A 56,509-nucleotide genomic window follows, 5' to 3' on the forward strand; every position below is an offset into this window, starting at 1 on the left:
TCCGGCGTCGCCGCGAAACTGCTGAACTCCACCTTCAAGACCGACGCCGTCAAGGCCGACCTCCTCGTCGGAGTCGCGACCATCAGCGCCCAGATCACCAAGTAACACCCCCTCCCAGCACCATCCGAACGGCCCGTCGCACCCTGTGCGTCGGGCCGTTCGGCGTACGCCCGGCAGCAGCGGGCCTGCGGGCCTCTGTCGGAGGCCGTAGCTAGGCTGGACCGACACCGATTGAGCGAAGGGCCGACTGTGAAGCCGCTGACCGAAGACGACATCCGCTCGTCGTTCGTGAACGCCCTCCCCGGCGATCTCGACCGTCTGCCCATTCCCGGGCTGCACGAGATGCTCTGGGAGGAGCGCGAATTCCTCGGGTGGCGCGACAGCCAGGCCCATCTGCGCGGGTACATCGTCGTCTGGATGGATGACCGGCCAACCGGCCTCGTCGTTCGCACCGCCTCCACGACATTGCGCCCCGGCATCGCCGCCATGTGCTCTCTCTGCCACTCTCCCCAACCCGCCACCCAGGTGCGTCTGTTCACAGCACCCCGGGCTGGCGAGGCCGGGCTGAACGGCAACACCCTCGGCACGTACATCTGCGAAGACCTCGCGTGCTCCCTCCTGATCCGCGTCGCACCGCCCCATCTGAATCCTCCGGAGCGGATCGCCGAACGCGCCGCCGGGCTTCTGGCGCGCGTGCAGAACTTCACTGCCGGGGTCATGAAGACGGCAGGCTGACGCCTGTCGACCGATCGCCGCTTCTCCGAGTCGGCTCGCAGACTCGCGACGTAGCCTGCCGAATCACATGAGTCGCGTAAGAAGGTCGTAGCAATGCTGCAGAAATCGAAGCTCCGGTGGATCCCCGCGATCGCCGTTCCCGCCGTCGTCATCGCGGGCGCGGTCGCCATTCCCAGCATGGCCAACGCCGGCGTCTCGCTGCCCTCCAAGTCAGCGGCGCAGATCGTGGCTCTCGCCGAGAAGAGCGCGGGCACGTCGTTCTCCGGCACCGTCGAGCAGACGGCCAACCTCGGTCTTCCCGACCTCTCGTCGTTCGGCGGGGCGACTTCGGGCGACGACGGCTCGGGCGTCTCCGACATCGTCAGCCAGCTGAGTGGCACGCACAAGGCCCGTGTGTTCGTCGACGGCTCCTCGAAGTCGCGCGTCCAGACGCTCGACCAGCTGGCGGAGCGCGACGTCATCCGTAACGGCACCTCCGTCTGGGCCTACGACTCCAGCGACAAGTCGGCCGTGCACCTCACCCTCCCCAGCCGAGACGAAGACATGCCCTCGGCCAGCGCGACGCCCTCCACCGGTGCTGTGCCGACCGACCCGGCCACCGCCGCAGCCTCGGCCCTCAAGGCAATCGCTCGCTACACGACGGTCTCTACCTCAGAGAACGTTCGCATCGCCGGCCAGAAGGCCTATCAGGTCACGCTCGCACCCAACGACTCGAGCAGCCTGATCGCGACCGCGACCCTGGCCGTCGATGCCACGACCGGGGTTCCGTTGCGAGTCGCGGTGACGGCCAAGGGCCAGACCGACCCGGCCTATTCCGTCTCGTTCACCTCGATCGACTACTCCACCCCGGCGGCCTCGACGTTCGCCTTCACGCCTCCACAGGGCGCGACCGTGAAGAAGATCGCGGTGCCCGACCGCTCGGCGCACGCGGGCGGCACGACCACGAAGTCCCATCCCGGCATCACCAGCCGCAACGACCGCATCGCGAAGGCGAAGGCAGGAGCCCAGCCGACCGTCATCGGCACCGGATGGTCGACCATCATCGGTGCGAACCTTCCCACATCGGCGGTCAGTGCGCTCTCGAGCGACGACACGCTCGGTCAGGTCTTCACACCGGTCGACGGCGGACGCCTGCTCAAGACGTCGCTGGTCACCGTGCTGATCACCGACGACGGCGAGGTGTACGCGGGCGCCGTGACCCCCTCTGCCCTCCAAGCCGCCGTCGCCGCGCAGTAACCCCCGCTCTGCCACCCGTGACCGCCGACCCCCTCGTGGCGACGACCGAACTCGCAATCGAGACGACGGGCCTCACCAAGGCCTTCGGACGCCAGCGGGCCGTCCACGACGTCGACCTCGCGGTGCCTCGCGGAAGCGTCTACGGCTTTCTCGGGCCGAACGGCTCGGGTAAGACGTCGACCATTCGCATGCTCCTCGGTTTGACCCAGGCGACCGGCGGCCAGATCCGGCTTTTAGGATCCCGCATGCCCGACGATCTTCGAAGCGTCCTGCCGCGTGTCGGCGCCCTGGTCGAAGGCCCCGCGTTCGCGCCCTACCTCTCCGGCCGGGCCAATCTGCGCCGGCTCGACACAGCCGACCGCGACGCGCCCGGCGCGACCCGCAACTCCCGTGTCGACGAGGCCCTCGACCGGGTCGGGCTCGGTCACGCCGCCGACAAGAAAGCTCACGCCTACTCTCTCGGGATGAAGCAGCGGCTCGGAATCGCCGGCGCACTGCTCATGCCGCGCGACCTGCTCATCCTCGACGAGCCGAGCAATGGCCTCGACCCGCAGGGCACGCGCGAGGTGAGGTCGCTCATCGGCTCTCTCGCCGCCGACGGCACCACGGTGTTCGTGTCGAGCCATCTCCTCAGCGAGATCGAGCAGATGTGCACGCACGTCGGCGTGATGAGTGCGGGGCGCCTGCTGCTTCAGGGCACGCTCGACGACGTGCGGCGCCAGGGTGTGCAACGCGTCACCGTCGTCACACCGGATGCCGAGGCGGCGCAGCGGATCCTTGCGTCTCTCGGCCTCGAACCCGAGCTCCTGCCGACGGGTGTCTCCGCTGCGCTGCCGACCACCGAACAGGAGCCGGAACGCCTGAATGCGGCCCTGGTCGCCGGTGGTGTGCGCGTGCGCGGCTTCTCGGTGTCGGGAGCGACCCTTGAGGATCGCTTCGTCGACCTGACCGGAGAAGGATTCGCCGTTGCCGAATGACACCGTGCCCGCTGGCACCTGGCCGAATGACACCGCGCCGAACAAGACGGCCTCTCGACCGACGGGCGGCAGCTCGCTGGGGCTCGCGCTGCTCGGGTCGGAGGTCCGCACGCTCTTCCGTCGAGTACGCACCATCGCCATGCTGGGTGCGCTGGCGGCCATCCCCATCCTCTTGGCGATCGCCGTGCGGGTGACGTCCGACGGAGGAGGCGGCGGGCCGGCGTTCCTCGGCGACATCACTCAGAACGGTCTCTTCGTCTCGCTCACGGCCCTCGTGGTCGCCATTCCCCTCTTCTTGCCGCTGACCGTCGGCGTCGTCGCGGGCGACACGATTGCGGGTGAGGCCGGTGCCGGAACGCTGCGCTACCTGCTCGTCGCCCCGGCCGGACGCGTGCGCCTGCTGGTCGTGAAGTACCTCGCGACGGCGCTGTTCTGTCTGACCGCGACTCTCGTCGTCGTGGTCGTCGGCGGAATCATCGGGGCGATCCTCTTTCCGGTGGGGCCGGTCACGCTTCTCTCCGGGCAGACCGTCTCCTTCGGCGAATACGTGCTCCGCCTGCTACTCCTCGCCCTGTACGTCACCGTCTCACTGCTCGGGCTGTCGGCGATCGGCCTCTTCATCTCGACGCTGACCTCGGTGCCCGTCGGAGCCATGGCGGCGACCATCGTGCTGTCGACAGTGGCGCAGATCCTTGGGTCATTGCCCCAATTGGAGTTCCTCCACCCGTGGCTTTTCACCGACCATTGGCTGGAGTTCGGCGACCTCCTCCGCACACCGCTCTCGTGGGGGTCGTTCGGCGACAACGCCCTGCTTCAAGCGGGCTACCTCGTCGTCTTCGGCTTTCTCGCGTGGGGTCGCTTCTCGACCAAAGACATCCTGAGCTGAGGCGACCTCGGTGAGCGCCGCTGTCCCCCGCAAGCTGGACTCGACACGACGTGGCGAGACTACGGTCACGGGCGTAAGGGTTGTCGGAGTCGACGCCCGGAAGGAGCCCATCATGACCACCGATCTCACCGGCCGCCGCGTTCTGGCCATCGTCACCAACTACGGCATCGAACAGGACGAGCTCGTCAAGCCCGTCGAGCACCTGCGCGAGGCAGGAGCACACGTCGACATCGCCGCCACCACGCTCGACCCGATCGAGACCCTGGTCGACGACAAGAAGCCGGGCCAATCGGTCACGCCGACGATCACCCTCGACGACGCCGACCCCGCCGCCTACGGTCTTCTGCTCGTCCCGGGCGGCACCATCAACGCCGACACCCTCAGGACGTCCGAGCGTGCCGTCGAGATCGTGCGATCCGTCGTCGATGCCCACGGCGCCATCGCGGCGATCTGCCACGCGCCCTGGACCCTCGTCGAGTCGAAGGTCGTGTCGGGCAAGAAGCTCACGTCGTTCCCGTCGCTCCGCACCGACGTCGTGAATGCGGGTGGCGACTGGGTCGATCAGTCGGTGGTCCGCGACGACTCGAGCTCGTGGACGCTCATCACCTCACGGAACCCGGACGACATCCCCGACTTCCTGCGCGAGATCGACAAGGTCCTGGAGTCGCTCGAGACGCCGCAGCAGCCGGTTCTCTAGAAGCGAGTCGGCGAGCGGGGGCAGACCCACGCGACCGGTCTCAATAACCGGCCGTGTGGGATCCTGCACCCGCCGTGTCGTCGGCGGCGAGCATCGCTCGCGAGCCCGAGACTCCGAGGCGGGTGGCGCCTGCGGCGACCATCTGGCGCGCGTCGTCGAGGCTGCGGACGCCACCGGACGCTTTGACGCCGAGGCGAGGAGCGACGGTCGCGGCCATGAGCTCGACGGCGTGCTCGGTGGCTCTGCCGGTGGGGTGGAAGCCCGTCGACGTCTTCACGAAGTCGGCGCCCGCGCTCTCGGCGGCTTTCGAGACCGCGACGATCTCGTCGTCGGTCAGGGCTGCCGACTCGATGATGACCTTGAGCACCGTGGGGGCCGGTGCCGCGGCGCGAACCGCGGCGATGTCGCGCTCGACGCCGTCGAAGTCGCCGGCCTTTGCCGCGCCGATGTCGATCACCATGTCGATCTCGTCGGCCCCGAGCGAGACCGACTCGGCTGCCTCGGCGGCCTTGACCGCAGAGGTGTGCTTGCCGCTCGGGAACCCGCAGACCACAGCGACCTTAAGGTCAGACCCCTCGGGGATCACGACGGGCAGCATCGAGGGCGAGACGCACACCGAGTAGGTGCCGAGCTCCGCGGCCTCGGCGATGAGGGCATCGACGTCGGCGCGGGTCGCCTCCGGTTTGAGCAGCGTGTGGTCGATGAGGCGTGCAATGTCTGAGGGCATGAGACCAGGCTAGTCGCCTCGAATTCGAAGGGGATCCGCCCCGCCCGATACCGTGGGGGCTGACCATGTGGGTGTTCGACGAGAGGTGGGGGTGAGCGTGAAGAGAGGGCAGCTCCGCGTGTTGCTCGGCGCCGCCCCCGGTGTCGGCAAGACCTTCACCATGCTCGAAGAGGGCGCGCGACTGAAAGCCGAGGGGCGAGACGTCGTCGTGGCTGTCGTCGAGACGCACGGCCGGGCTGCGACCGCCGCCCTCACCGATTCACTCGAGATCCTCCCCCGAGTGGTCTCGCGGCACCGCGGGGTCGAGCTCACCGAGCTCGACGTGGCCGGGGTGATCGCGCGCCGCCCGAGCCTCGCCCTGGTCGACGAACTCGCCCACACCAACGCCCCGGGCGGTCGCAACGAGAAGCGCTGGCAAGACGTGCTCGACCTGCTCGAAGCGGGCATCGACGTCATCTCGACCGTCAACGTGCAGCACATCGAATCGCTGAGCGACGTAGTGGAGCAGATCACTGGCGCACCGCAGCGCGAGACGATCCCCGACGCCGTGCTCCGTTCGGCCGACCAGATCGAGGTGATCGACCTCGCCCCGCAGGCTCTCCGCGATCGCCTCGCCGAGGGCAACGTGTATCCCGCCGCCCGCATCGATGCCGCCCTCTCCAACTACTTCCGGCTCGGCAATCTGACGGCCCTCCGCGAGCTCGCCCTGCTGTGGCTGGCCGACGAGGTGGAGTCGTCGCTCAAGGCCTACCGGGCCGAGCACGGCATCGACAGCAAGTGGGAGGCCCGCGAACGCGTCGTCGTGGCCCTGACCGGCGGCCCCGAGGGCGACACCCTTGTCAAACGCGGCGCTCGGATCGCTGCCCGCTCGGCGGGAGGCGATCTCATCGTCGTGCACGTCAGCCGACAGGACGGCCTCGCCGAAACGCACCCCGGCGCGCTCGCCTCGCAGCGTGCGCTCGCGGAGAAGCTCGGCGGCAGCTACCACCAGGTGATGGGCGACGATGTGCCGCGCGCTCTGGTCGACTTCGCGAAGTCGATGAACGCCACCCAGCTTGTGATCGGGGTCAGCCGACGCTCGCGACTCGCCGCAGCGCTCTCGGGCCCCGGCATCGGTGCCACGGTGATCCGCGAATCGGGCTCCATCGACGTGCACATCGTCTCGCACGCCCGAGCGGGCGGCCAGTTCACGCTCCCCCGCGTCGGCGGCGCTCTGACGCTCCAGCGCCGGCTCATCGGCCTTGCCCTGACGCTCGCGCTCGGGCCGCTCGTGACCTGGCTCCTCACGGCGCTCCGCTCCGACGACACCCTCACCAGCGACGTGCTCGTCTACCAGCTGCTCGTCGTCGTGATCGCCCTCGTCGGCGGCATCTGGCCGGCCCTCGTCGCCGCTGTGCTCTCCGGGCTCACCCTGGACTTCTTCTTTGTGCAACCGATCCACAGCGTGACGATCGATCAACCGTTGCACTTCATCGCCCTGGGCCTCTACGTGGTCAATGGCCTGCTCGTCTCGTACGTCGTCGACCAGGCGGCCCGCCGATCCCGATCTGCCGCCCGAGCCCTCGCCGAATCCGAGCTCCTCGCGACCGTCGCCGGGAGCGTGCTGCGCGGCCAAGACGCCCTCGAGGCCCTCGTGTCACGCACCCGCGAGGTCTTCGGCCTCACCAGCGTGCGAGTGCTCTCCGATGGTGAAGTGGTGTCGGAGTCCGGGCAGCCCGACCGCGACGACCGGATCACGACAGTGCCGGCCGGGTCACACGGCTCGCTCGAGCTCCGCGGGCCCACCCTCGCCGCCACCGAGCAGCGTCTGCTGGGCGTCATCGCCACTCAGGTCGACGCCGCCCTCGAACGATCCGCCCTCCGGCAGGCGGCCGACGAGGTAGCCCCCCTCGCCCAGGCCGACCAGATGCGCACCGCGCTGCTCGCCGCGGTCGGCCACGACCTCCGTCGACCGCTCGCCGCCGCCACGGCCGCCGTAACGGGCCTTCGCTCCCCCGGTGTCGAGTGGTCGGCTGCCGACCGCGACGAACTCCTCACGACCGCGAGCGAGAGCCTCGACTCGCTCGCGACCCTCGTCACCAACCTGCTCGACGTGTCGCGGGTGCAGGCCGGCGTCCTCGCGGTGTCTCTCTCCGCGGTCGACGTGGATGACGTGGTTCTTGGGTCGCTCGACGAACTCGGCCTCGGCCCCGACCGGGTCGAACTCGGACTGGCCGACTCCCTCCCGCCTGCGCGCGCCGACGGGGTGCTCCTGCAGCGGATCGTCGTCAACCTGCTCGACAACGCAATCCGCCACGCACCGCCGTCGACGAGGGTCCGCGTCGCGGCGAGCGAGTTCGGCGGACGAGTCGAACTTCGGGTCGCCGATCACGGCCCGGGGATCTCGAAGGAGCGACGAGACGAGGTGTTCGTTCCGTTCCAGCGACTCGGCGACACCGACAACACCACGGGGCTCGGACTCGGGCTCGCGCTGTCACGGGGATTCGCCGAGGGCATGGGCGGTACGCTCGACGCCGAAGACACACCGGGAGGTGGACTCACGATGGTGGTGTCACTTCCCGTGGCGGCTGGCGCGGAGTCGAGCGGCGGTGGGCCCGGATCCTCAGGTTCACCCGCCCCGAAAAAGGAGCCTGACGCATGAAGATCCTCGTGGCCGACGACGACCCGCAGATCATCCGGGCCCTGAGAATCACCCTCGGCGCCGCCGGATACAAGGTGGTCACCGCTGCCGACGGTGCCGCCGCCCTCGCGCAGGCCATCTCGCAGCACCCCGACATCGTGATGCTTGACCTCGGCATGCCGCACCTCGACGGGGTCCAGGTCGTGCAGGCGCTGCGGGGCTGGTCGCAGGTGCCGATCCTCGTCGTCTCGGGCCGCACCGGGGCCGCCGACAAGGTCGACGCCCTCGACGCGGGCGCTGACGACTACGTGACGAAGCCCTTCGCCATGGACGAACTGCTGGCCCGCATCCGAGCTCTCACCCGTCGGCTCGCGGGGCCGAGCGAGTCGCCGACCGTGCGCCTCGGCGACATCGCCATCGACATGGCGTCGCGCGTCGTCACCGGGCCGGACGGCGCGATTCGCCTCACTCCGACCGAGTGGCGCCTGCTCGAGCTGCTCGTGCAGAACCCGGGCCGGCTCATCACCCGGGAGGCCATGCTTACCCAGGTGTGGGGTCCGTCGCACGCCCGCGACACCGGGTACCTCCGCCTGTACCTCGCGCAGCTGCGCAAGAAGCTCGAACCCGTGCCGGCCAGCCCGCGCTACTTCGTCACCGAGCAGGGCATGGGATACCGATTCGTGCCGCAGGGGCTCGTGTGAGACGGCGCGGCAGCGCGATCGCCGCCAGCGCGCTCGTTGCGGCCGTGCTGCTGACCGGCTGCACGAAGGGTGGGCGGGGGGCGAACAACACCGAACCGGCATCGGTATCGGCCTCCGCCACCGACGCGGCGGGCACGACCGCGCCGAGCCCGAGCCCGAGCCCGACCCCGACCCCGACCCCGACCCCGACCACGGCAACGACCACTCCGTCGACGAGGGCCGCATTCGGCGCTCTCGAGAACAAGTACGGCGCACGACTCGGTGTCTTCGCCGTCGACACCAGCCCCACCTCCGGCAGCGAGACGGCCATCGCCTATCGCCCCGGCGAACGCTTCGCCTTCGCCTCGACCTACAAGGCCCTGGCCGCCGGCATCCTCTTCAAGCAGTCGACCGAAGCCGAGCTCGACCACACGATTCACTTCACGGAGAGCGACCTCGTCGACTACTCCCCCGTCACCGAGAAGCATGTCGCCAGCGGCATGACCGTGCGCGAGATCATCGCCGCCGCTCTCCAGTACAGCGACAACACCGCCGCCAACCTGATGCTCGATCAGCTGGGTGGCCCCGCCGGGCTCACCGAATCGCTCCGCTCGCTCGGAGACGCGACCACGAGGGTCGACCGTCCCGAACCCGGCGTGAACGAGGCGATACCGAAGGATCCGCGCGACACCACGACACCCACAGCCATCGCGGGCGACCTCCGCTCGTTCCTCCTCGGCGGTGCGCTCGCTACCCCGCGCCGCTCCGAGATGACCACCCTCATGCTCGGCAACACCACCGGTGCGCCCTGGATCCGCGCGGGAGTGCCCTCGACGTGGAAGATCGCCGACAAGACCGGCAATGCGTCGTACGGCACGCGCAACGACATCGCCGTCGCCTACCCACCGGGGCGCGCGCCGATCGTCATCGCACTGCTCAGTGATCGAGGCACGGTCGACGCTGCGAGCGACGACGGGCTGCTGGCGGACGCCACTCGCGTCGTCGTGGGCGCGCTCGAGTAGTCCCGCTGCCGGCCCCGCCGCCAATTTGAGAGCGATTCGGCCTACCGCCACCACGCTCGCCTGGATCCGCGCGGCCGAGATTGAGATCACTCGCAAATTGGCGGCCGGCAGCCTGACAGCCGGCGACCAAAGCACGCCCCGGCCCTAGGGGTGCCGCACCCCGGCACCCGCGAGCACAGCCCGGTAGCCCTCGCGGTAGGTCGGGTAGGCGAACTCGAAGCCCGTGGAATGCAGGAGGCCGTTGTCGCAGCGCTTGTCTCCGGCTGCTCCCCTGGCCATCTCGGATCCTTCGCTCGGTTCGTCGACATCGAGCTCGGCGGCGATGAAGCGCAAGACGTCGGAGAGGGGCGCCGACTCGTCGTCGACCCCCAGCACGACCGGAGGAGGCGTGGCAACGTCGAGGGCGAGGTGCACGATGGCCGCCGCCGCGTCGTCGCGGTGGATGCGGTTCGTGTGCGGCGAGTTGCGCGGGGCGTGCGCGCCCTGGCGCACCTGGTCGATGAGACGCTCGCGGCCGGGGCCGTAGATGCCGCCGAGGCGGAGGGAGACGGACTTCCAGCCCGACGCGGCGGACCGGGAGGCGAGCAACTGCTCGGCCTCGAGCAGGATCGCGGCGGTGGGGCCCGACGCCGTGGCGGGGGTGTCTTCATCGACCACGCTGCCGTCGGCCACGTCGTAGACGGCCGTCGAGGAGACGAACACGATACGCGGCGACGCCCCCGAGGCGGTGACGGCGTCGAGCACGTGCTGGAGCCCGTCGAGGTAGGTGGCGCGATAGACGTCGGGGTCTCGGCTGCCGGCGGCGAGCGCAACGACGACCACAGCGGTATCCGCCGGGATCACGGGTGCGTCGACCGAGAGGTCGAGGCTCTGCCGGTCGAAGGAGCCGGGCAGCAGGTCGGCCTGGCGTCGGATTCCGACCACACGCAGGCCGCGTTCAGCGAATCGGAGGCCGGCCTCGGTGCCGAGGTCGCCGGATCCTGCGATGACTGCCGTTCGCGGGGCGCCAGCGCCCGGGAAGCGGTGCGACGAGTCGCTCATGCGGCGCTCATCTCGAGCTCGGAGGCGGCGGCCCCGTCGGCTCCGAAGACGAGGCGACGGTTCGCGACCTTGTCGGCGAAGAAACGATCGTGGCTGACGACGATGACGGCGCCCGGAAAGTGCTGCAGAGCCCGCTCCATCACCTGCGTGCTGGCGAGATCGAGGTGGTTGGTCGGCTCGTCGAGGAGCAGGACGGACGCGCCCGACAGCAGGCACTGGGCCATCGCGACTCGCGCGCGCTGACCTCCCGAGAGGGTGCGGATGCGGCTCTGCAGGTCGGCCTCCGAGAACTGGAACATCGTCAAGAAGCGGCCCACCGATTTGCGCGTGGCGGTCAGCGCGAGACTGTCGGGCATCGCATTGACCGCGTGAGTGACCGTGTCGTTGCCGTCGAGCTCGTCGAGCATGCGGTTGTACGAGACCACCTTCGCTCCGGCGGCCCAGTTCGCTGAGCCACTGTCAGCCTTCTCGTCACCCGTCAACACGCGAAGCAGGGTGCTCTTGCCCGAGCCGTTCGAACCGAGCACGACGATGCGATCGCGGCGCCGCACCTCGAACGAGACGCCTTCGAACAGTGTTCGATCGCCGTAGCCCTTGGCGAGCCCCTCGATGCGACCAAGGACGTCTTTGACGTGCAGGCCGCCGTAGATCTCGGTGATGATCTGGTCGACGGGTCGCGGCGTACGGGCTTTCTTGATCTTCGAGAGCTCTTTCGAGAGCCCTGTACCGGCCTTTGCCGCCTTGACCGCCTCTCGACGATCGGAGATCCCCTCCGACTCGAACGCGAGCAACTCCGACTCGTGAGCGAACTGCTGCTCGAGCGTCTTCAGCCGGAACTGCTTTTGCACGATGTACTCGCCGAAGTTGCCGGGGTACTCGTGCAGATGGAAGTTCTCGACCTCGACGATGCGGGTCGCGATCGCGTCGAGGAAGCTCCGATCGTGCGAGACCACGATGGCGGCACCTTTGAAGTCGCGGAACCAGGCCTCGAGCCACTCCACGCCCGCGACGTCGAGGAAGTTCGTCGGCTCGTCGAGGAGGAGGACGTCAGGATCCTGCAGCACGATCTTCGCCAGGGCCGCCCGGTTGCGCCACCCGCCCGAGAGATCGTCGATCGTGCTCGTCCGGTGCGCGTCGTTGAACCCGAGCACGCTAAGCGCCGTGTCGATGCGGCGGCCGTACTCCCAGCCGTCGAGGCGATCCATCTCGGCGAAGAGCTCGGACTGGCGCTCGATCAGCGTGGTCAGCTCGTCACCGCCGTCGGGATCCATCGCCACGACGGCGATCCGCTCGTCGATGGTGGCCAGCTCGGCCTCGATCGCGCGGATGTCGGAGAAGAGGGCCTCCAGCTCGTCGACGATGGTGAGCGTGCCGTCGAGCTCGGAGAACTGCGAGAAGTAGCCGACCTTCACACCCTGCTCGACAGTGACCGTGCCCTCGTCGGGATCGACCTGCTCGAGAATCAGCTTCAGCAGCGTCGTCTTGCCCGAGCCGTTGCGCCCGATCAGGCCGACCCGGTCACCGGAGTCGAGCTTCAAGAAAGCCTCTCGCAGCACGGGACGGTTCTCGAAGCGGACGGAGACGTCGTTCAGACGGATGAGACTCATAGGCGACAGTCTGACAGGAGCGCCTGCGCGGGAACTTTCTGGGCGCTCTCGGCGTTGGGGCGTGTAGACCGACAGACACAAGGAGGCACCGTGTCGAACGACTACCGCAAGACCCCCGAAGCTCTCGAGAAGCTGACGCCGCAGCAGTATCGCGTCACTCAGAAGAATGGCACCGAACCCGCGTTCCGCAATGAGTACTGGGACACCCACGACGACGGCATCTACGTCGACGTCGTCACCGGCGAGCCCCTCTTCTCGTCGATCGACAAGTACGACAGCCACACCGGCTGGCCGAGCTTCACCAAGCCGATCGAGCCCGCGAGCGTCACTACCAAGACCGATCGCAAGCTGTTCGTGAAGCGCACCGAGGTCAGGTCGGCCTCGGGCGATAGCCACCTGGGCCACGTCTTCCCCGACGGCCCGCTCGCGGCCGGCGGCGACCGATACTGCCTGAACTCCGCCGCACTCCGCTTCGTCCCCGCCGCCTCGCTCGAGGCCGAGGGATACGGCGCCTACTCAGCCCTGTTCACACCGAAGGAGAACCCCATGACCGACACCAGCGCCGCAACAGACACGGCAGCACACCAGGATCCGGCTCCCGCCACGACCGAGACCGCCGTCCTCGCCGGTGGTTGCTTCTGGGGCGCGCAGCAGCTGCTCCGCCGCCGGCCCGGCATCATCTCGTCGCGCGTCGGCTACTCCGGCGGCTCGGTGGAGAACGCCACGTACCGCAACCACACCGGCCACGCCGAGGCCGTCGAGATCGTCTTCGACCCCGCGGTGACGTCGTACCGCGAGATCCTGGAGTTCTTCTTCCAGATCCACGACCCGTCGACAAAGAACCGCCAGGGCAACGATGTCGGAGACAGCTACCGCTCGGCGATCTTCTACATGTCGGACGAGCAGAAGAGCATCGCGCTCGACACCATCGCCGACGTGAATGAGTCGGGCCTCTGGCCGGGCAAGGTCGTCACCGAGGTCACCGCCGCCGGACCATTCTGGGAGGCCGAGGAAGAGCACCAGGACTACCTCGAGAAAGACCCCTTCGGCTACACGTGCCACTTCGTGCGGCCGAACTGGCGTCTGCCGCAGCGGAACGCCGCGTAGTCGCTTCTCGGCGCTGAGACCAGCGCCGGCACCGACGAGGCCGGGTCGCATCACCTTGCGAGGTGCATGCGATCCGGCCTTTTGTGCGGCAGGGCTTTTTGTGCGGCAGGGCCCGGTGTGGAGCGCGGCTCCGCCGGATCCTGCGCCCTGGTCCGCTAGAAGCCGACGCGGCGCTGCTGCTGCGGCGGATCGCCGAATCCCGGCAGACCGAGCGACGAGAAGTCGGGCATGGGGATCTCGGGAAGCGGCGGAATCTCGCCGTCGTTCACGACGATGGGGGCGCCGGGAGTCCAGAGCACCCACGTCGCGTTGCCCTCGGCATCGAGGAGGTCGAATTCGGCGGGCTCACCGGCGGCTGCTGCGTGGCGCAAACCGTCTTTGACCTCGACGAGCTGGGCGTCGCTGATAGCGATTTTCTGACCGGAGAAGACGATGTGCGGCATAGGCCGAGCGTAGGCCGGGCTGGTTCGTTCGGGCCGCCGAGATCGCAGTTGAGGTCGGGTAGCGGCGACCACTACTGCGATCTCGGCGCGGAGCCGTTCTTGCAGCGCCGCCCCAAGGCTCAGCTCGACGGAGCGAAGAGCCTCGACTGCTCAGACGACGACGTGACCACCGTGCTGACCGCGACACTGCCGAGGGGCATCGAGTCGAGCGCGCGACGGATCGCAGTGCGGCGATCTTCGCTCGTCGCCGAGACGTTCATGACAGCGCCATTGGCGAGACGCGCCTGGATTTCGACGTGGAACACTGGGCGGCCCTCCTAGGTCGGTGGTGTCTAAGAGAAGTGTGCCCGTTCGGGCCCAAACCGAGAAACGTCAACTGACCCATTGCTTTCGGCACCGATGTGTGCCTGGGCGTCTCGCGCGTCCTCGTCTCCCCAGCGGCCGCTTGCGTTCTCCGCATTGCACCCTGGGGAGAACGCCCGCAGGATCCGGCACGGGTCGCCAGGATTCTCGGCATGGGAATTCGTTACTACGCCTATCCGATCCTCGCCTCCGACATCGATCTCGCCCGCCGCGATCCGGTCGGCTACCTCAACTCGCATCCCCTCGTCGACGACGACAAACCGTACGACGAGCAGCTGCGCCTCGACCTCGACAAGTCGTGGCGCGACCTCCAGGAGCTATTCACGGTGCCGCACTGCTCACCGGCCGAGTGGGGAATGGATCTCGTTCGCGGCAACGTCCACTACGACAGCGGTTTCGCTTATCAGCCGCACTACGCCGTGCTCACTCCGGAGCAGGTCGCGACCGTCGCGACCCAGATCGCACGCTTCGACAAGGTCGACGTCATTGCCATGTACGTCGATGGTGGGCGAAGCCATGTGCGTGAGACGGGCCGGATCCGCGATTACACGAGCTACGTCGGGCACTTCCTGGCAGAAGCGCAGAAGTTCACGGCCGCCTGCGCGGAGGCCGGCTACGGCGTGATCTACACAATCGGGTGACCTTCATGTCCGGCGATCCGTGGGTATTCGGAACGACGCAACTCATCACGGTCGGCGTTGCCGGCCTCGCGTTCGTCGGAGTGGCTCTGACTGCCACATTGCGCTGGCGCGCCGACCGGAGCGACGAGCTCTGGCGGCGATTGAAATGGGCCTTTGATCAGTGCTGGCACGAGAGGGCAAGCGCTCGATCTGTCGGGCGCTTCGCCTTGCGGACGTTCGTCGACAGCGCCCACGAATCAGACCATCCTCAGCCTCCCGCGTCGGTTTCGAGCTACAATTTAGTGCTTATAGAACGGGTGCTAAATACACTACAAGAAGAGGAGGTCCTTGATGGAAGCATGGGAGATAGCTGACGCGCAGCTCGCCGTCACGGTCTGTAAGGCTTTGAATAAACCACTCCCCGGATGGATCGCCGAGCTCGCAAAAGTGGAATTGAACAACATCCCCGAGTGCACCATGAGGGAGTTCCGACTGTCACTGCCCGACACCGTGCCGAAATACGCCGACATCGTCTATTGGCGTCGCGTGCCCTGGTGGAAGGTCTGGAAGCGCTGTCAATTCGAAGATCGGCCTCCAGAGCGGCTGACGAAGAAGAAACGCAAAGCGGCGCTTGAGCAAGGGGCTGCCGAGCATGCCGACGCCGAACCGGGCTAGAAGGCCGAGCTAGGCAGATCCTTCTCGTCGTCGGCGATCGCCCGGACGATGCGCTTCGCCACGTCATCGGGATCGAACCCGGCGCCCAGAGCGGGAGCAGTGCCGGCAATGGGGTGCTGAGAGAGTTCGGTGCCGATATGGCCGGGCCGGGCATCGAGGAGCCGGATGCCCTGGCGCCGATACTCGCGAGAGGCGGCGGTCATGAACGCCGCGAGGCCCGCCTTCGCCGCCGAATAGGCAGCCATGCCGGCCGTCGGAACCTCGGCGACGATGCCGCTCAGCGTGACGATAAACGGTGAACCACCCGCCTTCGCCGACTCGGCGAGCGCCGGCGTCGCCGCCCTGATGAGCCGAATCGGAGCCTGAAGGTTCACGTCGATCAACTCGTCAAGGGTGGCGTCGTCGATCTCACCCGCCGGGCCGAAGGCGACCACGCCGGCAGCCACCACGACGCCGTCGAGCCGCCCGTGGGCCTCGAGGGCCGCAGCAACCAACGAGGCTCCCCCCTCGGGCGATCGAAGGTCGGCCAGGTAGGCGCCGTCGCCGCTGAGACGTTCCGCGCTCCGGCCACCGCGTACGACGACCGCACCCGCCTCGGCAAGCTCCCGCGAGATTCGCGACCCGAGGCCTCCCGACGCTCCGACCACGAGAACGACCGCACCGCTGATGTCTGTCATTGCCCGCACGGTACCCGCTGCGGCGCCGGAATGCCTGCCCCGCGGGCGTCCTCAGATTTCCGGCGGGATCAGTGTTTCTCGGAAGCGAGCGGTGTGATGCCAGACACGACGCTCTCGGCGTCGGCGATCCCGATGGACTGGAAGAGGGGAACCCACAGGGCCTTCAGACGCGCCTCGACACCCGGGCCACCCGGAGTGGGCAATGCGCCGAGCACCCCGAAGGTGGCGTTGATCACGAGTTGTGCGGCGGCCTCTGAATCACCGAGGGGCGACGATCGCGACCCGTCGAGTTCGGCCTCGATCTGTTCACGGGCGAAGCGGTACCAGTCGTACCCGTCGGGCACGTCGATGTCTGCCCGTCGCAGCTCGTGAAGGAGCCGAATCGATCCGGCGGCGATCGGGCATTCGTGAGCGTTGAGCGCTGACGACAGCAGCATCGTCGCGAGCTTTTCGACGCCTCGCGATGCCGGGATCGCGTCGTCGAAGCGCTGCCACCGAGCCTGCTGATCGGCGATCACAGCCACGGCGAGACTGTGCTTCGACGGGAAGAGGTGGTAGCCGATGGCCGACTTCGGCTTGTTCATCGCCGCGGCAACACCCGAGAACGATGTGCCCTCGTACCCGTGCGCCGCGAATTCGGCACCGGCCGCTTCGACGATCTCCTGTCGAGCGCGAGCCATTCCTGCTTGGCGTTGATTCATGGAACCCCTCAGACGAGCGCTGCTCCGGGTCTTTCGATTCCCGGTCCCTCACTATACGATCATCTATGTCAGACGATCGTCTGGGATGACTGCGGCGATTCAGCGCGGCGACTCCTCGTGAGAAATGAGCCCGAAGATATGAGCGCGGAGAAATGAGCCCACAGATATGAGCGCGGACGAATCGAGCGCGGTGAAATGACCCAACACCGCTATTCGCCTCACGCCGAGGTGTTCCGCAGCCTGGCCACCGGGCAGCCGATCCGCGTGTCGTGCACCTGCGATATCGCCCGCGACCACACCCATCTGGAATACCGAATGGCCCACCCGGGGCCGCCTGACCAGCTGAGAAGCGCTGCGGAGTCGATTCGCACCTACCTCGCCTCCTGGAAGACGGCATCCGTCGCGTCCCGGTCCACTCGGCGGCAGGTGCCGACCGACTGGACCGGGTAGGCAATGCCGGCCGCGATGACACCGTGACGATCTACCCCAGCGTTTTGTTCAGTTGCTGAAGCACGGCACGGGCCGCAGTCGGGCCCACATTCAAGAAGAACGTGTCGTCGTCGACCGCAACGGCGTGCTTCGCAGACACCGCAGTCAGGGTCGGCCAGAGCGGCAAGCCGGTGAGTTCGGTCTCGTCGCCACCCTGGACGCCGTAGAACACCCAGTCACCGTCGGCCTGCGACAGCTGTTCGGCGGAGATATCGACCGAGGTGTCGTCGGCGAACGCCTGGGTCGACGGGCGAGTAAGTCCGGCGTCCTCGGCGACGGAGCCACTGAACGAGGCGACACCGAAGATCCGGGTGCGATCGGCGCTCTTTCGAAGGAACGAGACGGCCGGATCACCGTCGACGCTGCGACCGAAGGCGGCGGCGTCATCCTGGTAGTCCGTCAGCCACGCCTCGGCCTGCTGCGTTTTACCGACGGCATCGGCAAGGAGAAGGAAGTCCTGTTTCCAGAACTTTCCCGTTCCCTGCGTGGCGACGGTCGGGGCGATGGCGGTGAGACCGGCATACAGGCCGACCGCATCCTTCCCGGCGATGTTCATGAGGATCAGATCCGGGTCGACGGTCGCGATCGCTTCAAGGTTGGGTTCGAAGCGGTTGCCGACGTCGACGACATCGGCCAGCTGCGAGGCCCTCGCCGGGAACGCCTTGGTGAGGTACGCGGGGATGAGGTCGGCACCGTCGCCCGAGGTCGAGGCAGCCGGAGTGAGCCCCAGCGTGAGCAGGGCGTCCGCCTGCCCAGTCGAGATCACGACGATCTTCTTCGGCGCCGATGGGATGGTGGTGGAGCCTTCGAAGTGGGCGACCGTTCGAGGAAAGACCCCGTCGTCGGCATCGCTGCCCTTCCCTGCGGGCATGGTGCGCGGCGTCGACCAGGAGCCATCGCCCTGCGTCGCGGCCGACTTCTCGCCCGTGGCCGAAGTGCCAGACACCTGCGCACACCCGCTGAGAGAGAGTGTCGCGGCCGTGGCGATTGCAAAGGCTATGGCAACAGGTGAGGTCGTTCTTTTCATCATGAAGTTAGCTTAGGCTATCCTAATTACTCGTGATGTCTGACGAACGCCGCTGCCCTGCCTCGGGCCCTCCCCGGGCGGCAATCCGCATCGTTTCCCTTGGGGTGCTCGCTATCGGCTTCGCCGTCGCGAGTCTCCTGGTGGGATCGGGCGAGCTGGGCCCCGGGCAGGTGATGCGGGGCCTCCTGGCCCACGACTCGACGTCGGCGTCGATCATCGTCTGGCAGTTGCGCCTCCCCCGCACCCTGCTCGCTGTTCTGATCGGAGCAGCCCTCGCCGTCGCGGGAACCGTCATTCAAGCCCTGACCCGCAACCCCTTGGCCGAACCGGGTCTGCTTGGCATCAATGCTGGTGCCGCTCTCGCGGTCGTGACCGGAATAGCGGTCTTCGGCGGCGGTTCGGCTCTCGCTTCCACCTGGTTCGCTCTCGTCGGCGCCGCCGGCGCAGCGCTCCTCGTGTTCGTCATCTCCACTCGCCGATCCCGGGCCTCCCCGACTCGGCTGCTGCTCGCCGGCGTCGCTCTCGGGGCGAGCCTGAGCGCATTGACCGGCATCATGATCCTGCGCGACGCCACCGCTTTCACGACCTTCAACTCGTGGGTGGTGGGGTCGCTGACGTCGCGAGGCATGGACGTCGTGGTCACCGTCGCGCCGTTCTTGACGCTCGGGTTCGCTCTCGCCCTCCTGTCCGGGCGCACGTTGAACGTGCTGACGCTGGGAACCGAGCAGGCGACATCCCTCGGCATCCCTGTTCGCCTCGCGGCCGGAGCCGCCGTGCTGTCGGTGACGCTGCTGTGTGGGGCGGCGACCGCGGCGGTCGGCCCGATCTCGTTCATCGGGCTCGTCGTTCCTCACGTCAGTCGGCTGATCTGGGGAGCGGACCAGCGTCGGATCCTGGTCTCGAGTCTCGTCCTGGGGCCCGCGCTCCTCCTCGCCGCCGACATCGTCGGCCGCATCATCTCGTTTCCGGGCGAGATCGAGGCAGGTATCGTCACCGCGTTCATCGGCGCACCGGTGCTGCTCCTTCTCATCGCGCGGCGAGCCTCGTGAGCGGCTTCTCCCGCCGCCGCGCTGTGCGAATCGGCGCCCTGTCGGTGGTCATTCGGCCCAGGGTGATCGGCGTGACCGGGATCCTCGCGCTCGTCGCTCTGTCGATCGCTGCACTGCCCGTCGCCACCGGCACCTACCGGCTCGAGCTGTCCGGTGTCGTCGATGCCCTCACGGGCGGCGGAACCGCGACCGCACGCTATCTCGTCGTTGAGCAGCGCCTGCCCCGCGCTGTGGCCGCACTCCTCGTGGGGTGCTGCCTCGGCGTATCGGGGGCGCTCTTCCAGAGCGTCTCACGCAACCCGCTGGGCAGCCCCGACATCATCGGCTTCACGACCGGGGCGGCCACCGGCGGGCTCGTCGTCATCCTCCTGACCCCGTCGCCGTCGGCCCTGTCGATTGCCGGGGGAACCATCGTCGGAGGCCTGGCCTGCGCCACCGCCGTCACCCTCTTCGCCGCGGCACGACGCTTCTCGGGCGACCGCCTCATCCTGGGCGGCATCGCCGTCGCCGCGCTGCTCGCATCGGTCAACGACTACGTGATCAGCCGCGCCCCCCTCGAATCGGCCGAGGCGGCGCGAGCGTGGAAGTACGGCAGCCTCAACCTGATCACCTGGGATCGAATCGTCCCTCTCGCCGCCTGTCTGCTCGTCGCGTCGGTCGTCGTGGTCACGATTGCCCGCCCGGCAGGGATCCTCGAACTCGGCGACGATCTCGCCACCGGCCTGGGGGTGCGCACCCGACGGCAGAAGCTGACCATGGTCGCGGCTGGAACGCTGCTGGCGGCCGCGGCGGTCTCGACCGCCGGTCCGATCGGATTCCTGGCCCTGGCAGCACCGCGTCTCGCCCGTGCCGCGACAGGCTTTTCGTCGGTCGGCCTTCTCCCGTCGGGGGTGATGGGGGCTGCCCTCCTCGCGGCGAGTGATCTGGCGGCGCAGCGGATCCTCAATCCGTTCCAGATTCCGGTCGGGCTCGTCTGCTCGGCCCTCGGCGGCTTCTACCTGCTGTGGATGGTCGGTTTCGCGAAGACCGCCGAGAGCTGACGGAGGTGCCCTCGAGATCCCGTGCGGGTCTAGCCTGATCGAGACCACGAGAGGGCGACATGGCTGACACCACGCGGGGAACGATCGAGCTGCAGGGCGCGACGATCGCGTTCTCGGAACAAGGATCCGGCCCCACCGCCGTCTACGCCCACGGTCTTTCGGGCAGCCGAGCGCAAGTCTCGAGACTCGGCGTCCCCGATCTTTCCGGCGTCGCCGACACCAACCGGCTCGTCACCTACGACGCTCGCGGTCATGGCGAATCGACCGGCGCTGCCGACCCGGCCTCGTACACCTGGTCGTCGCTCGCCGACGATCTACTCGAACTGCTCGACACGTTCTCGCCCGACGAGCCCGTCGCCGGCATCGGCACGTCGATGGGGACGGCGACGCTGCTCTTCGCCGCGCTCAGGCGGCCGGAGCGCTTCAGCCGCCTCGTGCTCACCGCACCGCCTACCGCCTGGGCAACGCGGGCCGGGCAGACAGACGTCTACCGCCAGATGGCCGACCTGGTGGATGCGCGCGGCACCGGCGTGCTGGCCGGGATGATGGCGGCAGCGCCGGTGCCCGAGCTGTTCCGCGACATTGTCGGCTATCCGCCGGAACCCGATGTCCGCCCCGAGCTCGCGGCGTCCATCTTTCGCGGAGCGGGCTCGTCCGACCTGCCGCCACCCGACGACCTCCGGTCGCTCGACCTTCCCGTGCTGCTTCTGCCCTGGGCTACCGACCCGGGGCACCCGGTGTCGACTGCGGAGAACCTGGCGTCACATTTGCCGAATGCCGAGATGCGAATCGCCTCGTCGGCACCCGAGCTGGCCGGGTGGCGCGAGGCGATCCGCGACTTCGTCGCCGTCTAGCGGGTCACTCAGACGAGCGGGCCGCCGTCTTCGGTCGAACGGCGCGTGACGCGCTCACCCGTAGCCGAGTCGATGCCCGAGCGCGAGGTGGTGGTCACCTGGCGGCGACGGCTGAGAAGCACGATTCCGAGGATGATCCCCAGTGCTCCCGCGGCCATGAGGATGTAACCGATCAGGTGGATGTTGACGCCGGCGACCGTGAAGTCGACGGCGAACGCCAGAATGGCGCCGATAACGAGCAGGAAGATTCCTCCGCCGAGACTCATGGTGTTCCTTTCGTCGGGGTGACCTCGATTTCGAGGTTCAGAGGAAATCTATCGGGGCACGGCCCTCCGCGCCCACTCACGCGCGCTGCTGAGCAGCCCGGCCCCCTAGCTCTCGGGGGACTTGACGTTTCGTTTGCTACCTGACAATAATTGCGAGGTAGCAAACGAATTATCGTCGAACACGAAGGAGGGCGCCATGCCCACGGAACGCATCGCACTGGTCACCGGAGCAAATCAGGGCGTCGGCAAGCAGGTGGCGAAAGAGCTCGCCGAGCACGGGGTGACCGTGCTGGTCGGGTCACGTGATCTGGCGAAAGACGAAGCGGCGGCGGCCGAGATCGGAAGCGGAGCCCATGCGATCCAGCTGGACGTCACGGATCCTGCGTCCATTGCATCCGCGGCCAGCGCCATCCGCGAGCGCTTCGGCCGCCTCGACCTCCTCGTCAACAATGCTGGAATCTCGAACACCCTCGGTGCGGGCCTCACCACGGAGCAGAACGCGGCGCAGTCGACGGCCAGCCAGGCGTCGCTCGACGAGATCCGCGCGGTGTGGGAGGTCAACGTCTTCGGCGTCGTCGCGGTCTACCAGGCGATGCTGCCGCTGCTTCGCGACGGGATCGATGCCCGCATCGTGAACGTGTCGAGCGGCGTGGGCTCACTGGCGTCGAACGCCGACCCGAGCTTCCCGTACCGCGCGATCTTCGGCCCGGTCTACCCCGCCTCCAAGGCGGCCCTGAACGCGATGACCCTGGCGATGATGATCGAGCTCGAGGGCACCGACATCAAGGTCAACCTGGTCTCCCCCGGTTTCACGAGCACGGCGCTGAACAACTTCGCGGGCACCGAATCCGTCGAAGACGGCTCGCGCGAGGTCGTCCGCGTCGCCCTGTTCGGGCCGAACGACCCGACCGGCACCTTCACCCGCTGGGAGGACGCCACGATTCCGTGGTAACCATGTCGGGTGCCTGACGAACCCCAAGACCAACACGACTCGGTCGGAGCGTGGGCGAAGAAGTACTACCTCACCTCCCGCGCTCTGATCGAGTCGGTTCTGCGCGAGCACGACCTCGGGCCGACCCAGTGGTACGTGCTGTACCAGCTCGCCAACGTCGGTGCGACGAAACAGCGCGACCTGAGCCAGCTGCTGAACATCGAGCGGGCGACCCTCAGCGGCGTCGTCGCGACGCTCGTGCGCAAGGGCCTCGTGGCGCAGGTGGCCGACGAGGTCGACCAGCGGCAGCGCATCCTGAGCATCACCGACGCCGGGCGTGCGCTCTGGGCCGAGCTTCCGGATCCTGTGGGGCGTGCGACGGCTCTGTCGTTCGACGGTGTCGATGCCGCTGACCTGGAGGTGGCGCGACGGGTGCTGCGGGAGGCGACGCAGCGGCTCGTGGAGCACATGGCCGGGCCTGGTTCGGCTGGCGCTTAGCTTCTGTTGCTGATCCTTTCGGAAGGAACATCGGGCCACTGCTCCTTCTCGAAGGAACGTTTACTGACCGATCTCCTTGCTGGAATGACGGCCGGCGTCGCTTCTCCTGCGCAGCGTCGCGTGGCTCCTTCTGAGAGGACGCCCCTATCGTCCTCAGTCGACGCGGATCCCCGAGATGGTGCGAAGGTGAGAAGCCTCACTCGGCAGACCAGAGCTCTTCGGCCTCGAGTACCAGATCGATCAGTTGACGCAAGAGACCCCCCAGCGTCGTCGACCTCAACAGGGCGTACATGTCGTAATCACCCAGCGGGGCCATCGCCGCCAGTTGCCAGACGGCCGCGACGGGATCGTCCGACAGCTCGATGTCGTCATCCGATTAAGGCCCAGCGGCGCGGGTGATCAAGCGGCGGACCACTGCTTCGGCCTGGTCCCGCAGGGGTGCGAGCTTCTCGGACCACTCGAGATCGGGAAGCATCGAGAGCTCGGCCCGCGGGTACGGGTCTTCGTCGACCCACCGCTCGACCGTGAACCGCTTGGTCCCCAGGCCGACGATGAACAGGTCGTCGGCGCCCGCGGCGGCGCTCACGAGGCGCGCCATCGTCCCGACCGAGGCGCGCTGGTCGCCACCCCCAGCTTCTGATCCGCGCTCGATGAGGACGACGCCGAACTCGGGTTCCTCCTCGTCGAGCAAGCGGCCGACCAACGTGAGATACCGCGGCTCGAAGATCCGCAGCTGGATTGGCATGAAGGGGAACAGCACTGATCCGAGCGGGAACATCGGTGAGACGGCCATACCTCAGCGAAGCACCGCGGGCGGAGTGTGGGCAGGTGCCCAGAGAGCGGTCGTCCACACCTCGAGAGAGGCCTAGTTGTTGAAGCGGAACTCCACCACGTCGCCATCCTGCATGACGTATTCCTTGCCCTCGATGCGAGCCTTGCCGGCCGCGCGGGCGTCGGCGATCGAGCCAGTCTCGACGAGGTCGGAGTACGAAATGACCTCGGCCTTGATGAAGCCCTTCTCGAAGTCGGTGTGGATGACGCCGGCGGCCTGCGGGGCCTTCCAGCCCTTGCTGATCGTCCAGGCGCGGGTCTCTTTGGGGCCGGCCGTGAGGTAGGTCTGCAGTCCGAGCGTGTCGAAGCCGATGCGCGCGAGCTGGTCGAGGCCTGACTCCTCCTGGCCGGTGGAGGTCAGCAGCTCGGCGGCGTCTTCCGGGTCGAGGTCGATGAGTTCTGACTCGATCTTCGCGTCGAGGAACACCGCCTCGGCCGGCGCGACGAGCGCTGCGAGCTCGGCCTTGCGCGACTCCGAGTTGATGATCGTCTCGTCGACGTTGAAGACGTAGATGAACGGCTTGGCGGTGAGCAGACCGAGCTCCGCGATGGGCGACAGGTCGATCGACGTGGCCGACAGGGCCTCGCCGCGCTGCAGGGCGTCGCGGGCGGCGACGGCGGTCTCGTGCGTGATGGGCTCGACGCGCTTGAGGCGCAGCTCTTTCTCGTAGCGGACGAGCGCCTTCTCGACGGTCTCGAGGTCGGCGAGGATCAGCTCGGTGTTGATCGTGCCCATGTCGTTCTCGGGGTTGACCTCACCGTCGACGTGCACCACGTCGGGGTCAACGAAGCCGCGCACGACCTCGGCAATGGCGTCGGCCTCGCGGATGTTGGCGAGGAACTTGTTGCCGAGCCCCTCCCCCTCCGACGCGCCCTTGACGATGCCGGCGATGTCGACGAACGACACCGGCGCGGGCAGGATCTTCTCGCTGCCGAAGATGCCCGCCAGCACGCCGAGGCGCGGGTCGGGCAGGTTGACGATGCCGACGTTCGGCTCGATGGTGGCGAACGGGTAGTTCGCCGCCAGAACCTGGTTCTTGGTCAGGGCGTTAAAGAGGGTGGACTTGCCCACATTGGGGAGTCCGACGATCGCGATAGTGAGAGCCACGGTCCCCAAGCCTAACCGGCCCCACAGAACGAAGGATCCGGGCGGCGCAGGTCGCGGAGACCGGGTGACAGACCCGAGGTGGCCGGTTCGAGATCGGGGCGTCGGATCCTGAATGTCTGAGGCCCGTGTCACCATGACACCGTGCCCCTCGACTACGTAGCGATCGACTTCGAGACCGCGAACTCCTCCAGCGCGTCGGCTTGTTCGGTCGGTCTCGTGAAGGTCCGCAGCGGTGTGGTTGTCGACGCAGTGTCGTGGCTGATCAAGCCGCCGTTCGGGCACGACGACTTCAGCGAGTGGAACACCCGCATCCACGGCATCCGGCGCGACGACGTGATCGACGCGCTCGGCTGGCACGAGCAGTTGGCCGACCTGGTGACGTTCGCGGGCGACGACGTGCTGGTCGCGCACAACGCCGGGTTCGACATGGGTGTGATTCGGGGCGGGTGCGCCGCGACCGGCCTCGAACCACCGGCGTCCCGCTACCTCTGCAGCCTTCAGGTGGCGCGCAAGACCTACGCGCTCGAGTCGTACCGCCTGCCGGTCGCGGCGATGGCCGCCGGGTTTGAAGGATTCCAGCACCACGACGCCCTGGCCGACGCCGAGGCCTGCGCGGCGATCATCGTGCACGCCGCCGAGCGGCACGGTGCCACCACGGTCGACGAGCTCGCGGCCGCGACCGGCGTGCGCATCAACACGCTCACCCCGAAGACGGCCGTTCGCTTCGTCTAGGGGCGGGGGCTAGCGGACGACCTTGATTGTCTTTGACTCGATGTCGACGTTGCCCTTGCCGTCCGACACCTGCACGTAGAAGCGGTAGACCCCGGCCGCCGCGGGAGCCTTGATCCGATACCGCCCGGTGCTCACCTTCGTAAAGTTGGCGCGCGGGGCGGTGCCGTTCTGGTCGATCGTGGCCGACGTCCGCGAGACGCTCCAGGTCAGCTTGTCGCGGTTAGGATCCGCCGCCGGCGCCGCAAGGGTGAACGTCTTGCCGACCTTCACCGACCCGACCGAGAACCGCAGCGACGACACGACCGGCGGCCGGTTCGTGCCGACCGACCCGCCCCAGGCCTTCGCGAGCGCGTAGTACGAGGCGCGCTTCTTGTCTCCCGGCCGGATGCCGAACCAGAGAGACTGCAGGTCGGTCTGATTGCTGTAGTGGAACATGGTGCCGCCGAGCGAGATGCCCCGGGCCCCGGTGATGTTCGACCACGCCGACGCGTAGGTGCGGGCGTTGGCCGCATCGGTCGGCTGGACCGGCTGACCGTTCGCGTCGCGCGCGACCTCCCAGGATCCGAAGGGGCCCGCCTCGGTGAGCACGTACGGCTTGGTGAACTTCCCGGCCCGCCACGCCTTCTCGACCGTCGGGATCCCGCCGTACATGTTGAGCCCGAACACGTCGAGCGACGGCGCGTACTTCTCGTACGCCGGCCAGAACGCCGTCTGAGCGTCGGTGGAGGTCACCAAATGGTGGGAGTCGATGGCGTGGATCGCCTTCGCCGCCTTCTCGATGAATTTCGCGTAGCCGGCCCGCTGAGTCGCATTCGGCAGGGTGAGCATCACCTCGTTACCGACGTCCCACATCAGCACCGCGTTGTCGTTTTTGTAGGCCGTCACGGTCTTCTTGATGGTCTCGAGCGCCTGCTTCTGGTAGGCCGAGTTCGTCGTCCAATTCTGGTTCTGGTCGATCCACAGACCCGCGATCACGCGGAGGCGGTTGGCTCGAGCCTGGGCGAAGAAGGTGTCGGTCGTGCTCGAGACGTCGGTGCCCCAGTCGCGCACGGTGTTCGCGCCCATCGACGCGATGTCGGGAAGGTACTTCGCGGGTGCGTTGACGTTCGGGTCGTAGGTGACGCCCTTCACCGTGTAGGCCTTGCCTCCGACAGTGAGATGCCACGACCCCTGCGATCCGGCGACACGGACGGCCAGAGCGGTCGTAGCGGCCGCGGTCGGAGCAGCCTCGGCGGGCGCCGGTGCGGCGGCGGCGAGACCGCCCGCGATCAGGGCCGCGACGGCGGCGGTCGAGACGACCAGGGCTGTGGAGGAACGGAGAGTGCGCGGCATGGGGCTCCCAAGCGATCGGTTGCTCCCACGCTACGTGTCGCGAACTCACCGCGCAGTCCCCCAAAGTGCCTGCAACGCTGGCCTCCGGCTCGAGCCGACGCTCCCCCAACAGGACGGATGCTATTGTCAGCACATATGCGGCCAGACCTTGCGGTCTACGGGGTCGCCCGTGCAGCGGGGAGTGGCGATGACAGCGCAGGATGGCGTCTTACCAGCGGACCTCTTCATGGATCTCGACCGATCCGGGCCCATGCCCCTGTACTTCCAGGTCTCGACCCGCCTCGAGCAGGCCATCACCTCCGGTCGCCTGCCCGCCGGATCGCGCCTGGAGAACGAGGTCGCCCTCGGTGAACGGCTCGGCCTCTCGCGCCCGACTATTCGACGCGCTATTCAGGAGCTGGTCGACAAGGGTCTTCTCGTCAGGCGGCGGGGCATCGGCACGCAGGTCGTCCACGGTCCGGTGAGCCGCAAGGTCGAACTGACCAGCCTCTTCGACGACCTCAAGAACGGCGACCAGCACCCCACGACGACCGTGCTCGGGCACAGTGTCATCCCGGCCGACGAACCGATCGCCGAGGCCCTGGGCATCGACGTCGGAGACCCCGTCACCCACCTCCGGCGCCTCCGACTGGCCGACGATGTTCCCGTCGCCCTGCTCGAGAATTACCTGCCGACCGCGGTGGCCGACCTGTCCGAGGTCGACTTCGACGAGTTCGGCCTCTATCAGATCCTCCGCGGCCGGGGCGTGACGATCCGTGTCGCGAAGCAGACCATCGGAGCGCGGGCCAGCTACGACGACGAGGCGTCTCTGCTCGAGATCGACGAGCACGGTGCCGTGCTCACGATGACCCGCACGGCGTACGACGCCTCCGGCCGAGCGGTCGAGGTCGGCTACCACTGCTACCGCCCCGACCTCTACTCGTTCTCTATCACGCTGGTCGAAAAGTAGCCGGGAGCCTCTGAGCCTCTGAGCCTCGTAGCTGAGCAGCTTTAGGCCTTGGGAACGTTCAGCTCGCCCGTCATGTACTGCGCGGCACCGAAGCCGAACGACCAGTCTTCCGGCCCGTTCTCGACGTAGCCGATGAACACGTTCTCGCCCGCGACACCGACAGCCGCGAGCCCGGACGCAATCCGCGCGTAGAGCGCCGCCTTGTCGTCGGCCGAGCGACCGCGCTGCGTGAAGATCTGAATCATGACGACCCCGTCGGTACGCTCGAAGCCGAGACCGGCGTCTTGAGCGATGATCCGCGCGGCGGGCTGCTCGGTGATGATCTGGAAGCGGTCGCGGGGCGGAATGCCGTAGACCTCGACGATGGCTTCGTGAATGGCGTCGGCGATGGCGGTGAGCGTCTCGGCGGAGTGGCCCTGGATGACGTCGATACGAACGAGGGGCATGGGGATCCTTCGGTTTCGGGGGTTGCGGGTGTGAGAGTCAGACCGCGGGAACGAGGATGTCGCGCACCAGCGCATCGAGCTGAGCGTCGGCGTCGAGGAACTGGCGCAACGTCGTGACGGTGGCACCGAAACGGTCGAATTCGTCGGGCGTCATGCCGTCTTCGTCGTAGCTGCGACTGAACTCGGGAACCTTATCGCGCAGGTTCTGGATGATCTCAGGATCCACGGGAACGTCGATGCGGTTCTCGGCCGGAATGGTTGCTGCGTTGATGTCGACCTGCCACTGGAACGGCGGCGAGACCACCAGGTCACCGCCGACGAGCTCCGACCACTGCAGGTGGTTGCGGAAGGCCGCCGACAGCACGCGGGCCCGATAGCCGCGCGCCGTGAAGAGGTGGTGCGCCTTCTTGAGCGCGGCGACGCCGGCCCATTCGAGGTAGCCGGGGTCGATCATGATGCGGTCACGCTTGACGACGGCCTTGAGCCAGTCGTCGAGGCGCCCGCCCATGATCGTGACGACGTTGCCGAACTCTTTTTCGGGCAGCCCGTCGGCGGCGCGGCGGCCGAGGGCGCGCTCCATCGCCTGGGCGACGGCGACGGCCTGAGCCACGGTGAACGAGACCGTGGCGTTGATGCTGACGCCCCGGTAGACGGCCTCCTCGATCGCCTCGATGCCCAGCTTCGTCGCCGGGATCTTCACGATGATGTTCTTCGCGAGCCCCGAGAAGTAGATGGCTTGTGCGACCAGGGCGTCTTTGTCGCGGTGGAATCGCGGATCGGTCTGCATCGAGAGACGGCCGTTGCGCCCGCCCGACGTCTCGAAGGCCGGCTCGAGCAGTCGTGCGGCGCCGATCGACAGCTCTTCGACGGCCTTCCAGCCGAGCTCCGACTCCCCCGCGGTGGGAAACTCGTCGGCCAGCTGACGGATGCGCGGCACCCAGGTCTCGAGGTCGTTCTTGATGCACGTGTAGGCGATCACCGGGTTGCAGGTCGCCCCGACGGCGCCGAACTCGGCGATCGACCGGCCCAGTTCACGAGGATCCGCGGAATCGTTCCAGAGGCTGGTGGGCGTGTCGTGCGCGGCTCGCAGTGTGCTGGGGCGTGTGTCGGTGGCAGTCGTCGTCATGGTGGGTCTCCCGTCTCGTCGACCAGCCTAGGCGCTCTGGTCTTATTGTCCTAACATGGTTCGCAACTGACCACACCGGCTTTTGGGTAAGGCACCGTCGATCGACGGCGTCGTCACCGCAGACCGGTGTCGAAGCTCAGGCCGAGGTGATCCGCGACTGGATCTCGGCGAGCTGATAGCGCGACACCTCGTCGGCGTTCTCGTCGTCGGCGAACACGCTCGACACCGCGACGGTGTCGTCGCGGTCGAAGAACCCGAGGCCTTTCAGCCCGCCGAAGAACTCGCCGAAGTCGACGTCGCCGCCCCCGATCGGCAGATGCTGGTGCACCCGGACCGCGTTGCCCGGCGGATTCGTGATGTACCGCAAGCCGTGCGACCGGTGGTGGTCGAACGTGTCGGCGATGTGCACGAGGCCGATGGACTGCCCCGCCGCCTCGAAGATGGCCGGTGTCTGATCGCCGTAGTGGAACGTGTGGCAGGCGACAAACGCGAACCCGACCTGCTTCGAGTTGAGCCCGCGGATCACCCGCACCGCCTCGAGGCCGTCCTCGACGAAATCGTCGGGGTGCGGGTCGATCAGCACGCGGATGCCCTCGCGCTCGAAGAGCGGCAGCAGCTCTTCCATCGATTCGTAGAAAGCGCGCTCCGACTCTTCCTGCAACTCGGGTCGGCCGGTGAACTCGGTGTTGATCAGATCGACGCCGAGCCTGGCGGTGATGTCGATCACGCGCTTCCACTGCTTCACGGCCGCGAGGCGCTCCGCCTCGACCGGGCTCGACCAGCGAAGCACCGGCAGCACCGACGCCACCTGTACTCCCGCGTTCGTGCAGGCCGCGGCGAACGCGTCGACCAGGTCGTCGTCTGCCTTCGGGTGCCGAAAGAAGGGCAGGAAGTCTTTGTGCGGGGTGAGCTGGAGGTAGTCGTACCCGAGGTCTCGCACCTTCTGCGGCAGCTCGAGCAGCGAGTAGTCGTGATGGAACGGGGTCGGGTCGAGAGCGATCTTCACCATGGCTTCAGGATTCGACTAGGCCGTCGCCGAGGAAGGGGCCGTCGCGAGCGACTGCCGCGTCTCGTAGAAGGCCGGCTTCTCGATCGCGTAGGTGACGGGTTCTTTCTTGCCCGACTGCTGCGCCAGCACACCGGCGTCGGCGACGACGCTGGCGAGATAGCCGTCCCAGGCCGAGGGCCCGTCGATCTCACCCCGGTGCGCAGCATCTACCCAGCGCTGGATCTCGGTGTCGTAGGCGAGCCCGAAGCGCTCCTTGAACGACGGGGTCACCGACTGTCCGATCTGCCCGGCAGAGGCCATCTGGATCGTCTCAGCGCGCCCGATCGAGGCGACTCCCGACTCGAAGACGGCGTCGGTGGTGACCTGGTAGCCGAACTGGATGTTCACGCTGATCTCGACGATGGCCAGCGTGCCCGACGCGGTTTCGAACAGCACGAACTGCGGCTCGACGAGGCCGTCGGGGGCGAGTGAGTTGCGGCGCGGCTTCTTCACTTCGACCGAGACGATGGGCTCGCCGGTGAGGAAGGGCACGATGTCGATCTCGTGGATCACCGAGTCGGTGATGAGGGCCGACTCGGAGTAGTTCGGAGGTGTCGACGGGTTGCGGTGCGCGCAGTGGAGGGCGAGCAGCGCTCCGTTGTCGCCGCGCTCCACGAGCTCGCGGAGCTGGAGGTACCCGGCGTCGAACCGGCGCATGAAGCCCACCTGGATATGCGGGCGGGCGAGCTTCTGCTCGGCCTCGACGATGCGAAGGCTCGACTCGACAGTGTCACTCAGCGGCTTCTCGCTCAGGATCGCCAGACCCGCATCGAGCGCGGGCAGGATCACCGGCTCGTGCAAGAACCCGGGCGTCGCGATGATGACGGCGTCGAGTTCGACGGCCTCCAAGGCCTCCTCGAACGAGGCGAAGGTCACCGAGCCCGGCGCGAGCTCGGCGGCGGCCGTGGCGCGGCCGGTGTCGGGGTCGACGACCGCCGTGACCTCGGCGCCCGAGATCCGGTTGGTGATTCGGCGGACGTGGTCGGCGCCCATGGCACCGGCGCCGACGACGGCGACGCGGAGGGGAGCGGGTGACACAGACATGGGGTCTCCTTGAGAGCGGAAGCGGATCAGTGGATGCGGGCGGCCGACGTGCAGCCGAAGATGTGCTCGCGGGTGCGCGTGGCGATACCGAGGGGCAGGTCGATCGACGAGACCGGGAACATGTCTTGCTCGACGATTCCGAAGATGGTCGGGTCGATCTTCGCGACCGCCTCGATGATCGGCGCGAACTCGGGCACCCCCGTCGGCGGCTCGACCATGACGCCCATCGCGACGGCGTCGCCGAACGGGATGTCGTTCTTCAGCACCGTGAAGCGCAGGTCGGAGTCGACCTGCTTGAGGTGGAGGTAGCCGATGCGGTCGGGGTACTGCTCGATGAGCCGTACGTTGTCTCCGCCGTAGTAGGCGAAGTGCCCGGTGTCGAGACAGAGGTTCGTGAACTGCTGGTTGGTCACCTCGAGGAACCGCTCGGTCTCCTGGTAGGTGCCGACGTGGCTGTCGGCGTGCGTGTGGAAATGCTGCTTCACGCCGAACTCTTCGAGCAGCGCTTTGCCGAGCTTGTCGTGGCCCGCGCCGAGCTTGCCCCACTGCTCGGTCGTCAGCGTGCGCGCCTCGATCACGCTCGCGTCGAGGTCGCTCCGCCAGAGGTCGGGGATCACGACGAGGTGCTCCGCGCCGAGCTTCGAGGCGAGACCCGCGACGTGCAGGGCTTGATCCCAGGCGCGCTGCCACTGGTCGTCGCCCTTGTGCAGCCCGGTGAAGACCGTTCCGGCCGAGAGCTTGAGGCCCCGCTTGCCCAGTTCGTCTTCGAGCTGGTGCGGGTCGGTCGGCAGGTAGCCGAACGGCCCGAGCTCGATCCATTCGTAGCCGGCCTTCTCGACCTCGTCGAGAAAGCGTTCCCAGGGAATCTGGCTGGGGTGCTCCGCGAACCAGACGCCCCAGGAGTCGGGCGCGGTGCCGATGCGGATGCCCGGTTGGACGGTGGTGGAGGTGACGGTCATGACGTCTTCGTCTTTCTGGTGGAGGTGGTGAATGGTCAGCCGAGGAGCGGACGCTGGTGGGCCCGCTCCGCGAGATAGTCGTCGTAGGCGGCCTTGGTCGACGGGATCGTCGAGACCTCGGCCACCGGCACGTCCCACCAGCCGTCACCGTCGGGCGCGTAGACCCGGGGGTCGCTGTTGATGTGGATCAGCGTCGAGGTGTCGGACGCCTTGGCGGTGGCCAGCGCCGCCGACAGGTAGTCGATCGCGCGGGCCGTCGGCTCGATCTCGATCACATCGAGGCCGTAGCTGCGCGCGTTCATGGCGAGGTCGACCGGGAGCAACTCGGCCCCCTGGAAGTCGAGGGTGTCGGGATCCTGCCGTCGATAGAGGGTGCCGAAGCGCTCCGACCCGACCGTCTCGGAGAGGTGGCCGATCGAGGCATAGCCGTGGTTCTGAATCAGCACGACGATCACCTTGATGCCCTCGGCGACGGCCGTGACGAGCTCGGTGTGAAGCATCAGGTACGACCCGTCGCCGACCATGACGATCACGTCGCGCTCGGGGGCGGCGCGCTTGACGCCGATGCCTCCGGCGATCTCGTAGCCCATGCACGAGAACGCGTACTCGACGTGGTAGCCGAGGCTGTCGCGCACGCGCCAGAGCTTGTGCAGATCGCCCGGCAAGGATCCGGCGGCCTGCACGACGACATCCGTGGGGGCGCTGCCCGACTGGATCGCGCCGATGATCTCGGGCTGGCCGGGGAGCGCCAGGCCGCTCGGCTCGAACGCCTGGTCGACGAGGGCGTCCCAGGCGGCCTTCTCGGCTTTGATACGAGCGGCGTAGTCGGCGTCGACACGGAAGTCGGCGAGGGCCTCGGCGAGCGCGTCGAGGGCCTCGCGGGCGTCGGCGATCACCGGCAGCTGCGATCCGTGCTTGTAGGCATCGAACGAAGCCACATTGATATTGACGAACGTGACGTCGGGGGCTTGGAAGGCGGTGCGGGAAGCGGTCGTGAAGTCGCTGTACCGCGTGCCGATGCCGATGACGACGTCGGCCTCGGCTGCGAGGTGATTGGCCGCGAGGGTTCCGGTCGCGCCGACCCCGCCGAGGTACTGCGGGTGATCCCAGTCGAGGGCTCCCCCGCCCGCCTGCGACGTGCCGACCGGGATGCCGGTGGCCTCGGCGAAGGCCCTCAGCTGCTGCTCGGCGTCGGAGTAGATCACGCCGCCGCCGGCCACGATGAAGGGGCGCTTCGCGTTAGCAATCGCGGCGACGGCACGGGCGAGCGGCCCTCTCTCGGGCACCGGACGTCGAATGTGCCATTCGCGCGGTTGGAGGAACTCGAGCGGCACGTCGAGCGCCTCCGCTTGGACGTCTTCGGGCAGCGCGATCGTCACGGCGCCGGTCTCGACCGGGTCGGTCAAGACGCGCATCGCCGCGAGAGCGATCGAGAAGAGCTGCTCGGGGCGATCGACCCGGTCGAAGTACCGCGACAGCGGGCGGAACGCGTCGTTGACGCTGACGGAGGTGTCGTGGGGCATCTCGATCTGCTGGAGCACAGGATCCGACACCCGGGTCGCGAAAGTATCGCTCGGCAGGAGCAGGGCGGGCAGCCGGTTCGTCGTGGCGAGCGCCGCCCCGGTGAGCATGTTGGCAGCGCCCGGGCCGACCGACGCGGTCGAGGCGTACGTCGCGCGGCGGCGGTGCATGCGTGCGAAGCCGACCGACTCGTGCACCATCGCCTGCTCGTTGCGCGCCTGGAGGTAGGGCATGAGGCCGGGGTCGGTGTCGTGCAACTGCTTGAGCGCCTGGCCGACTCCCGCCACATTGCCGTGGCCGAAGATGCCGAACAGGCCGGGGATCGTGCGCTCGCGCACGTCGCCGTCGACCGTCCACTGGTTCGCCAGGAACTCGACCAGGGCCTGGCCGACGGTCATTCGCTTGGTGTTCGGGGTGCTCATCGAGATGCTTCTTTCGGTGTGTCGGAATAGGGCAGGCGGGGGTCGGGATCCTGCGATTCCCATTCGGCCCTGACCCAGCCGTGCGCCGGATCGTCGGAGATGTTCCAGACCCGATCGGGGTCGGGGCCCGCCATCACGTTGAGGTAGTAGAGGTCGTAGCCCGGAGCCGCAACGGCCGGGCCGTGATAGCCGTAGGGCACCAGGGCGATGTCTCCGGTGCGCACGAGCGCGTTGATGTCGATCTGCCCGGCCGGCGACGAGTACGTCGCGAACATGCCGAATGGGTCGGCCTCGGCGGGCGCGGTCACACCGCGCGACACCGCCGACTCGAAGTAGTAGATCTCTTCCAGCCTCGACTCGTGGCCGGGCACCGACTCGTCGTGCTTGTGCGCCGGGTACGACGACCAGTTCTCGGCCGGCGTGATGACCTCGCAGACGATGAGCTTCTGGGCGTGAAGGCCCGCCGGGGTGCCGTAGTTGTGCACCTGCCGGGTCGAACGACCGGCACCGCGGATCTCGACGGGAATGTCCGCCTTGCGGAGCACCTGCACGTCGAGCACCTCGGTCGCGGGCGCCTCGGCGACGGCGACGCGGCCCGTGCCGGTGAGTGTGACGCTCGCGTTCACACCCGTGTACGCCACATCGGGCGGCCCGGCGAAGACCGAAGCGCGACCGGCGAGGTCGAGTGAGCCGTGGGATCCTTCGCTCGTCACGTACTCGACGTGGACGTCGCCCGACAGCGGGACGATCATTCGCTCGACGTTGCCGCCCTCGAGCCCGAGCGACCTGCCCTTGGCTAACGCGCCGACCCGGATGCCGGTGTGCTGCCACCCCTCGAGGGAATCGTCGACGACGCTCTCCCAGCCGTCGCGGGCGAGGGTGCCTCTCGGATGGAACCAGTTCTGCTGCGGAGCCATGGACTAGGCCTGCGGGAATCCGAGGTTGATGCCGCCGTGCGACGGGTCGGACCAGCGCGACGTGATCGCCTTCTCACGCGTGAAGAAGTGGAAGCCCTGCAGACCGTAGGCCTTTGAATCGCCGAAGATCGAGTCTTTGAAGCCACCGAACGAGTAGTACGCCACGGGGACGGGGATCGGCACGTTGATGCCGATCATGCCGACCTCGATCTCGTTCTGGAAGCGCCTCGCGGCCCCGCCGTCGTTGGTGAAGATCGCGGTGCCGTTGCCGAACGCACCCGAGTTGATGAGCTCGACGCCCTCCTCATAGGTGTCGACGCGCACGACGCTGAGCACCGGGCCGAAGATCTCTTCGGTGTAGACGCGGCTCGTGAGCGGAACCCGGTCGATGAGGGTGGGGCCGAACCAGAAGCCGTCCTTCTCGCCGTCGACAGCTACTTCGCGCCCGTCGACGACGACCTCGGCACCGTCTTCGAGAGCGATGTCGACGTACGAGGCCACCTTGTCGCGGTGCTGCCGGGTGACGAGCGGGCCCATGTCGCACGAGCGTCGACCGTCGCCGACGACGAGCTTCGCCATGCGCTCCTTGAGCATTGGCACGACCTTGTCGGCCACGTCGCCGACGGCGACGAGCACGCTGATCGCCATGCACCGTTCGCCGGCCGAGCCGAAGCCGGCGTTGATGGCACTGTCGGCGACGAGCTCGAGGTCGGCGTCGGGCAGCACCAGCATGTGGTTCTTCGCCCCGCCGAGCGCCTGGACACGCTTGCCGTTCTTCGCCGCGGTCTCGTAGATGTACTTCGCGATCGGGGTCGACCCGACGAACGAGATGCTGGCCACGTCGGGGCTGTTCAGCAGGCCGTCGACGGCGAGCTTGTCGCCCTGCAGCACGGTGAAGACGCCGTCGGGAAGCCCGGCCTCCTGGAACAGCTCGGCCAGGAAGATCGACGACGAGGGATCCTTCTCACTCGGCTTGAGCACGACGGTGTTGCCGGCCGCGATTGCGATGGGGAAGAACCACATCGGCACCATGACCGGAAAGTTGAAGGGGCTGATGATGCCCACGACGCCGAGTGGCGATTTGGTCGAGTAGACGTCGACACCCGTCGAGACCTGCTGGCTGAACTCGCCCTTGATCAGGTGCGGGAAGCCGGTGGCGAGCTCGAGCACCTCGAGGCCGCGCTGGATCTCGCCGAGGGAGTCGGAGACGACCTTGCCGTGCTCGGCGGTCAGGATCTGGGCGAGCTCGTCTTTGCGCTCGTTCACCAGCTCGCGAAAGCGGAACATGATCTGCTGGCGCTTGGTGATCGACATGTCGCGCCAGGCCGGAAAGGCTCTCTTGGCGCTCGCGATGGCCCGGTCGATCTCGTCTTGGCTGGCGAGGGCGACATTCTTCGTCGCGACGCCGAGGGCCGGGTCGAAGACCGGACTGGTGCGACCGGAGGTTCCGGCGACGCGCTGACCGTCGATCCAGTGGGTGATCTCGGGAAGCGGGGTGCTCGTGCTGTCGGTCGAGGGAGCGGTGGTGGTCATGGCTGCTTCTTTCTGAACTAGGCGTGTTGGGTCTGCGCGGGGTGGATCGACGCGGACCCCACCGGCGCCGACTGCTCGGAATGGACCAGACTCGCCGCGATGTCGACAGCGCCCTGGACGTCGTCGTCAGGCGGGTAGAGGAGGGTGCGCCCGACGGTGAGGCCGCGGACACCGGGCTGCGCCAGCGCATCGGCCCACTTCGCGTAGCTCGCCTCCGGGTTCTCGGCCGGGTCTCCGCCGAGGAGCAGGGTCGGGAGGGTTGTCGCCGCCATGACACGTTCCATGTCGTCGACGACCGGCAGCTTCAGCCAGCTGTACGCGGTCGACTCTCCGAGGCCAGAGGCGATGGCGACCGACTTGATCACGGCCTCGGTCGAGAGGTCGTTGACGATCGCGCCGTCGACCCAGTTCGAGACGAACGGTTCGAGCATGATCGGGAGCTTCAGGGCCGCCGCCTCGCTGACCGCCCGCGCCGTGGCCTCGACCGTCGCCGCCGTACCGGCGTCTTCGAGGTTGAGCCGCACGAGCAGCTTCGCGAAGTCAAAGCCGGCGTCGACGATGCCGCGGGCCGAATAGGCGGTGAAGCGGTCGTCCATCTCGAAGCTCGCGCCCTGCAGGCCGCCCCGGTTCATCGACCCGACGACGACCTTCCCGTCGAGGGCGCCGAGGAGGGCGAGGTCTTCGAGGATGTCGGGGGTTCCGAGCACGCCGTCGACTCCGGGGCGTTCGAGCGCGACGACGAGGCGCCGCAGCAGTTCACCGCGATCCGACATGGCCAGCGAGTCGCCGCGGACCCCGAGGGCACCCCGGGCCGTGTGGTCGGCCGCGACGATGAAGAGCCGTCCGTCGCCCTCGAGCAGAGGGCGCTTGACGCGGGCTGCCAGTGCGGCGCCGATGGCAGCGGGCTGCGTGGCTCTGATGTCGCGGAGCCGCGCGATGTCGATGCCGTCGTGACCGAAACCGTCAGACATGGAGTGCCTCCTCGAGAACAGCCTCGACCTCGGCAGAGGTCGGCATGGCGGTCGAGCACTCAAATCGGGTGGCGACGATACCGCCGGCGGCATTCGCGAACCGCAGCACCCGCTCGAGCGGCCAGCCTTCGATGAGCCCGTGGCAGAGGGCGCCGCCGAAGCCGTCGCCCGAGCCGAGACCGTTGATGACGGTGACGAGGTGCGCCGGAACCTCGATCGTCTCGTCGGCCGTCTTCGCGAGCACTCCCCGCGGCCCCTGCTTGACGATCGCGAGTTCGACCCCGCGTTCGAGAAGCGCGTCAGCGGCCCGGTGCGGATCGGTCTCGCCGACAGCGATCTCGCACTCCTCGCGGTTGCCGACTGCCACGGTGACGTGCTCGAGCGCTCGGCCGACCTCGCGGGTGGCGACCTCGGGCGACGACCAGAACATGGGCCGGTAGTCGAGGTCGAGGATCGTCAGCGGGCGGCGGGCACGAGCCTGATAGGCCACGTGGTGAGCCTGACGGCTGGGCTCCTCGGAGAGGCCCGTCACAGTTGTCCAGAAGACCTTGGTCTGCTCGATCGCGGCGAGGTCGAGCGACTTTACCGAAATCATGAGGTCGGGCGCCTTGGGGGCGCGGTAAAAGTAGAGGGGGAAGTCGTCGGGCGGGAAGATCTCGCAGAAGGTCACGGGCGTGTTCAGCCCGTCGACCGATGCGATGAACTTCGTCGAGACACCGAGCCGCTCGAGTTCTTTCACGACGTACCGACCGAAGGGGTCGTTACCGGTGCGCGTGACGACGGCTGTGCGGTGCTCGTACCGCGACGCGGCGATGGCGACATTCGTGGCGCTGCCGCCGACCGACTTCGAGAACGTCTCGACCTCTTCGAGCGGAACCCCGGCCTGCTGCGGATAGATGTCGACGCCCACTCGACCCATGGTGATCACGTCGAAGGCGCGGTGCTCTGGTGTCTGCGTCATGCTCGTCTGGACAACTTCCTCGTCGTGGGCCGATCTGCGATTCCCGATGAGCGTACACCGGATTTGGCTTAATGTCATGACATTACGTCTCAGCTCTGCTGAAGCATCGTAGAGACCAGATCCCAGGATCCGACGGCACTGTCGGTAGCTCCTGCCAGACTCCTCGCATGTCTCCTGTCGTGGCTCTTCTCCTCGGTCTTCTCACCGGTGCGGTGGCCGGTCTCGTGATCGGCCGCCTGCTGCTCTCAGCTCGCGCGGCCGCCGCCGACTCGACCGCCGCCGCTCTCCGCGATCGCGTCGCCGCCCAAGAAGAGCTGCACGCGCGGCAGCTCGAGCAGCAGGAGCAACGGGTCGACGAGCTCCACGACCGGCTGATCGCCGCGGCCGAGGCCGAGACCAGGCGCTCGTCATCCGACGGGCGGGTCTTGACGGCTCTCAGCCCGGTCGCCGAAAGCCTGCGAGCCGTGCAGCTCAAGGTCGCCGAGCTCGAGCAGCAACGACACCGACAGCACGGCGAGCTGAGCGAGCAGCTGCGGAGTGCCGCCGAGTCGGAGGAGCGCCTCCGGTCGACGGCCGAGTCGCTCGCGGCCGCCCTCAAGTCGAACAGCACGCGCGGCGTCTGGGGTGAGACACAGCTCCGCAACGTGGTGCAGGCGGCCGGGCTACTCGAACGGGTCGACTTCGACGTGCAGACCGGCATCGTGGCCGATTCCGGCGCCCGGCGCCCCGACATGGTCATACACCTGCCCGGCGGCAAGAACATCGCGGTCGACGCCAAGGTCCCGTTCTCCGCCTATCTCAAGGCGTCGAGCATCCCCGCGACGGCGACGGGGGCCGAATTCGCGCGCCGGGGCGAGCTGCTCCGCGAGCACGTCAAGGCGGTCCGCGCTCACATCGACGCCCTGTCGAGCAAGGCCTACTGGTCGGGGCTCGAGTCGTCGCCCGAACTCACCATCGCCTTCATCCCGAGCGAATCGCTCGTCTCGTCGGCCCTCGAGGCCGACCCCTCCGTGATGGACTACGCCTTCCAGAAGAAGGTGGCGCTGGCCTCCCCCGTCACCCTCTGGTCGGTCCTCAAGACCATCGCCTTCAGCTGGCAGCAGGATGTCGTCACGCAGGAGGCCAAGCAGCTGTTCGATCTGAGCCGCGAGCTCTACGGCCGCCTCTCGACAATGGCCACTCACGTCGACAAGCTAGGCCGGTCGATCCGCGGCACCGTGACCGACTACAACCGCTTCGTCGGCTCGCTCGAGCGGCAGGTGTTGCCGTCGGCGCGACGGCTCAGCGTGCTCGACGAGAGCACCGTCATCGCGGCGTCCCCTCCAATCGACGACGTACCGCGCGATCTCGCTGCGCCCGAGCTCACGGCCGTGCTCGACGACGCGCCCACCCTCGGTGCCGCACCCGCTGCCGCCGTGCCTGCTTCCGTACCCGCGTCCACACCCGCACCCGCACCCGAATAGGCCACCGCCCCCTCGACCGACGAAAACGAGCGGACCCGCCACCGAAGTGGCAAATCCGCCCGAAATCGTCGGTCCAGGGTTCCGACCGGAAAAGCTTTTACTCGCCGAGCCACTTCGACTCGAGGTGGTCGGCGATCACACGACGCTGGGTGCCCGAGTGTGACCGCAGCACGAGCGACTCGGTGCGGATGAGGCCGTTCTTGCGCGAGACACCGGCCACGAGGCCGCCGTCGGTGACACCCGTCGCGACGAAGTACGTGTTGTCACCCGTGACCAGGTCGTCCTGGTCGAGAATCCGGTCGAGGTCGTGCCCGGCGTCGAGGGCACGCTGACGCTCGGTGTCGTCTTTGGGCTTGAGCCGCCCCTGGATCACACCGCCGAGCGCTTTGACGGCGCACGCGGTGATGATGCCCTCGGGGGTTCCGCCGACGCCGACACACATGTCGATGCGCGAGTCGGGGCGGGCGGCGTTGATGCCACCGGCGACGTCGCCGTCGAGCAGCAGGCGCGTGCCGGCCCCTGCCGCGCGGATGTCGGCGATGAGCTGCTTGTGACGGGGGCGGTCGAGAACGGCGATCTGCATCTCTTCGACGGGCATGCCCTTGGCCTCGGCGAGGGCGCGGATGTTCTCGCCGATCGGGCGGGCGAGGTCGATGACTCCGCGACCCTCGGGCCCCGTCACGATCTTGTCCATGTAGAAGACGGCGCTCGGGTCGTACATCGTTCCGCGATCCGAGACGGCGATGACCGAGACGGCGTTCATGCGGCCGGTCGCGGTCAGCGACGTGCCGTCGATCGGGTCGACGGCGATGTCGAACGACGCCCCGTTGCCCGTGCCGACGTGCTCGCCGTTGAACAGCATGGGGGCTTCGTCTTTCTCGCCCTCGCCGATCACCACGACGCCGTCGAAGTCGACCGTGCCGAGGAACTTGCGCATTGCGTCGACCGCGGCGCCGTCGGCGAGGTTCTTCTCGCCTCGACCGATCCACGGTGCTGCCCGGATCGCCGCGGCCTCGGTCGCTCGCACCAGCTCCATACCGAGGTTGCGGTCGGGGTGCGTGAACAGGGTGCCTGGCTCCGTAGTCGTCATGTCTCGACTCTACCGAGCCATGCACATCAAAACGGACGCATGAGATATTCCAGGAACTACTTTTCATTCCACATGCTATACGATACGAAGACCCTGTGCTTTTATGCCCTGTCGAAAGGATCGACTTGCCACCCACCTCCTTCTCCCGCGCCGCTTCGGTGTCGCTCGGACTCACCCTCGCTCTGGCCCTCGAACCCTCTACCTCGGCTCTGGCCGCCGCGATACCAGCGACCGCCCCGTCGGCTGCGACATCGATAGCGATGAGCATGGCGGTGGCAGCCGACGGCCACGGCGCGTTCACCGAAGATGACCGCCCCGGGGGCGATTCCAGCGCACACAACGGCATCGTCCGTACAGCCGACTCGGTCGTCTATTCCGTCGACATCAGCCCCGGCTCAGGGCGGCCCGCGCGAGACGAGACGTTCGTCGTCAACGCTCCTCCAAGAACCTCATGGTCGCGCATCCCTTCGGCCTGCAACGGGCCGGGCTCCGGAATCGCCGGCTCCGCGCTGACCTGCAATCTTGGCGATGTGTCGGCCGTCACGAGGGTTTCGGTTGTTCTCGACGTCGGCCGGCTCGTGAAGAACAGAGACGAGTTGGTGCCCTCTGGATCCGTCAGGGCTGCGCAGGCGCCTGAGGTTGCCGCCATTCCACCGGCGCCGGTTCGCGTCTCCGCAGCGCCGCGCTACGACCTGTCCATTTCAGCGATTCCGCCTAGCATTTCCAACGCTGAGAGCCCTGACGGGAAGAGTCCGGGAAAAAGGCTCGTCTATCCGATCCTTGTCGATTGGAAGGGCATTCACGTAGCCGACGGCCTGCTGGGCTACGAGCAGTTACGCGGCGACATCACGTTTTCGGACGACGTATCGAAGATGTACGGCGACGCCGCGAGCCCGGCACTCCTCTCCCCCCTCGATGGCGCGCCCGCGTGCGGCATCAACACGGGCCAGGTTCCGCAAGCCCCGGGAGGTCGCGGCGGCGGCCCGAATGCCGTCGCCGACTCGGGCACGATCACTTGCTCGCAGAATGAACCGGGCGGGCCAATCTCAGTGACCGTTTCGGGCATCGATTCCCGACTCGACAACATCCCGTCGAAAAGCGTCTCCGGTGGAGCTATCCCCGGTGGCGTGAGGCCCTACATCGTCGCCGGATACCTGAGCCTTTGGGTTCCGGAGCCCGTAGCCGTCGATACCCTGACCGCGGTCAACCGCTACACCGATCTCGCGGCACCATCGGTCACGGGCCAGAAGAACTACGACGGAGAAACCGAGCCTCTCGGAAACAACGCCATCTCGCGCAATATCGGCCGCCTCCCCGGTGTTTCCGGCAACCTCCGTTATTGGGGTGTCGCTAATCGGCCCGACGACCTCTTCGTACTCTCGGGCAAATACGACGAGCCCTACACGACACTCCAGCAACGCGTCCGCACGACAGCCACGTTGGTCAACGCCGGCGCAGAGACCTGGTCCGGTTCCCTCGTCTGCAGCGTCTTTGACAATCGCGTTCAAAAACTCAACGACGACACGTCCGGCGTCTTCGCGTCCTCCAGCGCGCCTTCCGTCACGGGTCGGCCGCAGTTCGCGGTCTTCCGTGGCACTCCAGACGAAGCACGCGACTACACGTGCTCCGATTCGGATGCCACCTGGTACGACGACGCTCGCGATGTTCCGGGTGGGCCCGAGTCCGTCGGTGCAGTTCGCTACTCGTTCGACTTCCCCGCCGCCCGAACCCTCTCCTTCCACACATCGCTCCAGGTCGAGCCGCGCCTTCCGAACTACACGCCCGTGCGGTCGTACGTCAGCATCCGGCCGGGCGCAGATGGGGCGTGGGTCCACGACAAAGCCTCGGGCGCGTTGGCCAACGGCACCTGGGCCGACTTTCTCACTGTTACCGGTGACCTCGCCCGTATCCGAAGCAAGATCGTCGATCCGGGCCACGATGTGGGCGACACGCCAGATGAGACGGAGTACGTCGAGCAAGGCAACACGTTCGACCTGGCGCTCTACCCCACCCTGACTAACGCCACTACGGGCGGGAAGGCTTCCACTGTCTCGATCGTCGACACACTCCCTGCAGGCATGGCCTACGTCGATGGCAGCGCATCCCCCACCCCCGACTCCGTCTCCGACGTGACCGCCGAGGACGGCACCGTGCATCAGGTGCTCCGATGGAAGTTCGAGAGCCGGCAGCCGAACGACGACCTGCCCATCCTTTCCTTCACCGTCCGCGCGGTGAGCGTATCGACGGCGGGTACGGTGACGAACCATGCAGTGATCGAGTCGACGAACGACATCTCCAACGAAGCTCGCCGGTCGGCGAGCCGTGGGGTGCACGTTCTGCCGACCGGTGCCTTAGCTGCGTCGGAGACCGCCCGCCGCCCGGGCGTTGTAGTTGGCGACACGCTCGAATGGACTCTCCGGTACGACAACAATGCCGATACCGACTTCGCCTCGACCGACCTCATCAGCGTCTTCCCGCACGACGAAGACGACCGCGGAACGACACTCGACTCGGTTCGGCTGAGCAGTCCCGTCGCCGTCGAGACCGGTGAGACAGTTCGCTACACGGCCGCGGTGCCCTCCTCGGTGTCGAGTGACCCCGCCGAGTCGTCGAACGCTGAAGGAGGATCGACCCGCTGGTGCCTCGAAGCCCAATTCGGTCGGAAGGGCTGTCCCGAAGCCATCAGAGATGCAACGGCAGTCCGTATCGAAAGGACGGCGACGGTTGAGGCAGGTTCCTCGGTGGAGCATGTCCTCCTGATGTCCTCCGCCACCGCAGATGACACCGACCGTGCTGGTTCGTCGTTCACGGTGCGAGCATCGGATCTCACCTTTGCCGCCGCATCGAACACGGCGACTATCGAGCTTCACTCCGGAAGCATCGGTCACCGCGTCTGGTTCGACGCAAATGCGAACGGTGTGCAGGATGCCGGCGAACACGGGCTCGACGGTGTGGCGATAAAACTGACCGGTACAGACGATCGTGGTCGCCCTGTCTCCCGAACGACCGTGAGTGACGTCGACGGCCATTACGCCTTTTCTCGCCTCCGTCCTGGGGCGTACACCGTGAATTTTGGCCGGGCGGCGAACGGCTGGACCGTGCGTAACGGAGGGGCAGATCCGACCACTGACTCCGATGTCGACGCACAAGGCACCGCCCCTGCCGAGCTAACGGCTGCAGGCGACGAGCATGACATCACGGCGGTCAGCAGTCAGCTCGACATCGATGCCGGCGCCCTGCCCGCTCCCGATCCGGTGACCGGTCCGGGCGTCGATCCTGAAATCACCCCTCCGCCCTTGAGCGGCGAAGCAACCAAGGAGCGCCCCTCAGCGGCAGACGAATCGGCATTCCCCCGTCTCCTGGCCTTTACGGGCAGCGAGACGCCCCTGTGGGTGACGGCGGGGGCACTTCTCGCCGTCCTCGTCGGAGTCATTGTCGTTGTCACCAGGCGCCGCCGACACCGGGGCGAGTGACCGACGTTCTCAGAGCCGACACTGTTGGCGCTCCTCCCGGGCGTCAGCAGTGTCGGCACATGCGGCGCGTCTAGAGTTGAGCCCGAACGCGCCCGTCATCGAAGGAGAAGTCATGCCCGTCGCCACCCCAGACCAGTACGCCGAGATGCTCGACCGAGCGAAAGCGCAGGGGTTCGCCTACCCCGCCATCAACGTCTCGTCGTCGCAGACCATCAACTCGGTGCTGCAGGGTCTGACCGAGGCCGGCTCCGACGGCATCATCCAGGTCACGACCGGAGGCGCCGACTACTTCGCCGGCCAGACTGTCAAGAACCGTGCCGCCGGTGCCATCGCATTCGCCAAGTTCGCCACCGAGGTGGCCAAGAACTACCCGATCACCGTGGCTCTGCACACCGACCACTGCCCGAAAGACGCTCTCGACGGGTTCGTGCTGCCCTTGATCGCCGCCTCCGAAGAAGAGATCAAGGCCGGGCGCAACCCGCTGTTCCAATCGCACATGTGGGATGGCTCGGCTGTTCCCCTCGACGAGAACATCTCGATCGCCGAAGAGATGCTCAAGCGCACCCGTGCAATTAACGCCATTCTCGAGGTCGAGATCGGCGTCGTCGGCGGCGAAGAAGACGGCGTCGAGCACGAGGGCACCAACGACGCCCTGTACACGACCGTTGGCGACGTGACCCGCGTGGTGGAGGCGCTCGGACTCGGTGAGAAGGGTCGCTACATCGCGGCGCTCACCTTCGGCAACGTCCACGGCGTCTACAAGCCCGGCAACGTCAAGCTCCGCCCCGAACTCCTCGGCGAGATCCAGCAGGGCATCCAAGAGAAGTTCGGCACGAAAGACAAGCCCCTCGAGCTCGTCTTCCACGGCGGTTCGGGCTCGTCCGACGCCGAGATCTCGGAGGCCGTCTCGAACGGCGTCGTGAAGATGAACATCGACACCGACACGCAGTACGCCTTCTCCCGCTCGATCGCCGACACGGTGCTCAAGAACTACGACGGGTTCTTGAAGGTCGACGGCGAGGTGGGCAACAAGAAGACCTACGACCCGCGCTCCTGGGGCAAGATCGCCGAGTCGGCCATGGCCGCCCGCGTCATCGAGGCCACCAAGCAGCTCGGCTCGTTCGGCCACTCGCAGGGCTGAGAGCCGACGCGAAAGCCCCGCCCACTCGGGCGGGGCTTTCGTCGTCACGGGCCCTGATTAATTGACCCCAGAATCCGTGTCGGTGACGCGACTAGACGGCTCCGGTGAACGACGGGTCGCCCATGACGATCGCCACGACGATCAGGCCCAGCGCGAGATTCACGATCACGCCCGGCAGAAGCAGCACCAGCCACGATCGCTTGCCGACTCGCAGGCGACGCAGAGCGACGACCAGCGCGATCAAGAAGACCGGCACCGAGACGATGGCCGCGACGAGAGCGACGGTGTCGAGGATCGCAGTGCTCTGAAAAGTGCCACTCAGGTACCCGAGCTTCGTGAACTCCGACACGTAGCGGCCGGTGAAGGTCTTGGCGTCGAACGCCGAACTGACGACGTCGTAGCCGCCGAGAACGGCGAGCAGGACGGTGGCGAACCGATTGAACGCGGCACGACGAAGCGCTCGGGGCGGAGGGCCGGCGACGGGGGCACCGGTCGGCGGAGGAGCGTCGAATCGCTGCCGGGCCTCGGGCGGGGCCGGACGTGCGTCGCCCTGTTGACGAGCCGCAGGATCCTGCGCTCGTTGCTCGTCGACAGGTGCCGGGGCAACCGGGCTCACCCAGCCCGGCGGCGCGTACTCGCCGTACTCGGGGGCCGGACGCCCCTCGACCCGCACGTCGCCGTCGGGATCGGTCATCGAGTGCGGCCGCCGAGCGCCCGCGAGTCGACGCTGCCGGTCGCGTCTTTGCGGAGCTCTTTCGGCAGCGAGAACATCAGGTCTTCTTCCGCGGTGACGACTTCGCCGACGTCGTTGTAGCCGGCGTCGGAGAGCTCGGCGAGCACCTCGTCGACCAGGACCTCGGGCACGGATGCGCCGGAGGTGACACCGACCGTCTCGACGCCGTCGAGCCACTCCTGCTGGATCTCGGAGGAGAAGTCGACCCGGTAGGCGGCCTTGGCACCGTATTCGAGGGCAACCTCGACGAGGCGGACACTGTTGGAGCTGTTGGCGCTGCCGACCACGATCACCAGATCGGCGTCTTTCGAGACCTTCTTGATCGCCACCTGGCGGTTCTGGGTCGCGTAGCAGATGTCGTCGGACGGAGGATTCTGGATGTTCGGGAACCGCTCGCGGAGCCGGTTGACGGTCTCCATCGTCTCGTCGACGCTGAGGGTCGTCTGTGACAGCCACACGAGGTTGTCGGGGTCGGCGACCTCGATCTGGTCGACCTCGGCGGGGTTCTGCACGAGTGTCGTTCGGTCGGGGGCGTGACCCATTGTGCCCTCGACCTCTTCGTGACCAGCGTGCCCGATGAGGATGATGTGCTGATCCTGCTTGGCGAAGCGGACCGCCTCGCGGTGCACCTTGGTGACCAGGGGGCAGGTTGCATCGATCGACAGGAGACCACGATCGGCGGCTCCCTGGACCACGCTCGGGGCGACCCCGTGCGCACTGAAGACGATGTGGGAACCCTCGGGAACCTCGTCGACCTCGTCGACGAAAATGGCACCCTGCTGTTCGAGTGTGGAGACGACGTGCACGTTGTGCACGATCTGCTTGCGCACGTAGACGGGCGAACCGTAGTGCTCGAGGGCTTTCTCGACGGCGATCACGGCGCGGTCGACACCAGCGCAGTAGCCGCGAGGGGCCGCCAGGAGCACGCGTTTGCGCCCGATGACGGGGGTATCCTTTAGCCTGTTGCGCACCGCGGGAACACGCGGCGTCGGAAGGTCTATGGCGAGAGCGCCATTGGTAATTCGGCTCACGAAGCGAGTCTAGGCGGGCCCGGTCCGGTCGGCCTGAGAGTCTCTCGATCAAGCGCCCAGGAGGAGCCCCCTTTGACGATCGTCACACCGCCTCCCACAGCCGAATCCCCCTGGCCGGTGGGCTTGCTCGCCGGCAAGGTCCGTGACTGGATCGACCGGCTCGGCACGGCCTGGGTCGAGGGTGAGATCACGCAGTGGAACTCCTCCGGCGGCAACGTCTACGGCAAGCTCAAAGACCTCGAGATCGACGCGACGGTCTCGTTCTCGATCTGGTCGAGCGTTCGCGGCAAGATCCCCGCCGACCTCAAGCAGGGCGATCGGGTCATCGCGGCGATCAAGCCCAATTATTGGGTCAAGGGCGGCTCGCTCACCATGCAGGTGTTCGACATGCGCCACGTCGGCATCGGTGACCTCCTCGAACGACTCGAGCGTCTCCGACGCCAGCTCGCATCGGAGGGCCTCTTCGGTGCCGACCGCAAACGGCCCCTCCCCTTTCTTCCGGGCTGCATCGGCCTCATCACCGGCAAAGACAGCGACGCCGAGAAAGACGTGCTGCGCAATGCTCAGCTGCGGTGGCCCTCGGTCCACTTCAAGGTCGTCCACGCGGCCGTGCAGGGCGACCGGATGGTCGGCGAGGTGACCGCCGCGCTGCAGAGGCTCGACGCCGACCCCGAGGTCGACGTCATCATCGTCGCGCGAGGCGGCGGCGACTTCCAGAATCTCCTGGGCTTCAGCGACGAGACTCTCGTGCGTGCGGCAGCAGCGGCCACCACTCCCCTAGTCAGTGCGATCGGGCACGAGGCCGACCGGCCCCTTCTCGACGATGTAGCCGACCTCCGCGCTTCGACGCCGACCGATGCGGCCAAGCGGGTCGTCCCCGACGTGGGAGAAGAGCTGCAGGGCGTTCGTCAGGCCCGTGCCCGAATGGGCTCTCGTCTCACCCACATCGTGAACGTCGAGATCGACCGGCTCGGTCAGATCCGCAGTCGGCCTGTGCTCGCCCGCCCCGCCACGATGATCGACTCTCGAGCCGACGAGCTGGTCCGCTACGTGGCCCGCAGCGAGGAGCTACTGCGGCGAGCGCTCGAGCGTGCGAGCACCCGGGTCTCCGAGCTCACCGTCCAGCTTCGCGCCCTCTCACCCGAGTCGACCCTGCGACGCGGCTATTCCATCGTCCAGCTCCCCTCCGGCGCCGTCCTGCGCGACGCCTCCGAAGCCCCCGACTCCACACCCCTGGTCCTGACCCTCGCCTCGGGCACGCTCGGTGCCACCAGCACCGGCCCGGTCTCGGCCTGACCCTCCCCTCCCGATCGACGTCCACCCTCTCTCGATAGGATCACCCCGTGGCACAGACCTCTCCCTCCGACGCCGACGCGCGCACCGCGACGGCTGACTCCAACGCCGTCGCCGACCTGTCGTACGAGCAGGCGCGCGACGAGCTCGTCACCGTGGTGAACGAGCTCGAGCAGGGGTCGTCGACTCTCGAGAGATCGCTCGCCCTCTGGGAGCGCGGGGAGGCGCTTGCCGCCCGGTGCGAAGAGTGGCTTCTCGGCGCCAAAGAGCGTCTCGAGCGGGCACGAGCTCAGGTCGTTGTCGAATGAGCAGCGTTCCCCCACCCCCACCCCCGGTCGGCAAGCAGCGCGCACCCCGTGTCGTCGCCGAATTGGGGCGGCCCGAGACCCCCTCTGAGACGGCCGCCCGCAAAGCCGCCAGCTCGCGTGCCCATCGCGAGAATCAAACGGCCTTCAACCTCACCATCGCCATCATCGTGTCCGTGGGCATCGTGGTGCTGCTCGTCCTCGTCGTCGTACGGCCGGGGTCCTCGCAGCTCAAGACGATCGATTACCTGAAGGTGGCCGCCGACGCGCAACCCCGGCAGAGCGAAACGCTCGCCGCCCCGCAGCTGCCCTCGGGGTGGACGAGCAACCGCGCCGAGGTCCGGCCGGCCGGCTCGTCGGGAGTCGCCAGCTGGTACGTCGGGCTCATCACTCCGTCGACGCAGTTCATCGGGGTGACCCAGGGCTTTAAGGCCAACCCCACGTGGGTCAGCAACCAGCTCGGCGAGGCTCGTCAGACGTCGTCGAAGACGGTCGGCGGAGTCCGCTGGGCCGTCTACAACCAGCGCGACAAGACAGACGCCGGCAACACCGAATACGCCATGGTCGCAGTCGAGGGCGACTCGACCGTCGTCCTCGCCGGTACGGCCGACGACGCCGAGTTCGACCTGCTGGCCGGTCGCATCGCCGACCAGCTCTCCGACTGACACCAGACCCCGCCCACCTCTGAACACCCGCAGGAGACCGCTCGTGACCACCGCAGACACCCCCACTCGTACGCCCGGCGCCGCCTGGGACGAAATGCGAGCCGGCAACGAGCGCTTCGTCGCCGGGGCGCCTGAGCACCCCCGCCAAGATGCCGATCGACGCGCTCAGCTCGCGGGCGGCCAGACCCCTGTCGCGGCCCTTTTCGGGTGCGCCGACTCCCGCCTCGGTGCCGAGATCATCTTCGACGCCGGCCTCGGCGACCTCTTCGTCGTGCGCAACGCCGGTCAGGTCGTCGGCGACACCGTGATCGGTTCTCTCGAATTCGCCGTCGGCGAGCTGGGCATCCCGTTGATCGTGGTCCTCGGCCACGACAGTTGCGGTGCGGTCGCGGCGGCCATCCAGTCGATCGACGCCGACTCCGAGCCCCAGTCGTTCCACCTCCAGCGCGTCATCGACATGATCGTCCCCTCCGTTAAACGGGCCCACCGCGCACTCGGCGTCCAGCCGGGCGACGACCACGCCCTCGACCCGCGAGAGGTCGGGCGCCTTCACATCGAGGCCTCGGTCGGCGCCCTCCTGGAGCGGTCGATTCTCATCTCCGAGGCTGTGGCCACCGGTAAGTTGGCAGTGGTCGGGGCCAATTACGACCTCGCCAACGGCCGCGTCGACGTTCACACCGTGGTCGGCGACCTCTAACCAGCGGTCTCGAATCACAGTCCGCTCGTGAGCGGCTTGTCGTCGCCTCCGATTCATCCCCGTCATCACCACACCACTAACGCACCGCTCGACGCCCCTACCGGAGCACCGAGCCCACGGAAGGACCACAACGACGTGACCACTACCGACGCCACCAACGCAGCCGAGTACCGGATCGAGCACGACACGATGGGAGAGGTGCGCGTGCCCGCGAACGCCCTCTACAGTGCCCAGACGCAGCGAGCGGTCGAGAACTTCCCGATCTCGGGTGCCGGGCTCGAACCGGCACAGATCGTGGCGCTCGCTCGGATCAAACGCTCGGCGGCCGTCGTCAACGGCGAGATGGGCATCATCGAGCCCGCGATCGCCTCGGCCATCGCCGAAGCGGCCGATCTGCTGATCGAGGGGGCCCACCACGATCAGTTCCCCGTCGACGTCTATCAGACCGGCAGCGGCACCTCGTCGAATATGAACATGAACGAGGTCCTCGCGACGCTGGCCTCGGGGATCCTCGGGTCTCCCGTGCACCCCAACGACCACGTCAACGCCTCGCAGTCGTCGAACGACGTGTTCCCGACATCGGTGCACGTCGCGGTCACCGGCGCGATCCTGCACGACCTCATCCCGGCCCTCGATCACCTCGCGATCGCCCTCGAGAAGAAGGCCGACGAGTGGAGCGGGGTCGTGAAGGCGGGTCGCACCCACCTGATGGATGCCACCCCCGTCACCCTCGGTCAGGAGTTCGGCGGCTACGCCCGCCAGATCAGGCTGGGCATCGAGCGCGTCACCGGCACGCTCCCCCGGGTGGCCGAGGTTCCCCTCGGCGGCACGGCTACCGGTACCGGCATCAACACGCCGGCCGGGTTCCCGCAGCGTGTGATCGCCCTGCTCGCCGCCGACTCGGCGCTGCCCATCACCGAGGCTCTCGACCACTTCGAGGCTCAGGGCGCCCGCGATGGCCTCGTCGAGGCCTCGGGTGCACTGCGCGTTCTCGCCGTCAGCCTCACCAAGATCAACAACGACCTCCGCTGGATGGGCTCCGGCCCCAACGCCGGCCTCGGCGAGCTGCACATTCCCGACCTGCAGCCGGGATCGTCGATCATGCCCGGCAAGGTCAACCCGGTCATCCCCGAGGCCGTCTTGATGGTCAGCGCGCGCGTGATCGGCAACGACGCGACCATCGCCTGGGCCGGTGCCTCCGGCGCCTTCGAGCTCAATGTCGCCATTCCCGTGATGGGCACCGCCCTACTGGAGTCGATCCGCCTGCTGTCTAACGCCACTCGGGCTCTCGCCGACAAGGCCGTCGACGGCCTCGTCGCCAACGTCGAGCACGCCCGCGCCCTCGCCGAATCGTCACCGTCGATCGTCACGCCGCTCAACCGCATCGTCGGCTACGAGGCGGCGGCGAAGATCGCCAAGCACTCGGTGTCGGCCAAGATGACCGTGCGCGAGGCCGTCGTCGACCTCGGCTTCGTCGAGCGCGGCGAAGTCACCGAAGAGCAGCTCGACAAGGCGCTCGACGTGCTCAGCATGACCCACCCGGGCTGACACGACCACACACCCTCGATAGCGCGAAATCCGCCCGGCAGCCGAGTGCTCCGGGCGGATTTTGCGCATTCGGCAGACGCGCGTTACAGGTCACACGACGTTCACCGCCGCCAACGCGACCCAGTACCCGAACAACAGGCACGGCCCATAGGGAATCTCGCCGACCTCTAGCGCAGGGGCGACGCCGGCGAAGCCTTCGTGCCCGTCGACGCAACGACTCTTCCGCCGCTCCACTCGACGCAGTCGCAGCCTCACCGCCAGCACCACCGCCCCGCCGGAGGCACCGGAGACGACCATCAACGCCCAGGCGGCATCGGCCCCCACGAGCGCCGCTGAGCCGGCCGCGGCGGCGGCGAGCTTGACGTCACCGAGGCCGACGCCACCGAGGCTTGCCGACAAAAGGCCACCTGCGGCGACGAGCGTGGTGACGAGCAGGGCGAGCGCAGGATCCTTGACTCCCGTATCGACAAAGACGGCGACGGCACTCGCACCCAGCACGAGGCCGAGCGCGGGCATCGTCGCGAGGTTCGGCAGGCGTCGCCTGGTGACGTCGGATCGAATCAGGAGCGGCGTCGTGAACGCGAGCCACACCGCGGGCACGAGCGCCCCCGGCGGGCTCGGCGCGGCAACCCCGAGGAGCGCGAGGACGACGGCGGCGTCTACGAAGGCGATCATGCGTCGACGCTAGAGCGGGGCTTGCGCCGCAGGTTCCAGACGGTCCCGTCGGTGGAGAGCCACTCCCCGTTCCGGCGCGGTGGAGACGAAGACGGGCCAACGACCGGCTACAGAGGCGCCCCGAGCCGAAACCCGGGGCGCCTCGTGTCAGCAGAGATCGCGGTGGACTAGGCCAGCTCGTTCGACTCCAGCAGCTCGGTCACGAGGGCCGCGATCGCCGAGCGCTCGGAGCGGGTGAGCGTGACGTGGGCGAACAGCGGGTGGCCCTTGAGCGTCTCGATCACCGAGGCGACGCCGTCGTGCCGGCCGACCCGCAGGTTGTCGCGCTGGGCCACGTCGTGGGTGAGCACCACGCGAGAGTTCTGACCGATGCGCGACAGCACCGTGAGGAGCACGTTCCGCTCCAGCGACTGGGCCTCGTCGACGATCACAAAGGCATCGTGCAGCGAGCGCCCGCGAATGTGCGTGAGCGGAAGCACCTCGAGGATGCCTCGCTCCAGCACCTCGTCGAGCACGTTCTGCGACACGATCGCCCCGAGGGTGTCGAAGACCGCCTGCGCCCACGGGTTCATCTTCTCGCCCGCGTCGCCCGGCAAGAAGCCGAGGTCTTGCCCGCCGACCGCGTAGAGCGGCCGGAACACCATGATCTTCTTGTGCTGCTGCTTCTCGAGCACGGCTTCGAGGCCGGCGCAGAGGGCCAGTGCCGACTTGCCGGTGCCGGCGCTGCCGCCGAGCGACACGATGCCGACCTCGGCATCGAGCAGCAGGTCGATCGCGAGTCGCTGCTCGGCCGAGCGGCCGTGGAGCCCGAAGACGTCGCGGTCGCCACGGACCAGTCGGACGTGGCCGCGAGACGTGACGCGGCCGAGAGCGGAGCCGCGGTCGGAGTGCATGACGAGCCCCGTGTTGACCGGCTGCTCGGCCTCGCGGGTCGAGATGTGCTCGTCGTCGTAGAGCCTCTTCATCTGCTCGGCCGAGATCTCGACCTCGGCGATGCCGGTGTAACCGGAGTCGACGATCTGCTCGGCTCGGTACTCCTCGGCCGAGAGACCGATCGACGCCGCCTTGACTCGCAGCGGCAGGTCTTTCGAGACGACGACCACGTCGAGCCCGTCGGCCGAGAGGTTGGACGCGACGGCGAGGATGCGCGAGTCGTTGTCGTCGAGACGGAGGCCGGAGGGGAGCACCGACATGTTCGAGTGGTTGAGCTCGACCCGCAGCGAACCGCCCTCGCCTACCTCGACCGGAAAGTCGAGTCGTTCGTGCTTGACGCGGAGGTCGTCGAGCAGCCGGAGCGCCTGCCGGGCGAAGTAGCCGAGCTCCGGGTCGTGACGTTTCTTCTCGAGCTCGCTCACGACGACGACCGGGATCACCACCGACTGTTCGGCGAACCGGAACATCGCCTGGGGATCGCTCAGCAGCACCGACGTGTCGAGCACGTAGGTGCGCTGACCCGTGGCCGGCACCGCCGCCCCGCTCGAAGCTGAGGTTGCCTGGGGAGTGACTTCGAATGCGGTCACGACCGACTCCATCTCCGGGTGAAGAACACCCGGTACCTACCCACGAGTCGGCCATGGAGCAAGAGCTAGACGAACTTACGTGGCCGTCTCGACCGGGTGCCTTACCCGATGGCTTGAAGCTACGTCAGCCCACCGACATCCCACAAATCCGACACACCGTGCCGGGGTTACGGGCAGATTAACGCGCGCCCCATGGGCCCCACGAGAGAGCAGGGCCTGAAGACGAGGATCCGAGCTGCGTCTGCCGGATCCTCGTCTCCGGTCAGCCCCCGGTCCAAGAGACGGTCAGTAGTGCACGCTCGTCGCGTACGACGTGAGCGCCCCCCGCAGGGCTCCGAGCGTCTCGTCGCCCGTCGAGACATGCGCGCTGAGTCGCACCATGCCGTCACGGACGGTCGCGGTGATTCCGTGGTTGATGAGCGACGCGGTGATGGCCGTCACCTGCGGCGGATCGGGCTCGAGCACGACGATGCCGGCGCGCTCGCTCTCGTCTCGCGAGGAGATGACGGGAAGCGCGAACTCGTCGGCGAGGTCGATGATCGACGACACCGTCTCGGCGATAGCCCCGGAGATGGCACCGACTCCGACGTCGGCGATGCCCTCGAGAGCCGTCGCGAAACGGGCCTGCGCGATCGGGTCGGTGCGCGTGACCTGGAAGGCGGCAGCGCCCTGCAGGGGCGGCGGTACCTCTTCGTAGGACGAGCCAAGCGGAACGATCGTGCCGGTGACCCCACTGATGAGCGGAACCAGGTCGGTCGCCGCGCGTTCGCTCAGTGCGAGGAAACCTGTTCCCCAGCCCGCCCGAACCCACTTCTGCCCACCCGCCACGACGACGTCGGCCAGCTCGTAGGCGGCCTCGACGACTCCGAAGCCCTGGATCGCGTCGACGATCAGCAGCCGGTCGCCGATCACATCGCGAATGCCCTCGAGATCGCTCCGGTAGCCGGTGCGATAGTCGACGAGACTCACCGCGACGGCGGTGGTGGCAGGCGTGAGGTTGTCACGAACCACCTCGGGGGTCACGACCCCCTGCGGCGGCTGCATCGTGATCGAGTCGACCGAGTGCAGGGCCTGGGCGGCTCGCTGTGCCGCGACCGGGATGCTCGGGTACTCCCGCGCCGAGTAGAGCACCTGTCCGGTCAGGCCGAACATCGCGTGGAACAACCCCATCGAGGCGTTGGGCTGGAACACCACCCGGTCGGTCGGGAACTCGGTGAGACGGCGAACCGCCTCGCGCACGCGGATATCTTGCTCGTCGAAGACGCTCCCCGCGCCGTACCGGCCTCGGGCGTGGATCTCGCCGAGGGCGTTCTGCTCGGCCAGGACGGCCTTGCTCATGGGCCCAAAGGAGGCGAAGTCGAGGTATCCCGGATCTTCTGCGAAACCCTGGCGGTACTCGTCGATGGTGGTCACGCGGGCTCCTTGTATGCGAACGAACCTAACTACCGTACCGGCGGTGGCGGTTCGCGAAGTCTCGGACGGCCCGCAAGAAGTCGACCTCGCGCAGATCCGGGTAGAAAGCTTCGACGAAATAGAACTCGCTGTGCGCGCTCTGCCACAGCATGAAGTCGCTGAGTCGCTGCTCCCCCGAGGTGCGAATCACCAGGTCGGGGTCGGGCTGTCCGCCCGTGTAGAGGTGGTCGGCGATGAGCTCGGGGGTGAGCACGTCGGCGAGGTCGTCGATGGTGCCGCCGCCTTCGCCGTGGGCCCGGACGATGCTGCGCATGGCGTCGGCGATCTCGCGCCGACCACCGTAGCCGACCGCGAGGTTGACGTGCAGACCGGCATGCTTCGCCGTGCCCGCCTCTGCCTCCTGAAGCGCAGAAACCAAGGATCCGGGGAGCCCGTCGACCGACCCGACGTGCTGCACCCGCCAGTCGCCCTGCTGCGACAGGTCGTGAGCCAGCTCGGAGATGATGTCGACGAGAGCTTCGAGCTCTTCGTCGTGGCGGTTCGTGAGGTTGTCGGCCGAGAGGAGGTAGAGCGTGACGACCTTGATGCCGAGCT

General features: G+C 67.6%; 56 protein-coding genes (1 of these 56 cut by a window edge). 27 read left to right on the forward strand and 29 right to left on the reverse strand.

Annotation, left to right across the window (positions count from 1 at the left end):
- The first annotated feature begins 249 nt into the window (after positions 1-249).
- The 5 genes from ITJ49_RS15680 to ITJ49_RS15695 all read left to right on the forward strand — a co-directional run bounded on the left by ITJ49_RS15680 (position 250) and on the right by ITJ49_RS15695 (position 4,531).
- Entirely contained in the window at positions 250-735 is a 486-nt protein-coding gene (locus tag ITJ49_RS15680) for an FBP domain-containing protein (RefSeq protein ID WP_055963094.1), read from the forward strand.
- 93 nt (positions 736-828) lie between these two features.
- Positions 829-1,971, forward strand: a complete 1,143-nt coding sequence (locus tag ITJ49_RS17705; RefSeq protein ID WP_228514607.1) for a sigma-E factor regulatory protein RseB domain-containing protein — start codon at positions 829-831, stop codon at positions 1,969-1,971.
- A 17-nt stretch (positions 1,972-1,988) separates the two neighbouring features.
- Positions 1,989-2,948, forward strand: a complete 960-nt coding sequence (locus ITJ49_RS15685) for an ATP-binding cassette domain-containing protein (protein ID WP_370544567.1) — start codon at positions 1,989-1,991, stop codon at positions 2,946-2,948.
- Positions 2,938-3,834: an ABC transporter permease gene (locus ITJ49_RS15690; protein WP_370544568.1), complete on the forward strand. Its 897-nt coding sequence runs from the start codon at positions 2,938-2,940 to the stop codon at positions 3,832-3,834. The genes ITJ49_RS15685 and ITJ49_RS15690 overlap by 11 nt, the downstream gene beginning before the upstream one ends.
- Before the next feature lie 112 nt (positions 3,835-3,946).
- Complete coding sequence (locus tag ITJ49_RS15695) at positions 3,947-4,531, forward strand: type 1 glutamine amidotransferase domain-containing protein (protein WP_228514608.1); 585 nt, start codon at positions 3,947-3,949, stop codon at positions 4,529-4,531.
- A 40-nt stretch (positions 4,532-4,571) separates the two neighbouring features.
- Here the strand turns inward: ITJ49_RS15695 and deoC are convergent, their stop codons facing one another.
- Entirely contained in the window at positions 4,572-5,258 is a 687-nt protein-coding gene (gene deoC, locus ITJ49_RS15700) for a deoxyribose-phosphate aldolase (protein WP_194606517.1), read from the reverse strand.
- A gap of 97 nt (positions 5,259-5,355) precedes the next feature.
- On the opposite strand from deoC, the gene ITJ49_RS15705 reads away from it, so the two are divergent.
- From ITJ49_RS15705 to bla, 3 genes are read left to right on the forward strand one after another with little or no spacing between them, the layout of a single operon-like run.
- Entirely contained in the window at positions 5,356-7,899 is a 2,544-nt protein-coding gene (locus tag ITJ49_RS15705; RefSeq protein WP_194606591.1) for an ATP-binding protein, read from the forward strand.
- Positions 7,896-8,579: a response regulator gene (locus ITJ49_RS15710; RefSeq protein WP_194606518.1), complete on the forward strand. Its 684-nt coding sequence runs from the start codon at positions 7,896-7,898 to the stop codon at positions 8,577-8,579. The genes ITJ49_RS15705 and ITJ49_RS15710 overlap by 4 nt, the downstream gene beginning before the upstream one ends.
- On the forward strand, positions 8,576-9,580 hold the full coding sequence (bla, locus tag ITJ49_RS15715) for a class A beta-lactamase (RefSeq protein ID WP_194606519.1): 1,005 nt from the start codon (positions 8,576-8,578) through the stop codon (positions 9,578-9,580). The genes ITJ49_RS15710 and bla overlap by 4 nt, the downstream gene beginning before the upstream one ends.
- A gap of 144 nt (positions 9,581-9,724) precedes the next feature.
- On the opposite strand, the gene ITJ49_RS15720 is transcribed toward bla, so the two are convergent.
- Together ITJ49_RS15720 and ITJ49_RS15725 are read right to left on the reverse strand one after the other, a co-directional pair.
- Positions 9,725-10,621: an NAD-dependent epimerase/dehydratase family protein gene (locus ITJ49_RS15720; RefSeq protein ID WP_194606520.1), complete on the reverse strand. Its 897-nt coding sequence runs from the start codon at positions 10,619-10,621 to the stop codon at positions 9,725-9,727.
- A complete protein-coding gene (locus tag ITJ49_RS15725) occupies positions 10,618-12,228 on the reverse strand; it encodes an ABC-F family ATP-binding cassette domain-containing protein (protein ID WP_194606521.1) in 1,611 nt (536 codons plus the stop codon). Before ITJ49_RS15725 ends, ITJ49_RS15720 begins: the two co-directional genes overlap by 4 nt.
- 90 nt (positions 12,229-12,318) lie before the next feature.
- On the opposite strand from ITJ49_RS15725, the gene ITJ49_RS15730 reads away from it, so the two are divergent.
- A complete protein-coding gene (locus ITJ49_RS15730) occupies positions 12,319-13,335 on the forward strand; it encodes a bifunctional methionine sulfoxide reductase B/A protein (protein WP_194606522.1) in 1,017 nt (338 codons plus the stop codon).
- A 155-nt stretch (positions 13,336-13,490) separates the two neighbouring features.
- On the opposite strand, the gene ITJ49_RS15735 is transcribed toward ITJ49_RS15730, so the two are convergent.
- Entirely contained in the window at positions 13,491-13,778 is a 288-nt protein-coding gene (locus ITJ49_RS15735) for a hypothetical protein (protein WP_194606523.1), read from the reverse strand.
- Positions 13,779-13,897: 119 nt separating this feature from the next.
- A complete protein-coding gene (locus tag ITJ49_RS15740) occupies positions 13,898-14,083 on the reverse strand; it encodes an HPF/RaiA family ribosome-associated protein (protein ID WP_194606524.1) in 186 nt (61 codons plus the stop codon).
- 210 nt (positions 14,084-14,293) lie between these two features.
- Here ITJ49_RS15740 and ITJ49_RS15745 point away from each other — a divergent pair, with 210 nt between their 5' ends.
- A complete protein-coding gene (locus tag ITJ49_RS15745; protein ID WP_194606525.1) occupies positions 14,294-14,782 on the forward strand; it encodes a DUF1877 family protein in 489 nt (162 codons plus the stop codon).
- Between the two features lie 330 nt (positions 14,783-15,112).
- Positions 15,113-15,436, forward strand: coding sequence for a hypothetical protein (locus ITJ49_RS15750; protein ID WP_194606526.1), 324 nt, complete (start codon positions 15,113-15,115; stop codon positions 15,434-15,436).
- Here the strand turns inward: ITJ49_RS15750 and ITJ49_RS15755 are convergent.
- Positions 15,433-16,113, reverse strand: coding sequence for an SDR family oxidoreductase (locus ITJ49_RS15755; RefSeq protein WP_194606527.1), 681 nt, complete (start codon positions 16,111-16,113; stop codon positions 15,433-15,435). The two genes, ITJ49_RS15750 and ITJ49_RS15755, sit on opposite strands and share 4 nt — an antisense overlap.
- A gap of 68 nt (positions 16,114-16,181) precedes the next feature.
- Positions 16,182-16,814, reverse strand: coding sequence for a helix-turn-helix domain-containing protein (locus ITJ49_RS15760; RefSeq protein ID WP_194606528.1), 633 nt, complete (start codon positions 16,812-16,814; stop codon positions 16,182-16,184).
- A gap of 195 nt (positions 16,815-17,009) precedes the next feature.
- Between ITJ49_RS15760 and ITJ49_RS15765 the strand changes: the two genes are divergently transcribed.
- Positions 17,010-17,264 carry a hypothetical protein gene (locus ITJ49_RS15765; protein ID WP_194606529.1) on the forward strand — a complete coding sequence of 85 codons (255 nt, stop codon included), beginning with the start codon at positions 17,010-17,012 and terminating at the stop codon, positions 17,262-17,264.
- 31 nt (positions 17,265-17,295) lie between these two features.
- Here ITJ49_RS15765 and ITJ49_RS15770 read toward each other — a convergent pair whose 3' ends face one another.
- On the reverse strand, positions 17,296-18,249 hold the full coding sequence (locus ITJ49_RS15770) for an ABC transporter substrate-binding protein (RefSeq protein WP_370544569.1): 954 nt from the start codon (positions 18,247-18,249) through the stop codon (positions 17,296-17,298).
- Positions 18,250-18,365: 116 nt separating this feature from the next.
- Between ITJ49_RS15770 and ITJ49_RS15775 the strand changes: the two genes are divergently transcribed.
- The 3 genes from ITJ49_RS15775 to ITJ49_RS15785 are packed head-to-tail and all read left to right on the forward strand — an operon-like array spanning position 18,366 to position 21,273.
- Positions 18,366-19,379 carry an iron ABC transporter permease gene (locus ITJ49_RS15775; protein ID WP_194606531.1) on the forward strand — a complete coding sequence of 338 codons (1,014 nt, stop codon included), beginning with the start codon at positions 18,366-18,368 and terminating at the stop codon, positions 19,377-19,379.
- Positions 19,376-20,419, forward strand: a complete 1,044-nt coding sequence (locus ITJ49_RS15780; RefSeq protein ID WP_194606532.1) for an iron chelate uptake ABC transporter family permease subunit — start codon at positions 19,376-19,378, stop codon at positions 20,417-20,419. Before ITJ49_RS15775 ends, ITJ49_RS15780 begins: the two co-directional genes overlap by 4 nt.
- A 59-nt stretch (positions 20,420-20,478) precedes the next feature.
- A complete protein-coding gene (locus tag ITJ49_RS15785; protein ID WP_194606533.1) occupies positions 20,479-21,273 on the forward strand; it encodes an alpha/beta fold hydrolase in 795 nt (264 codons plus the stop codon).
- 8 nt (positions 21,274-21,281) lie between these two features.
- Here ITJ49_RS15785 and ITJ49_RS15790 read toward each other — a convergent pair whose 3' ends face one another.
- On the reverse strand, positions 21,282-21,539 hold the full coding sequence (locus ITJ49_RS15790; RefSeq protein ID WP_055963154.1) for a DUF6458 family protein: 258 nt from the start codon (positions 21,537-21,539) through the stop codon (positions 21,282-21,284).
- Between the two features lie 196 nt (positions 21,540-21,735).
- On the opposite strand from ITJ49_RS15790, the gene ITJ49_RS15795 reads away from it, so the two are divergent.
- Both ITJ49_RS15795 and ITJ49_RS15800 read left to right on the forward strand, forming a co-directional pair.
- Positions 21,736-22,491 carry an SDR family NAD(P)-dependent oxidoreductase gene (locus ITJ49_RS15795; RefSeq protein WP_194606534.1) on the forward strand — a complete coding sequence of 252 codons (756 nt, stop codon included), beginning with the start codon at positions 21,736-21,738 and terminating at the stop codon, positions 22,489-22,491.
- Positions 22,492-22,500: 9 nt separating this feature from the next.
- Positions 22,501-22,968, forward strand: coding sequence for a MarR family winged helix-turn-helix transcriptional regulator (locus ITJ49_RS15800; RefSeq protein ID WP_123942884.1), 468 nt, complete (start codon positions 22,501-22,503; stop codon positions 22,966-22,968).
- Positions 22,969-23,344: 376 nt separating this feature from the next.
- Here ITJ49_RS15800 and ITJ49_RS15805 read toward each other — a convergent pair whose 3' ends face one another.
- A complete protein-coding gene (locus ITJ49_RS15805) occupies positions 23,345-23,761 on the reverse strand; it encodes an LON peptidase substrate-binding domain-containing protein (RefSeq protein ID WP_370544570.1) in 417 nt (138 codons plus the stop codon).
- Between the two features lie 72 nt (positions 23,762-23,833).
- A complete protein-coding gene (gene ychF / locus ITJ49_RS15810) occupies positions 23,834-24,907 on the reverse strand; it encodes a redox-regulated ATPase YchF (protein ID WP_194606535.1) in 1,074 nt (357 codons plus the stop codon).
- A gap of 141 nt (positions 24,908-25,048) precedes the next feature.
- Here ychF and ITJ49_RS15815 point away from each other — a divergent pair, with 141 nt between their 5' ends.
- The gene (locus ITJ49_RS15815) at positions 25,049-25,639 is read left to right on the forward strand and encodes an exonuclease domain-containing protein (RefSeq protein ID WP_055963165.1); all 591 of its coding nucleotides are present in this window, start codon (positions 25,049-25,051) and stop codon (positions 25,637-25,639) included.
- A gap of 9 nt (positions 25,640-25,648) precedes the next feature.
- Here ITJ49_RS15815 and ITJ49_RS15820 read toward each other — a convergent pair whose 3' ends face one another.
- Positions 25,649-26,971, reverse strand: coding sequence for a glycoside hydrolase family 2 TIM barrel-domain containing protein (locus tag ITJ49_RS15820; RefSeq protein ID WP_194606536.1), 1,323 nt, complete (start codon positions 26,969-26,971; stop codon positions 25,649-25,651).
- Between the two features lie 187 nt (positions 26,972-27,158).
- Here ITJ49_RS15820 and ITJ49_RS15825 point away from each other — a divergent pair, with 187 nt between their 5' ends.
- Positions 27,159-27,920, forward strand: coding sequence for a GntR family transcriptional regulator (locus ITJ49_RS15825; protein WP_055963174.1), 762 nt, complete (start codon positions 27,159-27,161; stop codon positions 27,918-27,920).
- Positions 27,921-27,961: 41 nt separating this feature from the next.
- Here the strand turns inward: ITJ49_RS15825 and ITJ49_RS15830 are convergent, their stop codons facing one another.
- The 10 genes from ITJ49_RS15830 to iolC all read right to left on the reverse strand — a co-directional run bounded on the left by ITJ49_RS15830 (position 27,962) and on the right by iolC (position 38,868).
- Positions 27,962-28,366: a tautomerase family protein gene (locus ITJ49_RS15830; protein WP_194606537.1), complete on the reverse strand. Its 405-nt coding sequence runs from the start codon at positions 28,364-28,366 to the stop codon at positions 27,962-27,964.
- 37 nt (positions 28,367-28,403) lie between these two features.
- Positions 28,404-29,492 (reverse strand): transaldolase family protein, encoded by a 1,089-nt coding sequence (locus tag ITJ49_RS15835; RefSeq protein ID WP_194606538.1) that lies wholly within the window; start codon positions 29,490-29,492, stop codon positions 28,404-28,406.
- Positions 29,493-29,628: 136 nt separating this feature from the next.
- Positions 29,629-30,498: a sugar phosphate isomerase/epimerase family protein gene (locus ITJ49_RS15840; RefSeq protein ID WP_194606592.1), complete on the reverse strand. Its 870-nt coding sequence runs from the start codon at positions 30,496-30,498 to the stop codon at positions 29,629-29,631.
- Positions 30,499-30,516: 18 nt separating this feature from the next.
- Positions 30,517-31,584, reverse strand: coding sequence for a Gfo/Idh/MocA family protein (locus tag ITJ49_RS15845; RefSeq protein WP_194606539.1), 1,068 nt, complete (start codon positions 31,582-31,584; stop codon positions 30,517-30,519).
- 26 nt (positions 31,585-31,610) lie between these two features.
- Positions 31,611-32,543, reverse strand: coding sequence for a sugar phosphate isomerase/epimerase (locus ITJ49_RS15850; protein WP_194606540.1), 933 nt, complete (start codon positions 32,541-32,543; stop codon positions 31,611-31,613).
- Positions 32,544-32,578: 35 nt separating this feature from the next.
- Positions 32,579-34,486, reverse strand: a complete 1,908-nt coding sequence (gene iolD, locus ITJ49_RS15855) for a 3D-(3,5/4)-trihydroxycyclohexane-1,2-dione acylhydrolase (decyclizing) (protein WP_194606541.1) — start codon at positions 34,484-34,486, stop codon at positions 32,579-32,581.
- A complete protein-coding gene (gene iolB / locus ITJ49_RS15860) occupies positions 34,483-35,403 on the reverse strand; it encodes a 5-deoxy-glucuronate isomerase (protein ID WP_194606542.1) in 921 nt (306 codons plus the stop codon). Before iolB ends, iolD begins: the two co-directional genes overlap by 4 nt.
- Positions 35,404-35,406: 3 nt before the next feature.
- Entirely contained in the window at positions 35,407-36,936 is a 1,530-nt protein-coding gene (locus ITJ49_RS15865; RefSeq protein WP_194606543.1) for a CoA-acylating methylmalonate-semialdehyde dehydrogenase, read from the reverse strand.
- Positions 36,937-36,953: 17 nt separating this feature from the next.
- Positions 36,954-37,907 carry a class I fructose-bisphosphate aldolase gene (locus ITJ49_RS15870; RefSeq protein ID WP_194606544.1) on the reverse strand — a complete coding sequence of 318 codons (954 nt, stop codon included), beginning with the start codon at positions 37,905-37,907 and terminating at the stop codon, positions 36,954-36,956.
- Positions 37,900-38,868 carry a 5-dehydro-2-deoxygluconokinase gene (gene iolC / locus ITJ49_RS15875; RefSeq protein ID WP_194606545.1) on the reverse strand — a complete coding sequence of 323 codons (969 nt, stop codon included), beginning with the start codon at positions 38,866-38,868 and terminating at the stop codon, positions 37,900-37,902. The genes ITJ49_RS15870 and iolC overlap by 8 nt, the downstream gene beginning before the upstream one ends.
- 167 nt (positions 38,869-39,035) lie before the next feature.
- Between iolC and ITJ49_RS15880 the strand changes: the two genes are divergently transcribed.
- Complete coding sequence (locus ITJ49_RS15880; RefSeq protein ID WP_194606546.1) at positions 39,036-40,331, forward strand: DNA recombination protein RmuC; 1,296 nt, start codon at positions 39,036-39,038, stop codon at positions 40,329-40,331.
- A gap of 97 nt (positions 40,332-40,428) precedes the next feature.
- Here the strand turns inward: ITJ49_RS15880 and glpX are convergent, their stop codons facing one another.
- Positions 40,429-41,421, reverse strand: a complete 993-nt coding sequence (glpX, locus tag ITJ49_RS15885; RefSeq protein ID WP_194606547.1) for a class II fructose-bisphosphatase — start codon at positions 41,419-41,421, stop codon at positions 40,429-40,431.
- Positions 41,422-41,546: 125 nt separating this feature from the next.
- Between glpX and ITJ49_RS15890 the strand changes: the two genes are divergently transcribed.
- Together ITJ49_RS15890 and fbaA are read left to right on the forward strand one after the other, a co-directional pair.
- Positions 41,547-44,894 carry an SdrD B-like domain-containing protein gene (locus ITJ49_RS15890; protein WP_194606548.1) on the forward strand — a complete coding sequence of 1,116 codons (3,348 nt, stop codon included), beginning with the start codon at positions 41,547-41,549 and terminating at the stop codon, positions 44,892-44,894.
- A 112-nt stretch (positions 44,895-45,006) separates the two neighbouring features.
- Positions 45,007-46,035 carry a class II fructose-bisphosphate aldolase gene (fbaA, locus tag ITJ49_RS15895; RefSeq protein ID WP_055963207.1) on the forward strand — a complete coding sequence of 343 codons (1,029 nt, stop codon included), beginning with the start codon at positions 45,007-45,009 and terminating at the stop codon, positions 46,033-46,035.
- A gap of 91 nt (positions 46,036-46,126) precedes the next feature.
- On the opposite strand, the gene ITJ49_RS15900 is transcribed toward fbaA, so the two are convergent.
- Positions 46,127-46,729, reverse strand: a complete 603-nt coding sequence (locus tag ITJ49_RS15900) for a DUF6264 family protein (RefSeq protein WP_194606549.1) — start codon at positions 46,727-46,729, stop codon at positions 46,127-46,129.
- Positions 46,726-47,739 (reverse strand): 4-hydroxy-3-methylbut-2-enyl diphosphate reductase, encoded by a 1,014-nt coding sequence (locus ITJ49_RS15905; protein WP_055963213.1) that lies wholly within the window; start codon positions 47,737-47,739, stop codon positions 46,726-46,728. The genes ITJ49_RS15900 and ITJ49_RS15905 overlap by 4 nt, the downstream gene beginning before the upstream one ends.
- Positions 47,740-47,871: 132 nt before the next feature.
- On the opposite strand from ITJ49_RS15905, the gene xseA reads away from it, so the two are divergent.
- The 5 genes from xseA to ITJ49_RS15930 all read left to right on the forward strand — a co-directional run bounded on the left by xseA (position 47,872) and on the right by ITJ49_RS15930 (position 52,307).
- Complete coding sequence (gene xseA, locus ITJ49_RS15910; RefSeq protein WP_194606550.1) at positions 47,872-49,095, forward strand: exodeoxyribonuclease VII large subunit; 1,224 nt, start codon at positions 47,872-47,874, stop codon at positions 49,093-49,095.
- Positions 49,096-49,142: 47 nt separating this feature from the next.
- Positions 49,143-49,400 (forward strand): exodeoxyribonuclease VII small subunit, encoded by a 258-nt coding sequence (locus ITJ49_RS15915; RefSeq protein WP_194606551.1) that lies wholly within the window; start codon positions 49,143-49,145, stop codon positions 49,398-49,400.
- Positions 49,397-50,062, forward strand: coding sequence for a DUF4245 domain-containing protein (locus tag ITJ49_RS15920; RefSeq protein WP_194606552.1), 666 nt, complete (start codon positions 49,397-49,399; stop codon positions 50,060-50,062). The genes ITJ49_RS15915 and ITJ49_RS15920 overlap by 4 nt, the downstream gene beginning before the upstream one ends.
- A 94-nt stretch (positions 50,063-50,156) precedes the next feature.
- Positions 50,157-50,759, forward strand: a complete 603-nt coding sequence (locus ITJ49_RS15925) for a carbonic anhydrase (protein WP_055963224.1) — start codon at positions 50,157-50,159, stop codon at positions 50,757-50,759.
- 135 nt (positions 50,760-50,894) lie between these two features.
- Positions 50,895-52,307: a class II fumarate hydratase gene (locus ITJ49_RS15930; RefSeq protein ID WP_370544572.1), complete on the forward strand. Its 1,413-nt coding sequence runs from the start codon at positions 50,895-50,897 to the stop codon at positions 52,305-52,307.
- 90 nt (positions 52,308-52,397) lie between these two features.
- On the opposite strand, the gene ITJ49_RS15935 is transcribed toward ITJ49_RS15930, so the two are convergent.
- From ITJ49_RS15935 to ITJ49_RS15950, 4 genes are all read right to left on the reverse strand, one after another.
- Positions 52,398-52,982 (reverse strand): hypothetical protein, encoded by a 585-nt coding sequence (locus tag ITJ49_RS15935; RefSeq protein WP_194606553.1) that lies wholly within the window; start codon positions 52,980-52,982, stop codon positions 52,398-52,400.
- Between the two features lie 167 nt (positions 52,983-53,149).
- Positions 53,150-54,514 (reverse strand): PhoH family protein, encoded by a 1,365-nt coding sequence (locus tag ITJ49_RS15940; RefSeq protein WP_194606554.1) that lies wholly within the window; start codon positions 54,512-54,514, stop codon positions 53,150-53,152.
- Between the two features lie 273 nt (positions 54,515-54,787).
- Complete coding sequence (locus ITJ49_RS15945) at positions 54,788-55,915, reverse strand: aminotransferase class V-fold PLP-dependent enzyme (protein WP_194606555.1); 1,128 nt, start codon at positions 55,913-55,915, stop codon at positions 54,788-54,790.
- 25 nt (positions 55,916-55,940) lie between these two features.
- Positions 55,941-56,509, reverse strand: the 3' portion of a protein-coding gene (locus ITJ49_RS15950) for an isoprenyl transferase (RefSeq protein WP_370544573.1). 244 nt of this gene lie beyond the right edge of the window; 569 of the gene's 813 nt are visible here — the last part of the coding sequence; the start codon falls outside the window, past its right edge; the stop codon is at positions 55,941-55,943.

The organism is Frondihabitans sp. VKM Ac-2883 (genome assembly GCF_015350875.1).
GTDB lineage: Bacteria > Actinomycetota > Actinomycetes > Actinomycetales > Microbacteriaceae > Frondihabitans.

Bases quoted from the DNA above. Each gene is read 5' to 3' on its own strand.
- ITJ49_RS17705 (WP_228514607.1), top strand. From the start codon at position 829: ATGCTGCAGAAATCGAAGCTCCGGTGGATCCCCGCGATCGCCGTTCCC.
- ITJ49_RS15695 (WP_228514608.1), top strand. From the start codon at position 3,947: ATGACCACCGATCTCACCGGCCGCCGCGTTCTGGCCATCGTCACCAAC.
- deoC (WP_194606517.1), bottom strand. From the start codon at position 5,258: ATGCCCTCAGACATTGCACGCCTCATCGACCACACGCTGCTCAAACCG.
- ITJ49_RS15710 (WP_194606518.1), top strand. From the start codon at position 7,896: ATGAAGATCCTCGTGGCCGACGACGACCCGCAGATCATCCGGGCCCTG.
- ITJ49_RS15720 (WP_194606520.1), bottom strand. From the start codon at position 10,621: ATGAGCGACTCGTCGCACCGCTTCCCGGGCGCTGGCGCCCCGCGAACG.
- ITJ49_RS15725 (WP_194606521.1), bottom strand. From the start codon at position 12,228: ATGAGTCTCATCCGTCTGAACGACGTCTCCGTCCGCTTCGAGAACCGT.
- ITJ49_RS15735 (WP_194606523.1), bottom strand. From the start codon at position 13,778: ATGCCGCACATCGTCTTCTCCGGTCAGAAAATCGCTATCAGCGACGCC.
- ITJ49_RS15745 (WP_194606525.1), top strand. From the start codon at position 14,294: ATGGGAATTCGTTACTACGCCTATCCGATCCTCGCCTCCGACATCGAT.
- ITJ49_RS15750 (WP_194606526.1), top strand. From the start codon at position 15,113: ATGGAAGCATGGGAGATAGCTGACGCGCAGCTCGCCGTCACGGTCTGT.
- ITJ49_RS15755 (WP_194606527.1), bottom strand. From the start codon at position 16,113: ATGACAGACATCAGCGGTGCGGTCGTTCTCGTGGTCGGAGCGTCGGGA.
- ITJ49_RS15760 (WP_194606528.1), bottom strand. From the start codon at position 16,814: ATGAATCAACGCCAAGCAGGAATGGCTCGCGCTCGACAGGAGATCGTC.
- ITJ49_RS15765 (WP_194606529.1), top strand. From the start codon at position 17,010: ATGACCCAACACCGCTATTCGCCTCACGCCGAGGTGTTCCGCAGCCTG.
- ITJ49_RS15775 (WP_194606531.1), top strand. From the start codon at position 18,366: ATGTCTGACGAACGCCGCTGCCCTGCCTCGGGCCCTCCCCGGGCGGCA.
- ITJ49_RS15785 (WP_194606533.1), top strand. From the start codon at position 20,479: ATGGCTGACACCACGCGGGGAACGATCGAGCTGCAGGGCGCGACGATC.
- ITJ49_RS15790 (WP_055963154.1), bottom strand. From the start codon at position 21,539: ATGAGTCTCGGCGGAGGAATCTTCCTGCTCGTTATCGGCGCCATTCTG.
- ITJ49_RS15795 (WP_194606534.1), top strand. From the start codon at position 21,736: ATGCCCACGGAACGCATCGCACTGGTCACCGGAGCAAATCAGGGCGTC.
- ITJ49_RS15805 (WP_370544570.1), bottom strand. From the start codon at position 23,761: ATGGCCGTCTCACCGATGTTCCCGCTCGGATCAGTGCTGTTCCCCTTC.
- ITJ49_RS15820 (WP_194606536.1), bottom strand. From the start codon at position 26,971: ATGCCGCGCACTCTCCGTTCCTCCACAGCCCTGGTCGTCTCGACCGCC.
- ITJ49_RS15825 (WP_055963174.1), top strand. From the start codon at position 27,159: ATGACAGCGCAGGATGGCGTCTTACCAGCGGACCTCTTCATGGATCTC.
- ITJ49_RS15830 (WP_194606537.1), bottom strand. From the start codon at position 28,366: ATGCCCCTCGTTCGTATCGACGTCATCCAGGGCCACTCCGCCGAGACG.
- ITJ49_RS15835 (WP_194606538.1), bottom strand. From the start codon at position 29,492: ATGACGACGACTGCCACCGACACACGCCCCAGCACACTGCGAGCCGCG.
- ITJ49_RS15845 (WP_194606539.1), bottom strand. From the start codon at position 31,584: ATGTCTGTGTCACCCGCTCCCCTCCGCGTCGCCGTCGTCGGCGCCGGT.
- ITJ49_RS15850 (WP_194606540.1), bottom strand. From the start codon at position 32,543: ATGACCGTCACCTCCACCACCGTCCAACCGGGCATCCGCATCGGCACC.
- iolD (WP_194606541.1), bottom strand. From the start codon at position 34,486: ATGAGCACCCCGAACACCAAGCGAATGACCGTCGGCCAGGCCCTGGTC.
- iolB (WP_194606542.1), bottom strand. From the start codon at position 35,403: ATGGCTCCGCAGCAGAACTGGTTCCATCCGAGAGGCACCCTCGCCCGC.
- ITJ49_RS15865 (WP_194606543.1), bottom strand. From the start codon at position 36,936: ATGACCACCACCGCTCCCTCGACCGACAGCACGAGCACCCCGCTTCCC.
- ITJ49_RS15870 (WP_194606544.1), bottom strand. From the start codon at position 37,907: ATGTCTGACGGTTTCGGTCACGACGGCATCGACATCGCGCGGCTCCGC.
- iolC (WP_194606545.1), bottom strand. From the start codon at position 38,868: ATGACGCAGACACCAGAGCACCGCGCCTTCGACGTGATCACCATGGGT.
- ITJ49_RS15880 (WP_194606546.1), top strand. From the start codon at position 39,036: ATGTCTCCTGTCGTGGCTCTTCTCCTCGGTCTTCTCACCGGTGCGGTG.
- glpX (WP_194606547.1), bottom strand. From the start codon at position 41,421: ATGACGACTACGGAGCCAGGCACCCTGTTCACGCACCCCGACCGCAAC.
- fbaA (WP_055963207.1), top strand. From the start codon at position 45,007: ATGCCCGTCGCCACCCCAGACCAGTACGCCGAGATGCTCGACCGAGCG.
- ITJ49_RS15900 (WP_194606549.1), bottom strand. From the start codon at position 46,729: ATGACCGATCCCGACGGCGACGTGCGGGTCGAGGGGCGTCCGGCCCCC.
- ITJ49_RS15920 (WP_194606552.1), top strand. From the start codon at position 49,397: ATGAGCAGCGTTCCCCCACCCCCACCCCCGGTCGGCAAGCAGCGCGCA.
- ITJ49_RS15925 (WP_055963224.1), top strand. From the start codon at position 50,157: ATGCGAGCCGGCAACGAGCGCTTCGTCGCCGGGGCGCCTGAGCACCCC.
- ITJ49_RS15935 (WP_194606553.1), bottom strand. From the start codon at position 52,982: ATGATCGCCTTCGTAGACGCCGCCGTCGTCCTCGCGCTCCTCGGGGTT.
- ITJ49_RS15940 (WP_194606554.1), bottom strand. From the start codon at position 54,514: ATGGAGTCGGTCGTGACCGCATTCGAAGTCACTCCCCAGGCAACCTCA.